The 57,671-nt window shown below is 36.5% G+C and carries 43 protein-coding genes (1 of these 43 running past the window's edge); 27 read left to right on the top strand and 16 right to left on the bottom strand.

Going from position 1 to position 57,671, the window contains the following annotated elements; translation table 11 throughout:
- Positions 1 to 294, bottom strand: partial view of a 6-phosphofructokinase gene (locus tag OM074_RS11440; RefSeq protein ID WP_301199612.1) — the 5' portion only. Its footprint begins 921 nt before the window's first position; the window shows 294 of its 1,215 coding nt (coding positions 1-294); its start codon is at positions 292 to 294; its stop codon lies off the left edge, out of view.
- Positions 295 to 696: 402 nt separating this feature from the next.
- Between OM074_RS11440 and OM074_RS11435 the strand changes: the two genes are divergently transcribed.
- Complete coding sequence (locus OM074_RS11435) at positions 697 to 2,343, top strand: diphosphate--fructose-6-phosphate 1-phosphotransferase (RefSeq protein ID WP_301199611.1); 1,647 nt, start codon at positions 697 to 699, stop codon at positions 2,341 to 2,343.
- Positions 2,344 to 2,516: 173 nt separating this feature from the next.
- Entirely contained in the window at positions 2,517 to 2,915 is a 399-nt protein-coding gene (locus tag OM074_RS11430) for an RrF2 family transcriptional regulator (protein WP_301199610.1), read from the top strand.
- Here OM074_RS11430 and OM074_RS11425 read toward each other — a convergent pair whose 3' ends face one another.
- A complete protein-coding gene (locus OM074_RS11425) occupies positions 2,916 to 3,626 on the bottom strand; it encodes a 16S rRNA (uracil(1498)-N(3))-methyltransferase (RefSeq protein WP_301199609.1) in 711 nt (236 codons plus the stop codon).
- Between the two features lie 37 nt (positions 3,627 to 3,663).
- Positions 3,664 to 5,892: a sensor histidine kinase gene (locus tag OM074_RS11420; protein ID WP_301199608.1), complete on the bottom strand. Its 2,229-nt coding sequence runs from the start codon at positions 5,890 to 5,892 to the stop codon at positions 3,664 to 3,666.
- A gap of 237 nt (positions 5,893 to 6,129) precedes the next feature.
- On the opposite strand from OM074_RS11420, the gene OM074_RS11415 reads away from it, so the two are divergent.
- The 12 genes from OM074_RS11415 (at position 6,130) to OM074_RS11360 (ending at position 24,647) form a co-directional block, all read left to right on the top strand.
- The gene (locus OM074_RS11415; RefSeq protein WP_301199607.1) at positions 6,130 to 6,711 is read left to right on the top strand and encodes an RNA polymerase sigma factor; all 582 of its coding nucleotides are present in this window, start codon (positions 6,130 to 6,132) and stop codon (positions 6,709 to 6,711) included.
- Between the two features lie 69 nt (positions 6,712 to 6,780).
- Complete coding sequence (locus tag OM074_RS11410) at positions 6,781 to 7,125, top strand: hypothetical protein (protein WP_301199606.1); 345 nt, start codon at positions 6,781 to 6,783, stop codon at positions 7,123 to 7,125.
- Between the two features lie 6 nt (positions 7,126 to 7,131).
- Positions 7,132 to 7,623, top strand: a complete 492-nt coding sequence (locus OM074_RS11405; RefSeq protein ID WP_301199605.1) for a hypothetical protein — start codon at positions 7,132 to 7,134, stop codon at positions 7,621 to 7,623.
- A gap of 25 nt (positions 7,624 to 7,648) precedes the next feature.
- On the top strand, positions 7,649 to 8,206 hold the full coding sequence (locus OM074_RS11400; protein ID WP_301199604.1) for a Spy/CpxP family protein refolding chaperone: 558 nt from the start codon (positions 7,649 to 7,651) through the stop codon (positions 8,204 to 8,206).
- A gap of 196 nt (positions 8,207 to 8,402) precedes the next feature.
- Positions 8,403 to 9,296 (top strand): ABC transporter ATP-binding protein, encoded by an 894-nt coding sequence (locus OM074_RS11395; RefSeq protein ID WP_301199603.1) that lies wholly within the window; start codon positions 8,403 to 8,405, stop codon positions 9,294 to 9,296.
- Entirely contained in the window at positions 9,293 to 12,634 is a 3,342-nt protein-coding gene (locus tag OM074_RS11390) for a golvesin C-terminal-like domain-containing protein (protein WP_301199602.1), read from the top strand. The genes OM074_RS11395 and OM074_RS11390 overlap by 4 nt, the downstream gene beginning before the upstream one ends.
- A gap of 84 nt (positions 12,635 to 12,718) precedes the next feature.
- A complete protein-coding gene (locus tag OM074_RS11385; protein WP_301199601.1) occupies positions 12,719 to 14,206 on the top strand; it encodes a TolC family protein in 1,488 nt (495 codons plus the stop codon).
- 5 nt (positions 14,207 to 14,211) lie between these two features.
- Positions 14,212 to 15,267, top strand: a complete 1,056-nt coding sequence (locus OM074_RS11380) for an efflux RND transporter periplasmic adaptor subunit (protein ID WP_301199600.1) — start codon at positions 14,212 to 14,214, stop codon at positions 15,265 to 15,267.
- A 4-nt stretch (positions 15,268 to 15,271) separates the two neighbouring features.
- Complete coding sequence (locus tag OM074_RS11375; RefSeq protein ID WP_301199599.1) at positions 15,272 to 18,355, top strand: efflux RND transporter permease subunit; 3,084 nt, start codon at positions 15,272 to 15,274, stop codon at positions 18,353 to 18,355.
- Between the two features lie 84 nt (positions 18,356 to 18,439).
- A complete protein-coding gene (locus OM074_RS11370) occupies positions 18,440 to 23,155 on the top strand; it encodes an efflux RND transporter permease subunit (RefSeq protein WP_301199598.1) in 4,716 nt (1,571 codons plus the stop codon).
- A 104-nt stretch (positions 23,156 to 23,259) separates the two neighbouring features.
- A complete protein-coding gene (locus OM074_RS11365; protein WP_301199597.1) occupies positions 23,260 to 23,952 on the top strand; it encodes a hypothetical protein in 693 nt (230 codons plus the stop codon).
- 140 nt (positions 23,953 to 24,092) lie between these two features.
- Entirely contained in the window at positions 24,093 to 24,647 is a 555-nt protein-coding gene (locus OM074_RS11360; protein ID WP_301199596.1) for a pentapeptide repeat-containing protein, read from the top strand.
- Between the two features lie 20 nt (positions 24,648 to 24,667).
- On the opposite strand, the gene OM074_RS11355 is transcribed toward OM074_RS11360, so the two are convergent.
- The gene (locus OM074_RS11355; RefSeq protein ID WP_301199595.1) at positions 24,668 to 25,060 is read right to left on the bottom strand and encodes a YchJ family protein; all 393 of its coding nucleotides are present in this window, start codon (positions 25,058 to 25,060) and stop codon (positions 24,668 to 24,670) included.
- Between the two features lie 180 nt (positions 25,061 to 25,240).
- On the opposite strand from OM074_RS11355, the gene OM074_RS11350 reads away from it, so the two are divergent.
- The 7 genes from OM074_RS11350 (at position 25,241) to uvrA (ending at position 34,322) form a co-directional block, all read left to right on the top strand.
- A complete protein-coding gene (locus OM074_RS11350; RefSeq protein ID WP_301199594.1) occupies positions 25,241 to 26,878 on the top strand; it encodes an ArnT family glycosyltransferase in 1,638 nt (545 codons plus the stop codon).
- Between the two features lie 71 nt (positions 26,879 to 26,949).
- A complete protein-coding gene (locus OM074_RS11345; RefSeq protein WP_301199593.1) occupies positions 26,950 to 27,885 on the top strand; it encodes a glycosyltransferase family 2 protein in 936 nt (311 codons plus the stop codon).
- A gap of 248 nt (positions 27,886 to 28,133) precedes the next feature.
- On the top strand, positions 28,134 to 29,432 hold the full coding sequence (locus OM074_RS11340) for a YCF48-related protein (RefSeq protein WP_301199592.1): 1,299 nt from the start codon (positions 28,134 to 28,136) through the stop codon (positions 29,430 to 29,432).
- Between the two features lie 139 nt (positions 29,433 to 29,571).
- A complete protein-coding gene (locus tag OM074_RS11335; protein ID WP_301199591.1) occupies positions 29,572 to 29,910 on the top strand; it encodes an ArsR/SmtB family transcription factor in 339 nt (112 codons plus the stop codon).
- 21 nt (positions 29,911 to 29,931) lie between these two features.
- On the top strand, positions 29,932 to 30,357 hold the full coding sequence (locus OM074_RS11330) for an arsenate reductase ArsC (RefSeq protein ID WP_301199590.1): 426 nt from the start codon (positions 29,932 to 29,934) through the stop codon (positions 30,355 to 30,357).
- 34 nt (positions 30,358 to 30,391) lie between these two features.
- Positions 30,392 to 31,414: an ACR3 family arsenite efflux transporter gene (gene arsB / locus OM074_RS11325; protein WP_301199589.1), complete on the top strand. Its 1,023-nt coding sequence runs from the start codon at positions 30,392 to 30,394 to the stop codon at positions 31,412 to 31,414.
- Between the two features lie 106 nt (positions 31,415 to 31,520).
- Positions 31,521 to 34,322, top strand: a complete 2,802-nt coding sequence (uvrA, locus tag OM074_RS11320) for an excinuclease ABC subunit UvrA (protein WP_301199588.1) — start codon at positions 31,521 to 31,523, stop codon at positions 34,320 to 34,322.
- 55 nt (positions 34,323 to 34,377) lie between these two features.
- Here uvrA and OM074_RS11315 read toward each other — a convergent pair whose 3' ends face one another.
- From OM074_RS11315 to OM074_RS11285, 7 genes are all read right to left on the bottom strand, one after another.
- A complete protein-coding gene (locus tag OM074_RS11315; protein WP_301199587.1) occupies positions 34,378 to 34,833 on the bottom strand; it encodes a hypothetical protein in 456 nt (151 codons plus the stop codon).
- Positions 34,834 to 34,869: 36 nt separating this feature from the next.
- Positions 34,870 to 35,802, bottom strand: a complete 933-nt coding sequence (locus OM074_RS11310) for a hypothetical protein (RefSeq protein WP_301199586.1) — start codon at positions 35,800 to 35,802, stop codon at positions 34,870 to 34,872.
- Between the two features lie 250 nt (positions 35,803 to 36,052).
- Positions 36,053 to 37,039 carry a dihydroorotate dehydrogenase-like protein gene (locus OM074_RS11305; RefSeq protein WP_301199585.1) on the bottom strand — a complete coding sequence of 329 codons (987 nt, stop codon included), beginning with the start codon at positions 37,037 to 37,039 and terminating at the stop codon, positions 36,053 to 36,055.
- Between the two features lie 59 nt (positions 37,040 to 37,098).
- Positions 37,099 to 37,770 (bottom strand): YggS family pyridoxal phosphate-dependent enzyme, encoded by a 672-nt coding sequence (locus OM074_RS11300; RefSeq protein WP_301199584.1) that lies wholly within the window; start codon positions 37,768 to 37,770, stop codon positions 37,099 to 37,101.
- Positions 37,771 to 38,016: 246 nt separating this feature from the next.
- Positions 38,017 to 39,267: a DUF1015 domain-containing protein gene (locus tag OM074_RS11295; RefSeq protein ID WP_301199583.1), complete on the bottom strand. Its 1,251-nt coding sequence runs from the start codon at positions 39,265 to 39,267 to the stop codon at positions 38,017 to 38,019.
- 386 nt (positions 39,268 to 39,653) lie between these two features.
- Positions 39,654 to 40,328 carry a head GIN domain-containing protein gene (locus OM074_RS11290; protein WP_301199582.1) on the bottom strand — a complete coding sequence of 225 codons (675 nt, stop codon included), beginning with the start codon at positions 40,326 to 40,328 and terminating at the stop codon, positions 39,654 to 39,656.
- Positions 40,329 to 40,378: 50 nt separating this feature from the next.
- Entirely contained in the window at positions 40,379 to 43,303 is a 2,925-nt protein-coding gene (locus OM074_RS11285; RefSeq protein ID WP_301199581.1) for a DEAD/DEAH box helicase, read from the bottom strand.
- 235 nt (positions 43,304 to 43,538) lie between these two features.
- On the opposite strand from OM074_RS11285, the gene ffh reads away from it, so the two are divergent.
- The 3 genes from ffh to OM074_RS11270 all read left to right on the top strand — a co-directional run bounded on the left by ffh (position 43,539) and on the right by OM074_RS11270 (position 47,094).
- Positions 43,539 to 44,879, top strand: coding sequence for a signal recognition particle protein (ffh, locus tag OM074_RS11280; RefSeq protein ID WP_301199580.1), 1,341 nt, complete (start codon positions 43,539 to 43,541; stop codon positions 44,877 to 44,879).
- 58 nt (positions 44,880 to 44,937) lie between these two features.
- Positions 44,938 to 45,816, top strand: a complete 879-nt coding sequence (folD, locus tag OM074_RS11275; protein ID WP_301199579.1) for a bifunctional methylenetetrahydrofolate dehydrogenase/methenyltetrahydrofolate cyclohydrolase FolD — start codon at positions 44,938 to 44,940, stop codon at positions 45,814 to 45,816.
- Between the two features lie 348 nt (positions 45,817 to 46,164).
- Complete coding sequence (locus OM074_RS11270; protein ID WP_301199578.1) at positions 46,165 to 47,094, top strand: magnesium transporter CorA family protein; 930 nt, start codon at positions 46,165 to 46,167, stop codon at positions 47,092 to 47,094.
- Between the two features lie 423 nt (positions 47,095 to 47,517).
- Here OM074_RS11270 and OM074_RS11265 read toward each other — a convergent pair whose 3' ends face one another.
- Positions 47,518 to 47,772 carry a hypothetical protein gene (locus OM074_RS11265; RefSeq protein WP_301199577.1) on the bottom strand — a complete coding sequence of 85 codons (255 nt, stop codon included), beginning with the start codon at positions 47,770 to 47,772 and terminating at the stop codon, positions 47,518 to 47,520.
- A gap of 859 nt (positions 47,773 to 48,631) precedes the next feature.
- Between OM074_RS11265 and OM074_RS11260 the strand changes: the two genes are divergently transcribed.
- Both OM074_RS11260 and OM074_RS11255 read left to right on the top strand, forming a co-directional pair.
- A complete protein-coding gene (locus OM074_RS11260; RefSeq protein WP_301199576.1) occupies positions 48,632 to 48,874 on the top strand; it encodes a YkgJ family cysteine cluster protein in 243 nt (80 codons plus the stop codon).
- 74 nt (positions 48,875 to 48,948) lie between these two features.
- The gene (locus OM074_RS11255) at positions 48,949 to 49,683 is read left to right on the top strand and encodes a lysophospholipid acyltransferase family protein (RefSeq protein ID WP_301199575.1); all 735 of its coding nucleotides are present in this window, start codon (positions 48,949 to 48,951) and stop codon (positions 49,681 to 49,683) included.
- On the opposite strand, the gene OM074_RS11250 is transcribed toward OM074_RS11255, so the two are convergent.
- The 4 genes from OM074_RS11250 to OM074_RS11235 all read right to left on the bottom strand — a co-directional run bounded on the left by OM074_RS11250 (position 49,677) and on the right by OM074_RS11235 (position 55,436).
- Entirely contained in the window at positions 49,677 to 51,137 is a 1,461-nt protein-coding gene (locus OM074_RS11250; protein ID WP_301199574.1) for a YfcC family protein, read from the bottom strand. The genes OM074_RS11255 and OM074_RS11250 overlap by 7 nt on opposite strands.
- A gap of 111 nt (positions 51,138 to 51,248) precedes the next feature.
- Positions 51,249 to 52,946, bottom strand: a complete 1,698-nt coding sequence (locus tag OM074_RS11245; protein WP_301199573.1) for an RluA family pseudouridine synthase — start codon at positions 52,944 to 52,946, stop codon at positions 51,249 to 51,251.
- A 285-nt stretch (positions 52,947 to 53,231) separates the two neighbouring features.
- Positions 53,232 to 55,049, bottom strand: a complete 1,818-nt coding sequence (locus tag OM074_RS11240; RefSeq protein WP_301199572.1) for a M56 family metallopeptidase — start codon at positions 55,047 to 55,049, stop codon at positions 53,232 to 53,234.
- Positions 55,050 to 55,052: 3 nt separating this feature from the next.
- Positions 55,053 to 55,436: a BlaI/MecI/CopY family transcriptional regulator gene (locus OM074_RS11235; RefSeq protein WP_301199571.1), complete on the bottom strand. Its 384-nt coding sequence runs from the start codon at positions 55,434 to 55,436 to the stop codon at positions 55,053 to 55,055.
- 254 nt (positions 55,437 to 55,690) lie between these two features.
- On the opposite strand from OM074_RS11235, the gene OM074_RS11230 reads away from it, so the two are divergent.
- Positions 55,691 to 57,355 carry a T9SS type A sorting domain-containing protein gene (locus tag OM074_RS11230; protein WP_301199570.1) on the top strand — a complete coding sequence of 555 codons (1,665 nt, stop codon included), beginning with the start codon at positions 55,691 to 55,693 and terminating at the stop codon, positions 57,353 to 57,355.
- Positions 57,356 to 57,671 lie beyond the last annotated feature (316 nt).

The raw sequence follows: 57,671 nt of genomic DNA, 5'->3' as shown, positions 1-57,671 counted from the left end.
TGGCAGGTGTCTTTGAGCAACTTTAGTGGCTTTTGTTCTGCTGGAATGCAAAAATGTTCCTCCTGTGCGACCTATCCTGTTGACCGTAATTTCTTTTAAGGGAATGCAATATTCCTGATCTTCAAGTGGTTTAGATCTGTCAATGCTTATTACACCTTTCCAGCCGTTTTTAATCCCGATAACTTCATAACCTTCTCTTATGGCTCTGAGTGTAATGGCCCTGATTGCCGGGTTTAATCCAGGAACATCTCCGCCTCCTGTTAAAATACCAATGGTTAATTTTTTATTGTTCATCAGTGTAAAAAAATTTAAGGGTTTTGTATTTTAATTTACTAATATGCGTATGGTGTATTTAAAAGCTTTGTAAATGAGTTTATTAAATATAAACATTTAGTTTAAATATTTCGATACATAGAATGGTAAAATTGATTATTGCAAATATTGAGGTGTGTGTCAAGTTATAAATAAGGATTAGGGTTAACAGATAATGAGTTTAAATAAGTGTTAAATTGTAAATAATTAGAGCATTTTTTTTCGAATTTGAAAAAATATAAACAATTTTGCAGCTTTTAAAGCAGACTAAATTTGGATCATTCAAAAGTGATGGAATTGATTAATATAGGTTTGATGGTTTATTGTTAGATGCTTTTATTCAATTGAATTTTTCTAAAAACTATTTATAAATATTTGGATAAGATGATTAAAAGTCCACTTCAAATCGCAAGGGAGAGTTATTCTCCAAAGTTACCAGCAGCATTAAAAGGCTCTGTAAAAATTGTTGAAGGAAAGAAAACAGAATCAGTGGCAGATCAGGCTGACATTGAAAAACTTTTCCCTAACACTTATGGAATGCCTGTACTAACTTTCGAAGAAGGAGAGTCTGGTGCTACAGATAAAGCTATTAGTGTAGGTTTAATTCTTTCTGGTGGTCAGGCCCCTGGTGGTCATAATGTTATTTCCGGAATCTACGATGGATTAAAAAAGTTAAATCCTGCTAACAAGGTATATGGATTCCTTGGTGGTCCTGGCGGATTGGTTGATAATAACTATCAGGAGTTAACTGATGATATCATTGATCATTACAGAAATACCGGTGGTTTTGATATTATTGGTTCTGGTAGAACAAAATTAGAAGAAGTAGAGCAATTTGATAAGGGATTGGAGAATTGTAAAGCTTTGGGAATAAATGCACTAGTTATAATTGGAGGAGATGACTCTAATACTAATGCTTGTGTATTAGCAGAATATTATAAGCAAAAAGATGCAGGAGTACAGGTTATTGGTTGTCCTAAAACTATTGATGGTGACCTTAAAAACGAAATGATTGAAACTTCATTTGGTTTTGATACAGCTTGTAAGGTTTACAGTGAATTGATTGGTAATATTCAGCGTGATGCCAACTCTGCTAAAAAATATTGGCACTTTATTAAGTTGATGGGACGTTCTGCTTCTCATATTGCATTGGAATGTGCTCTTCAAACTCAACCTAATATTACAATTATTTCAGAAGAGGTTGAAGCTAAAAGCATGACTTTGGATGAAGTGGTAAGTGATATAGCTAATAAAGTTGCTGCTCGTGCTGCAAATGGAGAAAATTTTGGTACAGTATTGATTCCAGAGGGATTGGTTGAATTTATTCCAGCAATGAAAAAATTAATTGCTGAATTAAATGACCTATTGGCTCATAATGAGGAAGAAGTAAATGCCTTTGAAACTAACAAAGAAAAAAGAGAGTATTTAGTTGAGAAGCTTTCTGCAGAAATGGCTGAAGTATTTAAGAGCCTTCCAAATGCAATTGCTAATCAGTTGATGCTTGATCGTGACCCACATGGTAATGTTCAGGTATCAATGATCGAAACTGAAAAGTTGTTGATTGATATGGTGAAAGCCAAGCTTAAGAAAATGAAAAAAGCTGGTGAGTATGTAGGTAAATTTGCAGCTCAAGGTCATTTCTTTGGGTATGAAGGTCGATGTGCAGCTCCTTCTAACTTTGATGCTGATTACTGTTATTCTTTGGGTTATACCGCATCAGTTCTTATTGCTGAAGGGAAAACAGGTTATATGTCGTCTGTTAGAAACTTAACTGCCCCTGCAGAAAAGTGGATTGCTGGTGGAGTGCCAGTGACTATGATGATGAACATGGAACGTCGCCATGGAGAAATGAAGCCTGTGATTCAAAAAGCACTTGTAAAATTGGATGGGGCTCCATTTAAAGCTTTATGTGCAAAACGTGATGATTGGGCTTTAAATACAAAGTATGTTTATCCAGGTCCAATTCAGTATTTTGGTCCTACCGAAGTATGTGATTTACCAACCAAAACATTAGTTGAGGAAAGTAAATAGTAAACTTCTGTTTAAGATATAAAAGCCACGGTTAAGATTAGCTGTGGCTTTTTTTTATGGAATTGTTACAAGGTGCTTAAAAAAATGAGGCTCTATTGTTTTGTTGTCAGAATTTTATAATTACTTTCGTACCAATTCAGGTTATAGAGTATTTAAATTATCAATATACCATAATGTCAAAGATTATTACACTTTCAGAGGCTGCATCGATTGCGTTACATGGAATGATCTTAATTGCGAAGTCAGATGTGAAGCTAAATGTGAACCAGATATCAGAGGAAATTTCAAGTTCGAGACATCATGTAGCGAAGATATTTCAACGTTTGGCAAAGGAAAATTTTGTATCATCAAATAGGGGACCAAGTGGAGGTTTTTTATTAAAAATGGATCCTAAAGATATTTCACTACTTGACTTATATGAGGTTATCGAAGGTCCTGTTCAGGTACAGGGCTGTCCGGGGGATAAAGAAAGATGTCCTTTTGATAGATGTATAATGGGTGATATAGCAGAGGAGTTGGCATGTCAGTTTCGTGATTATCTGCGTGGCAGAAGTTTAGCCGATTATTTGTAATTAATCGGTTAGATTTATAAAATTGATTGTTGCACAAGCCATTAATGCAGCTGTTTCTGTGCGCAACCGGGCCTTTCCTAAAGATATTTCGTTAAAGTTGTTTTCTGTGGCTTCTTTTATTTCTTCAATAGAGAAATCTCCTTCAGGGCCTATTAAGATAAGAACATCCTCATTGTTTTTGTAGCTGTTTTTGAGGAGTGTTTTAGGGTGATTCTGGCAATGTGCAATATACTTGTTTGAATTTGTATTTTTGTTGTTGGAAATAAAATCTTTAAATGAGGTAACAGCATTTAACTGTGGTAGATAATGTTTTAGTGATTGTTTTGTTGCTGACACTAGGATTTTATTGAGCCGCTCAGGTTTAATTACTTTTCGTTCAGAATGATCGCAAATTATAGGAGTTATCTCTTCAATGCCAATTTCTGTCGCTTTTTCTAAAAACCATTCAAACCTATCTATGTTTTTAGTAGGGGCTACAGCCATGTGAATTCTGAACGGTCTCTTTTCTTCTGTTTTTTCTTCAGTAATTTCCAATCTACATGCTTTGGGGTTAGCATCGGTTATAGTGGCTGTGTATATGGTACCATTTCCATTTAATACAGATATTTCATCACCGTTTCTATGTCTTAAAACTTTTATACAATGTTTTGATTCTTCAAGGTTTAAAGTGGGCTGTTTAGCAGAAAAGTCTGTATCAAAAAATAATTGCATAAGTATATGTTATAATTTTAAACTGGTAGCAAATATACTAATTGTTGTTGCTATTTAAAACGGGAAGTGATATGGTAAATTCAGAACCCTTGTTAAGTTTGGATTTTACAGTAATAAATCCACCCATTAATTCCACTAAACTTTTTGTTATTGCTAATCCTAGTCCTGTTCCGGTATTGAGTTTTGTTGTCTTTTCTGCTTGTCTGAACCTCTCAAAGATGATATTAATATCCTCCGGAGAAATTCCTTCTCCGGTATCTTTTACTGTTATTAATAAAATGTTGTTTTTTAGGGGTACTACAGTTAGTTTCACTTCCCCGGTTTGAGTAAACTTGATGGCGTTGGATATCAGGTTTAACAATACTTGCTCCAGTCTATAGGGATCAGAATATATCAAAAGTTCAGGCAGGTTGTAGTCAAGGCAAAATTTTATGTTTTTGTTTTTTGATTTGATAATTGTTTCTGCTGTATATTTTACGTGGTTTAGGGTAGAGTTTAAATTGAACTTTTCATTTCGTATTTGTAATTGGTCTGATTCTATTTTTGATATATCAACTATGTCGTTAATGATGTTTAACAGGTTTTCTCCTGATGTTTTAATCTGATCCAGGTATTCATCTTTTTCCTGGATATTGAGTTCCGGCGATTGAAGGATATCGGAAAAACCAAGAATGGCGTTCATCGGAGTTCGTATTTCATGACTCATATTTGCTAAAAAACGTGATTTCAACCGATCGCTTTCTTCTGCTTTTTCTTTGGCTTTCTTTAATTGGTTCTCAAATTCTTTTTGTTCAGAAATATCCATTAATACGCCGGTGATGCGAACAGGCTTCTTGTTTGTGTCGGTTTCTGTGATTTTTCCATGAACAGAATACCACTTTAGGGTATTGTCTTTCTGATAAATCCTTATGTCCGTTTTAAATAATGGAGTGCTTCCTTTTGTGTAGTTTTTCCAGTTTGCATATATTTTAACCACATCTTTATCGTATACGTATTTTTCCCAATCCTTAATGTTAACGCTGATGTTTTTTTTGTGTTTGTATCCTAATAGTTTGGCAAAGCGACGGTTAAAAACAACTGTGTTTGTGTTTAATGAAACATCCCAAAGTCCCTCATTGGCACTTTCAAGTGCCATCTCCAGCCTTCTTTCGCTGTCTGTTAATCTTTTTTGTATTTTTTTTCTTTTGATAATATTTGATATAAGATGGAAATTTAATAGTATCAAAAGGGCAAGAGCAGAGAAGTAATAGATTAGTTTTTTCTTGTGTTTTACATAAAATGGGATAGTCCTGTTTGTAAAGACTGTATTAGGGGGCAAGAGTTTGTAGTTGAGGTTATATTTTTTTAATAGGTTAAAATCGTATGTGGGTTTGTACTGTGTGGGTGTAAGGGGATTTGATTTCTTTTCCGGATTGTTTATTCTGTTAAGCAATGATTTGGCAGCTTCATAGCCTTGATCGTATGATGATATAAGATGTCCGCCAACAATAAAATCGCCCAATAAAAATTCCCAAAAACTATATATCGGAATATCAATATCTTTTAACAGTTGCGTTCCCAGATGTTTCATCTCAATGGGTACTTGATGATTGTTGGAATATAGGCTTAGTAGTATGATCATCTTGTTTTCGTGATGTGGCAATTCATCTAATTTAGTCTTTATTGTTTCATAATCAGTGCCATCGATAATTTGGAAGGGAATGTTGGGATTGAATTCGTTCAGGCCATCGAAAAATTGAGAAAGGAAAATTTTTCCGGATAAGGTTTGGTCAGATATGACAATTATGGTATCGGTATTGGGATTCAAAATGAATGCTTGCTGAAGAGTGGTTTTAATATCAATATCTTCTTTTATGACATTGATTCGGGTGGTGTCAAAAGGAATTAAGTCAATATTGTTCACTCCACATGCAGTAATGGGTATGCTTTTATTCCATATACTATCTCCTTTTTCCAACACATATTGAAATGCATAATTATCAGAACAGATTATTCCATCAAGGTCGATGTTTTCATATTTATATTTGTAGAGATTGGTTAATTCGTAAAAATATCCCTGGTTTTGAAAACGCTTGAAATCCATGTATTCAACAAATAGCCTGTAGTCTTCCTTTTCATCAATGGCATCAAGTACTCCTTGGGTTATGTCATCGGTCCATTTAAAACCTGTGTGATATGAATTTAAAAGAAGAATTTCCTTAACTTCTTTACCAAAAGAAAAATGAAAGCAGCAAAACAGCAAGAGTGTGGTATAAAATAATTTCATGCGTTTAGTACATTGTTTTTGTGGTTGCGAAATATGCAAAAGAAAACCACTCATTTGAGTGATAAACCTTTTATTATACTTGGCTGAATTAAAGGGTTTAGATATTTTCTTAAAATATAAATATATCAAAATATATGATGTTTAAGATATGAAAAAAAATTATTTTAAAAGTTTTTATTCAGAAGCGAAGGTTTATTTTTTTTATGACGTCTTATGCGTAGTACAAGAATATAGGAAGTGATTCAAACGGTTGAAAAGATAGATATAGAAAGTTTTCTGCAAGGTGATTATAAATCCTTTGAGATTGTGGTCAATTTATTCAAGGATAGGGTAGTGAATATTTGTTATTCATATACAAATAATTACCATGATGCAGAAGATGTTGCTCAGGAAGTTTTTGTTGAGCTCTATAGATCTTTGCATAAGTTTAAAAATCAATCAACCTTATCTACCTGGATATACAGAATTGCTTCTAATAAGGCCATTGATTTTATCAGAAGCAAAAAACGACAGAAAAGAGGGAGTGGACAGATTGGTTACCTCGAAGATCAGAAGTATTATGATTGGATTGTGGGAGATAATAAATCGGCAGATGATGAATTGATACAGCAACAACGAAAAAGTTTGTTGTATGACGCTTTGAATAAATTGCCATCGCGTCAGAAGGAGGCTTATGTATTGACACAAATTGAAGGCTTTGATCAAAGTACAGTGGCAGAGATAATGGAAACATCAGTTAAGAGTGTTGAGTCGCTAGTTGTACGGTCGAAAAAGAAGCTGAAACAGATTTTAGAGAAAAGGATTAAAGAATATTTGTAATTGATCCGAAGGAATTTAATGACGTTATCGTCTAAGGTTATGTAGATAAAGAAACCGGGAGGTTGAGTTATGAAAAATGAAAGATTGGATCGGGAATTAGATCAGGTATTTAAGGTAGGTAATAAAAAACATGGGGAGATTAAGGCTTCTCCGTTTTTTACAACCAGGGTTATGGGTAAAGTGGAGCAGTTGGATGATGTTCGGGCTGGCATTTCCATTTTGTCATATATAATCAGACCAGCATTTGCACTGTTTATTTTAATAAATGTTGCAAATTTTTACTTCTTTAATAATTCAGATTCAGATATGTCGTTGGATGAAAGTATTGAAGATGCTGGTTCGGAGTATATATATGCTTCGAATGATTTTATGTATTCCGAGGATTTGTTGACAGGTAATTATGAAGTTAAATAGCGGTAAATGAAAAATAGATATTATCATATAATTATTGGGTTGTTGATTGTTTTAAATGTTTTTTCGTGGCGTTTTTGGTGGGAAAAGCCAAAGGTGCCATCGGTAATTGAACAGATAAAGCATAGAAAAGACAACAGGCATGAAGGTAAAAATGCTTTTTTTGAAGAACTTCAATTGACACCAGATCAGCAGGCTGAATTTGAAAAACAAAGGAAGAGCTATTTTAAGGAGATAGGGGAATTAAATGCTGAAATTGAAAATAGCAGACGTTTGTTGATAGAAAGCTATGAGAATAATGGTTCTGCCGGAGATTCACTTTTTGAAGTGTTGGGAAGAAATAAAATGTTAATAGAAAAAGCAACATTTAATCATTTTAAATCTTTACGTGAGGTATGCAACGACGATCAAAAGGAAGGTTTTGATTCAATAACTTCAATGATGGTAAAACGTTTCCACCGTTGGGATAAAAGAAGGGGGGATAAACGGGGAGTTAAGTAAAGGTTTAGACTAAAAATATTGAATTATGAGAACATTAGAATTTTTGAAAAGTTATGTGGTAATTACGCTGCTGTTTGTAATTATAGGAAGTACAGCAATTGGCCAATGTACGGGACATGAAAGATTTCAAGATGATAGAGGTTTGCACAGGGGGGGATTAAACCTGTCAGATGAGCAACAAGAGCAGATAAAAACCTTCAGACTTGAATTAATGAAGGAAATGACTCCAATTAAAAACGAAATAAAGGTAAAGACGGCAGAACTAAATATGATATCAACCGGGGATAATGTTGATACAAAAAAGGTGAATAGTTTATTGGATGAGATTGGTAGTTTAAAAACAAAAATGGCTAAAAAGAAATTTGCTCACAAGCAAAAACTACGAGGCATTTTAACTGATGAGCAAAAGGTGTTGTTTGATGCCCATGCAGGTAAAATGTTTGGAAACAAAGCAAAACGAGGAGATGGGCAAATGATGAAGCACCGGATGCACAAAGGTAAACGCACGGTAGTGAAAAGTGCTCCTGATCAGTATAATAAAAAGGAATGCCCCTTAAAAGAAAAAACGGAAATATTTGGATAGAATATGTATTGAAGTATACTAACCGTTACTCTTTAACGTTTTTGTATTGTAGATGAATGAAAAAGCCTGTCTGTTACAATAAACAGACAGGTTTTTAGTTGAAGTATAAAATAAAAATGAATGTTTAAACTAATTAGTTTATATTTATTCAGAATTTTCAAAACCAGATTGTTTCTATTCCATAAAACCTAAAACATTGGATATATCTATTCAAAATCTTAATAAGATTTATAAAAACAAACATCAGGCGCTTAAAAATGTATCATTGGATATAAATTCAGGGATGTTTGGTTTGCTTGGCCCTAATGGTGCAGGTAAATCTACCTTAATGAAAATATTGGTTACTTTACTTGAACCCTCAAGCGGAACTATTAAAGTTAATGGTGCTGACCTGGAAAAAAACCGTAAACAAGTAAGGGCCATGATGGGGTATTTGCCCCAGGATTTTCGTTTTTTTGCAAAGCTTAAAACATATGAATTTCTTGATTATGCTGCCTCATTAGCAGGTATAAATAGTCGTAAAGAAAGAAGGGATGAGGTGGAGCGGCTACTTGAAGATGTAGGGCTATTTGAAGTGAGAAACCGTTTTGCGGGTAAGTTGTCAGGGGGGATGAAAAGAAGGCTTGGCATTGCACAGGCAATTGTAGGTGACCCAAAAATTGTTATTGTGGATGAGCCAACAACAGGATTAGATCCCGAAGAACGAATACGTTTTAGGAATATTCTGGCTGATTTAAGTCAAAAAGATGTGATAATTATTCTCTCAACCCATATTGTTGGCGATATTTCCAGTACTTGTAACCAAATGGCCTTATTAAACGAAGGGCAAATTCAGTTTACTGGAAGTCCGGATGAGTTTATCAGGCTTTCAGAAGGTAAAGTATGGAAAACACAGGTGGCTTTTGATGATATGGAAGACATTAAGCAGAAGTATCCGGTAATTACTACCATACCGGGGGCTAATGGTTATGAGGTGGAATTGATTTCTCCTAGTGCAAATGGTTTTCAAGGGGAAAATATTATGCCAAATCTGGAACATGCTTATGTATATTTTATGGAGTACGAATCAAATAAATTTAACCGGCCATGAGTAGTAATAAACCCATTTTTATAGTTGCAAAATTTGAGGTAAAGACCTTATTGCGCAGCTGGTTTTTTAGAATATTTTCAGCAATCGTTATAGCCTTTCTTCTTTTTTTCAATATAGTTGCTTCAACAGAAATAGGCAGGTTCAATTTTGCTGACAGGATGATGCCCGGGGGATTGGTATACATGAATTTATGGATATTAAATATTGTGCAATCCATAATAGCAGTATTCTTATCATCCGATTTTCTGAGTAGAGACAAGAAACTGGATACTACAGAAGTAATATATGTTCGTAGTATGTCGAATTTTGAATATGTATTTGGCAAAACTCTGGGTATATTTTATGTTTTTGGGGGATTGAATTTATTGGTACTGCTTTTTACTTTCATTATTAATATTATAAGTACGGATGCAGGATTCAGTGCTATAACTTATCTGATATACCCATTAATAGTATCCTTACCAACATTGATGTTTGTGCTTGGATTGTCATTTTTTGTAATGCAGTTGGTAAAGAATCAAGCCATTACTTTTATCCTTGTTCTTGGATATATAGCAACTAACTTGTTCTATCTTAAAGGTAATCATTATGGGTCGTGGGATTTTATAGGTTTTTTTAGTCCTATGGCATATTCTGATTATGTAGGTTTGGGAAATTTATTCCAAATAGCATCTGTGCGTATAGGATATTTTATATTAGGTATTTCCCTGATGTTTTTTACTGTATTTAAATTGTCAAGGCTTTCTCAAACAAAAAGAGGGAAAAGCGTAGCGCTGATACCTTCGTTCTTATTTCTGTTTTTGGGCTTGAGTTTAATAGGAAATTACCTGCAGCATCAATTTAGGTTGGAAAAACAGATTGAGAGTTTTGCTCAGCTTGAGAAGCAATTACCTATTGATGCAGGTTATAAAATAGTTCATTATAATATTGAATTACAACACAGGCAAAAGACAATTGCCGGAGCCACCGAGATTTGTGTTGTAAAAGATGAGAGTTTAGAAAGTATTAAGGAACTGAAGTTTTATTTTAATAACGGACTAATTGTTAGCTCTGTAAAAACAAATGGCGAGAGTCTTGAATATAATCAAAACTTGAATTTTCTTACTGTATTTTATAATTATAACAATAAGGATACGCTTAAACTAAATATTGAGTATACTGGTAAGCCCAATGACGACCTTGCATATTTTGATCTTGATAAAGAAAAGAGGGAGGGATTACACCGTTATGATCCATTGTTGGCTGGTAAAAGTTCGCTGTTTGTCAGCAACCAATATCTTTTGCTAACAAGTGAAAATTTTTGGTATCCGGTAGTTGCAGATCGAAATGCACATAGGATTACCCGTTTTTTTACATCTGATATAAAGATTAAGGGGATTACGGGTATAAAGTATCTTTCTCAGGGAGAAGAATCATATGATGGTGATTGGACAGTTTTTAAAGGAGATGCCAAATATTCAAAGTTGTCTTTAATTGGTTCTGAGTTTACAGGTAAATCTATAGAAGTGGATTCTGTTAAATATTCATATCTGGTTAAGCAGGATAATGACTTTTTTACTAAGTATTTTGAAAACCTGGGTGACACACTACCTAATCTTATTTCAGAAATAAAAGGTGATTTTGAAAGGAAGTTAGGAGTGCCGTATCCGTATAAAAGGCTCACTTTTGTGGAGGTTCCCCTTCATTTTTATTCCTATTATAGAAGCTGGGCTCTGATAAATGAAAACACCAGTCCGGAAATGGTACTGATACCGGAAAAGGGCTTGGGTATAAATGAGTTTAATCTGGCTCATTCAAAAAATCGGCAAGAAAGAGATAATAAAAGGGAAGGAACAGAGATGCTACCTAAGGAAATGGAAGCCAATCTGTTTATGAATTTAATAGGGAATACATTTGCTATTCCAAAGGAGCGACGGTTTTTCTTCCGAAATGAAGCAGATGCAGGGCGATCTGTAAGTAATTGGAGTGCTTATTCTATATTTCCGTTATTTTATAACTATTCATATTCCATAAAAGAAAAGGAGTTGCCGTTTATAAATATGTGTATGGAATCATATATGCAATCCCGTATTCATTCTTCATTTAACCGTTTTGGGAGTTTGTCGGGGAATGATAAATCTATTCTTTTCTTAAAAAGCAATACGGAAAGTTTGGCTCACCTGGTTGATGAAGAGGACTTGAAGATAAGTATAGCAGATATTATCCTTACTGTTGGTAATGGAAAATTTGCTTCAGCACAACAAAAAGTTGGGATAGAAAATTTTGAAAACTTTGTAGATAGTTTGTTGGGCAAATTTAAAGGGGAGGCAATAAACGCTTCCGAGTTGACTGACTATATTGGTGATGACTCAGGTGAGAATGAATTAAATAAAAGTTCAGTGATAAAATTACCAGCTTTTATTTTTGGGGAAAGCAAAATATATAAGTTTAAAGATAACAAAAAGGAGAGTTATTTTATTAGTCTGGAAGTTGCTAATGTGGGTGAAGTTGATGGAATGATCAAGGCATCTTTGTTTGGCGGGGGACGTCGTTCTGGTCCTCCACGTCCAGGTGGGGGACCTCCGGGAGGAGGAGGAATGAATGCTTCATACGAAGATATTTACCTGGTTAAAAAAGGACAACATGCTCAAATAGGTATTATTCTTAGCCAAGCCCCAAGGATGATGTCTGTGCATACCTACTTATCGGAGAATGTTCCTTCAGATAATCGTTTCTTTTTAGCAGATTTTGAGGAAGCTCCAAAAGGATTAAAAACATTTACCGGTATAAAAGATCTGAAAGGAGATGTAAAGTATATCAGGGATAATGAAATTGTTGTTGATAATGAGGATCCTGGTTTTTCAGTGGTGAATAACAAAGGTCGAAAGACCTTAAAAGAGATTTTGTTATCCAGAATGGATGTAGAAAAAGCCGAAGAGGGATTTGAATATAAAACGCTGTTTCCATGGCATCCGGCAAGCAGGTGGACAAAGGTTCTGGAATCTCAGTCGTTTGGAAAGTATATAAAATCATATACTTATAAAAAGTCAGGAGACGGGAATGCGAGGGCTCAATTTAAGGCCCATCTGCAAGAAAGTGGACGTTATAATGTTTATGCCCGGGTTCCTTCCCAGAGGACAGGCTCTTTTAGAAGAGAAAGGCAAGAGGGCTCATATGAATATACGGTATTTCATGATGATGGTGAAGAAATAGTATCCGTTGCTGTAGAAAAAGATAATTCAACATGGGAATTATTGGGGGAATTCTATTTTTCTGATGGAGAGGCTGTTGTTGAGCTTTCGGATAAATCTGCACGAAGGGTTGTGGTTGCTGATGCTGTAAAATGGGAGAAGCTTTAATAAAGAGGTTGAATTCCCAAAGCTATTATGCAATAGCTATTGGGGTTCTGAATATTGAAAAATCAAACATAATTTAAAAATAAAATGATGCGATTTAAAAACGCGAAATACTTATTCTTAATTGCATTTGTTGTAATGGGAATTAGTACTGATGCCCAAAGGATTTTATCACTGCAGCAGGCTCTGGAACAAGCATATCAGTTTAGTCCCAGGATGCAGAACGTTAAGCTTTCATTGGTTCAGAGTGAGCATAACTTAAAGGCCCAAAGAGCTTCTCTAAAATCTAATTTTAGTTTGAATATTACTCCTCTGGAATACTCTAAGAACCGGGAGTTTAATAGTCAGCTTTCGCAATGGTATACTGTTGAAGACTATACCAGTTTAGGGAACTTCAGAGTGACACAACCTATATTGTTTACCGACGGGGTAATATCATTAAATAATACCTTCAGTTATCGTGAAAATACAAGTACAAGTAATATGGGTAGCTCTGGTTTTGATGGTTTTACCAATAATCTGAGCTTACGATTGGATCAGCCTCTTTTTACCTATAATCAAACCAAACTTCAGTTAAAGGAGTTGGAGCTGGCCTATGAAAATGCCAGCCTTAATTACGCTTTGCAAGAATTAAGCGTTGAGAATATGGTGACCCAGGCTTTTTATAAAGTGTACCAATCGCAAATGGAACTGAATGTCTCCACCGAAGATTATCAGAGCCGTAACCAAAGTCACGAAATCATTAAAAATAAAGTTGAGGGTGGTTTGGTTGCTAAAGAAGAGCTTTATCAGTCAGAACTGGATTTGCTTTCGAGTAAATCCAGTATGCAAAATGATCAGGTTACCTTTGAAAATGATAAAGATAATTTCAAACAAATGTTAGGTATTCCTCTTGAAGAGGAAATTATGGTGCTGGCGGACGTTTCTGTTCTCCCGGTAGATATTGATGTGAGTAAGGCCATAAAGTCAGGTGTTGACAACCGGATGGAAATTCGTCAGAGGGAGATTGCCATTGAGCAGGGACAATTTGACTTGATCCGGACTAATGCTTCTAACGAATTTAAAGGCGATTTGAGTCTGGAACTCGGTTTGTTTGGACAAGATGAAGCCTTATCAGATGTTTTTCAGGATCAAACCAATAGTCAGAATATTTCTTTAGGATTAACGATTCCGCTATGGGATTGGGGAGAGAAGAAAGCCAGGATGAAGGCATCAAGGGCTGCATTAGAAATGAACCAAAACGACTTGCGCGATGAAGAAATTGATATAAAGCTAAATATCCGTCAGGTATACCGAAGTCTTCAAAACTTATTGATTCAGATTGAGATTTCGAGGAAAAATGTAGAGAATGCCCAATTGACTTATGAAATCAACCTTGAAAAATATAAAAATGGTGATTTAACCAGTATGGATTTAAACTTGGTTCAAAATCAGTTAACTCAAAACAAAAATGCGTTAACAAATGCCATTATCAATTACAAACTTGAGCTACTAAATATGAAGATTCAATCGATGTACGATTTTGAAAACAATAAAGAAGTAGCTCCTAATTTCTCTCCAAAAAACAAAAAATAACCATCATGATACAAAAAAATCTATTAATAGTATTACTTGCCCTTTCCCTGTTTTCGTGTGATAACAGGCAAGATAAATTTAAGGCAGATATAGCCATCCCTGTAACTGTTGAAGAGTTAACAACGGGTAGTATCCAGGACGTTTTTACAGCTACCGGGACAATAATGTCGGAATATGAAACATTGCTTACCAATAATGCTGCAGGAGATTATTATCTGCAAATAAACCCCCGTACAGGGAAAAAATATAAAATGGGCGATGTTGTGAAAAAGGGAGAGGTGATTATTAAGATTGTTGATAAAGAGAATGAAAACAATATAAATATTGAAGGTGCAAAACTTGATTTGGATATTTCTGAAATGGAATACCAAAAACAAGTGGCGTTGTATGAAAAAGGTGGGGTTACTTTGCGCGAAAAAGTTGAAGGCGAAAAGCAGTTGATTACCGCACGCAAAACTTATGAAAATGCATTGATTCAATTGGAAAAAATAGAGGTTACAGCTCCTTTTGACGGATTAATTACTGATTTGCCCTATTTTTCTCAAGGGGTAAAAATTGCGCAAAGTCAGGAAGTATTGCAAATAATGAGTTATCGAAAAATGATAATGGATTTGATGTTGCCGGAAAGTCAAATTGCTAAGGTATCGTTAAATCAGGAAACTCAAATTACAAATTATGCCTTACCGGAGGATACTCTCACGGGTTTATTAAAAGAGATATCCCCAGCCATTGATATCGACTCCAGAACTTTTAAAGGCAGGGTGTATATCAATAATCCTGAGGTAAAACTGCGTCCCGGTATGTTTGTAAAAGCGGATATTGTTATTGATAAAAAGGACAGTGTTATCGTAATTTCAAAGGATGCTATCCTTGTGCGCGATTATGGTAAAGTGGTTTTTGTAGCAAGAGGAGATGAAGCTCGTGAAAGAAGAATAACTACCGGAATGGAGCATGAGGACCGGATAGAAGTTGTAGACGGCCTCAGAGTGGAAGAACGTTTGATAATTAAGGGTTTTGAGACTCTTAAAAATCGCTCAAAAATAAAAGTCCTTAATAAATAACCAAATGAAAAAACTTGCACAGTTTTCAGTGAGCTATCGGGTAACGGTGGCCATGATTATACTTGGAATAGTTCTCTTGGGATTTATTTCTTTTTCCCGCCTGGGAACCGATTTGTTTCCTGATTTGAACAATCCGCGCATTGTAGTTGAAATTGAATCGGGAGAAAGGCCTCCTGAGGAGATGGAAAAACAATTTGTTGAGAATATTGAAGGTACCGTAATCCGACAGAGTGGTGTGTTGAATGTAAGTTCTACGAGTAAAGTGGGAACGGCTCAAATAAATGTGGAATATGCTTGGGATCAGGATATGGACGAAGCCTTCCTCGACCTCCAAAAGGCGCTTACGCAATATAGCCAGAATGAGGATATTGAAGACCTGACAATATACAGGAACGATCCCAATGCTTCGCCAATAATGTTGGCAGCTGTTTCAAACCCAAATATTTCAGATATGGATGAGCTACGTAAAGTAGCCCAAAATTATATTCGTAATGCCTTAATTCGTATCGATGGTATTGCTGATGTTCGTTTGAGTGGGGATGAAACAAAGGAAATTACCATTGAAACAGATCCTTATATGCTTGAATCGCATAGTATCACCTCTTCAAGTATTGTAAGTAAGATTCAGAATTACAACCGAAATGTTTCGGGAGGTTCTATTGAAGAGCTAGGTCAAAAGTATATTATTAAAGGTGTAAGTATTTATAAATCGCCTGAAGACCTTGGTAAGCTGGTAGTTGGTACAACCCTGCAAAGAGATGAAGAAGGACATGAATTTGAGGTTCCATTGCTTTTAAAAGATGTTGCCAAAGTAAGTTATAAAAACCAGGAGCCGGATAATATTGTTCGATTAAACGGAAAACGCTGTATTGGTTTATCTATTTATAAAGAAACAAAGTTTAATACGGTATCAGCCATTGAGGCCCTGAATGAAGGTTTTGACAAAGTGAGAAAGGGTTTGCCGGGGTATAATATTACTGTAATTAAAAACCAGGGTAAGTTTATTGAAGATGCTATTTCAGAAGTAGAAGATAGTGCATTGATAGGGATCTTTTTTGCCGTTGTTGTACTGTTTTTGTTTTTACGAAGGTTGGGAACCACCTTGGTTGTGAGTGCGGCCATTCCAATTTCAATTGTGGCCACATTTAACCTGATGTATTTTAATGGGCTCACTTTAAATATAATGACTCTGGGAGGTTTGGCACTCGGAGCTGGTATGCTTGTGGATAACGCCATTATTGTAGTTGAGAATATATTTAGTCTGCTCGAAAGGGGAAAGAGCCTGAAAGAAGCTGCTGTAGAAGGAACTGCCAAGGTAAGTGGTGCTTTGGTAGCTTCAACATTAACTACCATAGTAGTGTTTTTGCCTATTGTGTACCTGCATGGGGCATCTGGAGAGTTGTTTAAAGACCAGGCCTGGACAGTTGCATTCTCATTGTTGTCTTCACTTTTTGTGGCACTTTTGATCATTCCTATTTTGAGTACCATATTCCTCAAAACACAAAAAGTTTCAAAATCAGAAGTGGTAAAGGTTCAGGGATATGCATACCCAAAATATTCAAGGTTTTTAGATGAGGTGTTGAATAAAAGGTATCTGGTAATATTTATAGCCATACTGTTGGTGGCAGCAAGCTATTTTTCTTTGCCATTTGTTGGTAGCGAGTTTATGCCTTCTGCTGAAACCAAAGAGTTTTCTATTGAAGTTACTTTGCCTTCGGGAGTTGGCATTGAGCGTACGGCCTCTACAATGGAAATGATGGAGGAGATGATTTCTGAAACATTAAAAGGCCATCTTGCCCATATCTATACCCATGCCGGACCTCAAACCAATACGCAGGGTTCTGATCAGAGCGTTTTTGAAGGTGAAAATACCGGTTTTATCAAGGTTACTTTAAATGATTCTACTCTATATTCAACCAGTGATTTTATTCCGGTATTGAGCGAATTGTTTTCAGGTATTGATGATATGGAGCTTGAGTTTTTACAAGATGAAACAGCATTGCAGGAAATTTTGGGTAGTGATGCGGCTCCAATTATGGTTGAAATTATTGGTGATGACCTGGAGGAATTGGATAAGTTATCCGATCAGGTATATGCCAGGCTAATGGCCGATGAGGAATTATATAATGTGAAAAGTTCTTTTGAAGATGGCGTACCAGAGGTAAATATAATGATTGACAGGTACAGGGCCGGTATTTTTAATATTGATGCTTCATCTATTATCAGTCAGTTACAGGAGTTTTTAATGGGAAAGGATGCCGGAAGTATTGAAAGTGATGGTGAACTAACGGATATTACCCTAAAAATGCCTGACTATCCATTAAAAGAACTGGAAAATTTTAAGATTGAAAATGGAACCAGTGAATATCGTCTGAGTGAGTTAGCCAGTATTTCAATAGGAAATTCACCTAAAGAGGTTATCCGTAACAATCAAAACCGTATCGGAAGGATCACTGCTCATAACAAAGGGAATATACCTGTTGATAAATTAGCTCAGCAAATTAATGCCAGTTTGTCCGAAATAGATTTCCCAGCCGGATATCGATATGAGATAAAGGGGGATGAGTTTATGCGAAAAGAATCTTTTGCCAGTTTGTCCTTTGCCTTGATTCTATCTATAGTATTGGTATATATGGTTATGGCATCGCAGTTTGAGTCACTTATACATCCATTTACCATACTGCTTACCATTCCTTTGGCCGGAGTTGGAGCCATTGCTGCCTTTTTAATTTTAGGGAAATCTTTAAATATTATGGCATATATAGGTTTAGTAATGTTGGCCGGTATTGCAGTAAATGATTCAATTATCCTTGTAGATGCAATCAACCAAAACAAACAAGACGGTATGAGTTTGAAAGATGCTATTATTGCTGCGGCAAACAGCAGGTTACGTCCCATATTTATGACGAGTCTGACCACGATCCTTGGATTGCTTCCATTAACATTCGGGTTTGGCGAAAGTGCCGCTATCCGCTCGTCAATGGCTATCGCAGTAATAGGAGGTTTAATAACATCCACTTTGCTTACTCTTGTTGTTATCCCTTGTGTTTATTATGTTTTTGATTTTAAAAAAAAGACGATTAGATAGGAGATAAAAGATAACAGAAATGTAAACTATATGGTTTAGATTATTCTTTTATTTCTAATCTCGTATCTCTAATCTCATACAAATATGAATTTTATAATACACAGAAAAGTACTCATCAGCATGTTGTTTGTGGCACTATCCATGCTTGGAATCGTGTCCTATACTAACCTGTCTGTTGAACTTTATCCAGATACGGAGCTTCCAATGCTTTTTGTGCAGATACAAAACACGGATGGTACAGAATCGGATCCGAAATATGTAGAGCAGGAAGCCGCCATCCCAATGGAAGGAGTGGTTGGTACCCTGGAGGGCATTGAGAAAATGGAAACCCGGGTTAATCCCGGAAGGGCTAATATTACAGTTTATCTATCAAAAGACGTTGATTTTAAATATGCCTATTTAAAATTGGCTGAAAAGGTGGAAGCATCTCAAGGTGTGATGGCTGACGGATTCAGGGCTGTTGTTGTAAAGATGGATCTAAGCCAGATGATGAACCAATTTATGCAGCTTCAGGTATTGGGTACAGGGGGTGTTGATAGGGTAAGGGCTCTAACCGACCAAAAGATTGTGGATAAGCTGGAAAATATAGATGGTGTAGCCGGGGCAGAGGTTTTTGGAGGGCAGCAAAAAACAGTTGAAATTGTATTTAATGAAGATAAACTTGAGGCAATGGGCCTTACAGTTAGTTCAATCAGGAGAAAGATTACAGGAAACGAAGGTGATAAGACGTTTGCCGGCAGGGTTGTTGGTCAAGGTCAATATATGTTTGTAAACGTTGGTGCCGAATATAATACCATTAATGATTTGGAGAATGTGGTGGTTTCTCCCAACGGACCTGTTTTACTAAAAGATGTGGCCCAGATAATTTTCGGAGTAAAGGAAAATGACTCATATAGCCGTGTAAACGCCATGGAGTCGGTAACAATTCGTATTACCCGAGAGTCAACAGTAAATCAGATTGATCTGTCGCACAGAATAAAGAGTGTAATTGAAAAATTAAACAATGATCTGACTGGCGATGGTGCCGAAATTGTAATTACATCAAATTCAGCAGATACTATTGAAGAAAACATTGATCAAATAATCAACCTGGCATTGATAGGTAGTCTGCTGGCAGTGTTTATCCTGTGGATATTCTTAAAAAATGTTCCGTTGGTTTCGCTTGTGATGTTATCTATCCCAATATCGGTTTTCTCGGCATTTAATATTTTTTATGCATTTGATATATCACTAAATACACTTACCCTGATTGGGATAGCGTTGGCGGTGGGTATGCTCATCGACAATAGTATTGTAGTAATGGAAAATATTTATCGTGTAGCTTCTACCGAAAAAGACAGGGACAAAGCTGTTATAACCGGTACCAGGGAGGTATGGCGGGCTATATTTGCAGCAACTTTAACTACCATTACTGTATTTCTCCCTTTTGTATTTTCGTCAAATGTGATGTTTAAGCTGGTTGCTAAAAATATCAGCGTGAGTATTGTAGGAACGCTGATTATTTCATTGGTTGTGGCTTTGCTGTTGGTTCCTATGATGACCCATGCAGTATTGTGGTATGGAAAAGGCAATGTACACAAAAGGCTAAGGCGCTTGCCATTGCATAACAGGTTGGTACAGTCCTATCTTGTGTTATTGAAAAATGCCATGCGTTTGCCGGCACGCACCATTAATTCAGCAGTGGCTGCTTTTTTTGCTACTGTGTTGATTGCCTTATTGGTGAGTTTCAATGTTAACAAAGAGGTCGAGACCCCTGAATTTAGTATTGATATTGAGCGCCCCTCCGGTTCTACACTTGAAAATACCGATGAAATGGTGCGGGAGCTTGAAAAAAGATTGGAAAAGGTTCCTGAATACGATAAGATCATCAGTCAGGTATATGAAGAGGAAGCCAGTATCCGTGTTACCCTGAAGGAAGGATATAAAAAGGAGTCCGACCGCTCTTTGGGGGAGATTAAAGCTGATATCCAGGGACGTTTGTATGGGTATGAAGGCTCAGAAATATCAATGGAGCAAGGTTCTGTTTCGTCAGGAGGAATGGGAGGAGGATTTGGCCAAAATCCTGGTATGAACCTAATGGGGATGTTTGGCATTGGAGCACAAACAGAAAAAGTAGTGATTAAGGGAGAGGATTTTGATAAGATGCTACTGCTGGCACAGGATATTAAATATATTTTGGAGGATAACTTAGAAGACCTTCGTTCAGTGCGTGTAAGTGCCAGCTCAGCGAGGCCTGAAGTGCATCTGGAATTTGATCCCGGTTTAATGAGTCTGTATGGTGTTACCCCTCAAAATGTATTGGCCGAACTGACCAATTTTCGTCCTGAAATTTCCTCAGGGGGGAAACTAAAGGTTGAAAATGAAGAATATGATATCATCATGAAAAGTGATAAAACGTATTCTCAGGAAGAGGAAACGGCTAAAACTTATGATGATCTTAAAAGCCTGAATGTTGAATCAACCAGTGGTGCTTTGGTGTCATTAAATGATTTTTCAGACATTGTTTATGCAAGTGGAAGAAAAGAAATATTGCGTGTAAACCAGCAAAAGGAGATTACTATTAATTATCGTTTTAATGATGAAATAAACGATTCAAAAGATTTATTGGAACAGGCTCGTATGGATGTGGATGATTTAATTGCTGAAGTCAATCTTCCATCGGGCACAGCAGTTGAGGTTATTCATGAAGAAGATCAGTTTGAAGAGTTTTACTTTTTGATAGGAACAGCGTTTATTCTGATATTAATGATCCTGGCTTCTGTTTTTGAATCTTTTGTAAGTCCTTTTGTAATGCTGTTTTCCATTCCATTGGCAGCCATAGGTTCATTGATTGGCTTAATTACAACAGGAAACTCCTTATTAAGCCTTAATACTTTAATTGGATTTTTAATACTGCTGGGAATTGTAGTAAACAATGGAATTATTCTTATCGATTATTCAAATATCTTACGAAAACAGGGGATGAGGCATTCCAGGGCATTGTTGCAGGCTGGTATTTCAAGGGTTCGCCCTATTTTAATTACTGCATCCACAACCATAATTGCTATGTTGCCATTGGCTTTGGGTAAATCTGAATATGTAGGGAGTTTAGGTGCCCCATTTGCAATTACAGTAGTTGGAGGGTTGTTGTTGAGTACATTGCTGACCCTGGTTTTTATTCCAACATTTAGTTTTGGTTTGGAAACGGCATTGGCCTGGATTCGTGAACAGAAATTAGTTTTTAAACTCATTATTTTTGCTGGCTGGATTACGGGAGTTGTACTAATCCATTTTGTTTTTAACCATACTTTTGTGTGGAAATTGGTAGAGTATTTTTGTTTTGTTGTTGGAGTACCTGCAGTTTTATATTTTATTTTAACTAGCCTCAAACAAGCGCAAACAACACTGATAAAACCCCATGAAAGTATTACCATTACCCTGCAAAATGTGGTTAAGATATACGATAGGGATAACCGTTTTGTTCGAGAATGGAAAACTGCAGGTTTATACGGAAAGAGAGAACAGTTGCAAAAGGGCAGACAGCATTACGTTGAAAGTCTGATATGGCAAATTCCTTTGTTTGGTTTTTTTGTGTGGATGAATTGGTTTTATCTGGAATCTGGTTTTTGGTGCTTTACATATCTGTTTGTAGGATATTTTATATTGTTGTCATTTTTAAATTATTTAAGTCTGTGGCCCGACAAAAAAGGTCGTATGTCAACGTTGTTTTCTCCAAAGTCACGGATTTTTAAGATAAAAATGTGGGGGTATCCTGCTGTTACTCTAACCTTTTTTGTACTGAAGCATGATAGTATGGCCACAGCCATAATTCTTGGAGGATTATGGTATTTGGGTATATTTATTTATAAAACAGGTCAGAAGTTGCTTCAGGAAAATATTAATGTAGAACGGCTTAAGGGGCGTTTTGCCGGTATCAGAAGAAGCTGGTATATCATGGTTCGTTCCATACCGGTTATAGGTAAAGAGAAACAGCCCTTTAAAGCACTTCAGGGGGTTTCTTTAACCATGGAAAGCGGTATGATAGGCTTGCTTGGCCCCAATGGTGCTGGTAAAACAACTATTATGCGTATTATTTGTGGGATACTTGATCAAAGTTATGGCAAGATATTTATTAACGGACTGGATACGACAAAGTACCGCGAAGAGTTGCAGGGCTTAATAGGGTATTTGCCTCAGGAATTTGGGTCATATGAAAACATGACTTCGTATGAGTTTCTGGATTATATGGCCTTGCTTAAAGGACTCAATAATAAAGAGGAGCGGCATAACAGAATCGAGTATGTTTTAAAGGCTGTTCATATGTGGGAAAAGAAAGATAATGCTATCGGTTCTTTTTCAGGAGGTATGAAACAACGCATTGGTATTGCTCAAATTATGCTTCACTTACCCCGCATATTGGTAGTTGATGAACCTACTGCCGGGTTGGATCCCAGAGAACGTATCCGTTTCAGAAACCTTTTGGTTGAGCTGAGCCGTGATAGGGTGGTTATCTTCTCAACGCATATTATTGAAGATATTTCCAGCTCATGTAACATGGTGGCAGTTATGCGAAAAGGGGAACTAAAGTATTGGGGAGAGCCCAAAGAACTTTCGCAAATAACTCAGGGCAAAGTATGGACCTTTGATGTTCCTGTAAATGAGTTTGAACGGATAAACAAGGAATTTCAGGTAGTGCACCATATTGGAATGGGCGCCAATATTAAAGTACGTGTTTTATCAGCACAACAACCCGTTGAAGGAGCAGAACTGGTTTCGTCAAGTCTGGAAGATTCGTATTTGTGGTTGTTGAGAAATAATTAGGTAGGATGTATGGGTGTTTTAAGCGATAAAAAGTGGGTAGGAAAAAGTGTTTTCAACCTTAAAACGGAAATAAGAACCAATAACAAAAAGCAAATTAATAAATCATGTCCGACATAGTTAAGATAATCAAATACAACCTGAAAATCATTTTCGGAAATAGGTTTGTGTATTTTTTAGGAGCCTCATTAATATTTTACTTAATAATTACTGGTATAGCATTGTTTTCGGGTGATGATGTAGCACTTGAAGATGCTTATTACCAATTGATTTTTCCGGGGATTTTACTTGTGTTTTTTCCTACAACCTTTGGAATACAAAATGATGAGGATGCCCGTATTTTGGAGATTTTGTTTGGTATACCTAATTACAGGTACAAGGTTTGGCTTGTGCGTTTGGCCATCATATTTATTATGGTGTACGTTATGATAGTGTTCTTTGCTTTTTTAAACAATTTTTTGCTGGTTGAATTACCTGTGTTTAAAATGAGCCGGCACCTGGTGGTTGTTTTAATCCTATTTGGATCCTTAGGCTTTTTGTTCAGTACCATGGTAAAAAATGGTAATGGGTCGGCCGTGTTTATGGTGGTTGTGGGTTTGGCATTATGGTTTCTGCATGGTTTCTTAGGCGAATCCAAATGGAATGCGTTTCTAAATCCTTTTGGAATTCCAAGAAATGTTAGTGCCAGCCTGTATCAAATGATTATCTTTCAAAACAGGTTGATTCTTTTATCTGTATCTGTTGTAGCTGTTTTGTGGGGATTGATAAACCTTCAAAAAAGGGAGAAGTTTATTAAGTAAAAGGAATGCCTTGCCAGAAAGGAAAGATTCTAAACATGATGGGTTGATATCCCAATATCCTGTACAGAGTTTTTTGTTTGTTGGCCTGCTGGAAGTGTGCTGCCAGCTTGTAAATAGTATAAAATATTACAATAATATATATGTCTTACATTGCATCAGATCAAATCGAGAATATAAACCAATTAACAACAGGTGAATACAACGATTGTGTATTTAAAAATTGTGACTTATCAGGATCTGTTCTTATAGGTTCTGTATTTGAAGAATGTGAATTTATAAATTGTAACCTTTCAAATGTAAGGATTACGGATGTTGCATTCAGAGATGTGAGTTTTGTAAATTGTAAATTGTTGGGAATTCAGTTTTCGGAATGTAATACCTTTAATATTTCACTGAGTTTTAAAGAATGTATACTTGATTTTGCTTCATTTTACAGATTAAAAATAAAAGCAACCAGTTTTATAAACTGCCGATTATCACAGGTAGATTTTGTTGAAGCAAACCTGACCAAATCATCGTTTGTAAATTGTGATTTGGCAGGAGCTGTTTTCGAAAGAACCAATCTTCAGGAAGTTGATTTTAGAACTGCAGTCAATGTTGTTTTGGATCCTGAGTTAAATCAACTTAAAAAAGCGAAGTTTTCACAAAATAATATCTCCGGCTTGTTGGTAAAATATGGGATAAAAATAGATTAGGGTGAATGTAGTTTAGCTAATTACGAATGCTTCCCGCTTACATAATACCATTTGCAGTTTTCTTTTACAAAAACAGATTCTTCAACAAGTTCGCGGGGTATTCCGTTTTCTAAAAACAGGGCTTTGAACTTAACAATACCTTCCATGTCAGATTCTTTTCCTTTATCGGTGTATAATATTTGTAACCCCAACCACGTAACTGATTTAGCCCATTTTAAAATGTCTTTTTTCTCCTTAATGGGGCGTGTTTTAGGGTGGTGACTGTTCATTAAATAATTTATGTTGGCAAATGTAAAAGCTGTATACCTCGAGCGCATAAGCTGTTCTGCAGTTTGTGCATTTGCTTTGTTAGCTATTATAGGCTCACAACAAAGAGCATAAGGTTTATTAGAACCGCAAGGACATGTTTGCATGATAGTGTGTTTTCTTTTGTTTTGCAAAAATAATGAAAGACCTGGATAATATTGCGATTATTAAAATATTCCCATAGCTGCCTAAACCTTACTTTAACGTTAATTTTAATTTACTATTTAGGGAATATGGTTTTTTAATTTGGGTATAGATTTATCTTTGTTTCAAATTTTACACACAGGATGGAAAATAAGAAACTTTTAACAGGCCTATGGTTGGCTGCTTTAGTAGTATATATTATAGGATTGTTTCCTGAAGTTGGTATTGATTCAGGGAAGTATGCTGCAGTAAGTCGGATAATGTTTGAAAGTGGCGATTGGCTTAACCCTCAGATTCATGGTCATGCCTACCTGCAAAAACCACATTTAATGTTTTGGTTGTGTACCATATCTTTTCACTTGTTTGGCGTATCCTTGTTTGCTTTTAAACTACCTACATTGTTGTTTACCATTGGAAGTGTTTATGCACTTTATAAATTGGCATCATTATATTATGGTAGTGATACCGGAAAACTGGCAGCGCTGATTTATGCCACCTCCGAAATGTTATTCCTGTACCATAATGATTTACATACCGATGCTCTTTTAACAGCCAATACGGTAATGGGGGTTTCATTTTTGGCTCATTTTCTTGAAAATAAAAAAGTAGTTAATTTCGTTTTGGGCTTTGTTTTTATCGGACTGGCCATCATTACAAAAGGTCCTATAGGATTAGCGGTTGCATTGTTTGCATTGGGCGGTCATTTGTTGTTGAAGAAGGATTGGAAGATGTTATTTAATCCGGTATGGCTATTGGGACTTCCAATATTAGGACTTATTTTATCACCCGTGTTGTATGCCAATTATAAAAACTTTGGATGGGATGGAATAGAATTCTTTTTTTGGACCAACAATGCAGGAAGGGTAACAGGATCATATAATAAAACAGTTGATGGAGACCCTTCCTTTTATTTGCATACCATGCTCTATATTTACCTCCCATGGTCATTTTATGCCTTGATTACCATTGGTACTCATATTAAAAAAGTGATAAATAATGGCTCCAATAAGTTTACACGAAAGGAATATTTTACCTATTCTGTAATAATTGTATATACAGCCATATTATCAGTTGCGCGTCAAAAAGCTCCCCATTACTTTTATCCGGTTGTACCTTATCTGTCAATTGTTGTAGCACAGTTTTTATATGAAAGCATTACAAAACCCCAAAAATCCATTTCAATTAAATGGTTTTTTGGTGCACGAAATATCATGCTTTCAGCTTTATGGATAGTTGTGTTTTTAGCTATAGCTTTTATATTTAAAACCATTAGTCTTTTTATTTGGGTTCCGGTTTTGGGATTGCTTGCAGTAGCAGTCTATTTTATGCGAAAATCAGAAAACGTTTATAACAAACTGATTTTTCCTTTGGTAATATCATCTATAGCGTTAAACTTTGTTATTAATGCACATTTCATTCCTGCGGCCTTTCAATATCACGGAGGAATCAGGGCAAGTGCTGCATATGATAAATTAGCTTTGGATGATGAGGAATTGTTTACCTATAAATTTGGGCAATTTGAAACCTATTTCTATCCGAAGAAAATTTCGCATTGGGTAAACGCAAAGGAAGAACTTGAACAAGTATTGCGGGATAGCCGGAACCTTTGGGTAGTGGCCGATAGGGAAGGTATTGCAGAGGTAAGGGCTATGGCCGGGGAGCGCATTGCTCAGGAAGAAGTGTTTAAACATAGGTTGATTTCCCGGATGTCGGGCACTTTCCTTAATCCCTTAACCAGAGAGCAGGAGTTAGAAAGTATTTATCTTTTGAAAATAGAATAAAAATGTAATGGGTATTACGATATAGGTTGAATGCATTCCTATTTCCCGGATCCAAATCAAAGATATAACCAATGAAAATTTCAGTAGTAATTCCTGTTTATAACGAAGAAGGGAATGTAGCCCCTTTGGTTCAGCAGGTGTATGAGGCATTAAAGCCATCGGGATATGATTTTGAAACCATTTTAATAGATGATGGGTCAAAAGACAATACCGTAAAAGAAATTAAAAAGCTCAAGGATAAAAATGTGGTATTAATTGAACTAAGGCGGAATTATGGTCAGTGTCCTGCATTAAAGGCAGGGATTGATTACGCTACGGGTGATTATATTGCTACCCTTGATGGTGACTTGCAAAATGATCCGGCTGATATTATCAGGATGATGGATATTATAAAAGATCAGGATTGTGATGTGGTAACGGGCATAAGGGCAAAGCGTCAGGATGATGTTTTTTTGCGTAAGATTCCTTCTAAAATTGCCAATTCCATTGTTCGTAAGGTTTCCGGAACAAATATTATTGATAATGGATGTGCTATAAAGGTTTTTAAGAGTGATATTGCCAAAGAGATTCCTTTGTATGGTGAGATGCACCGTTTTATTGCCATTTATGCCATTAAGGAAGGAGCCAAGGTGGAACAAATTGATGTGAATCACAGAGCCAGGTTTAGCGGTGAGTCGAAATATGGTTTGGGAAGAACTTTTAAAGTACTTTCTGATTTGATTTTAATGCGTTTTAGGGATAAATACGGACAAAAACCAATGTATTTACTGGGGCCTTTGGGATTGGGTAGTTTCGCTATTGGTTCTATGCTGCTTTTGTATCTTTTAGTGCTTAAATGTATGGGTGAGGATATCTGGGGACGTCCCTTGATATTTGCGGGATTGATTTTTCTGTCTGCCGGATTCCAGTTTTTACTTATAGGTATTGTGCTGGATTTGTTAATGAGAACTAACCATGAATCTCAAAAAAAGCGCATTTATAATGTTAGAAAAACGGATAGGATATAATTAAATAAACTGATAAAGCAAAGCCATCTCAATAAGTGTTGAGATGGCTTTTTTTGCCTAAAGGCAAATGTTTTGTTTTGGGTAGTAATTTCACTTTGTATCACACATTGACAGCCGCTTTAATAAGTTGTAACTTTATTTATATTGAGTTTTGTGCAGTGTTTTTTTAGGAGCTTTTATATTTATTGTTGTGTTGAAAAAAGGTCGGTAGCAGATATTGTTTGGTGGTAATTTTAAAATCAATCGACATGGAACACTTTTATAAGATTAAAATTTCGTTTTCCCTTGGAATAGTTTTATTTATGATGGTATCGTTAAATGTTTGGTCGCAGAGCGGATGGACCAAACAAACGTCATCAACTTTTCCTGCATTACTTAGTGTTTGGGCGGTTGATTCAGATCATATTTGGGCAGTAGGAAATGAAGGTACAGTTTTATATTCAACGAATGGGGGAATTGATTGGGGCAATATAAATACTGGTTATAGTGATGCTTTTTATGTGGTTACTTTTTTGAATCAGGATGTAGGTTTTATCTCAGGAGATGCTGATGATGGTAAACCATATATTTTAAAAACAGTTGATGAAGGTGAAAAATGGGAAAAAATAAACCTGGCTTCCACAACAAGTACTTATGTAACCGATATTGATTTTTATTATGTAGAAGCGAGTGAAAACTATACTTTATATGCATCTGGCGGATTAGAGCATGTGTGGAAATCGACTGATACAGGTGATAGTTGGATCGGGCTTGGTGGTGGGTGTGAAAATGGAAATTTTAACGCATGTTGCATCATTGATGAAAATACAGGTTGGTTTGTAGGTACCCCGGATGCCCAATATAAGCATACTATAATGCAAACAACTAACGGTGGTGTCGATTTTACAGAGCAGATTAATCCCGAACAAATAAAACTAAATGGAGTTTCCTTTATTGATGGAAATAAAGGAGTTGCCGTAGGTTTGGCGGCTACAATATTATATACAGCAAATGGCGGTACAACATGGGAATCCAGGACAAATTCTGGGTGGCGCTGGCAATCGTGCGATATGAAGCCGTCAGGGAAGGTGTGGGCCGTAGGAAGTTCTGGTAATGTGGGATATTCTTCTGATTTTGGATATTCCTGGGAATTGCAAGCGAGTGGGCAATCCGCCGAATTATGGGATGTGCATTTTATAAACGATTATGAAGGTTGGATTGTTGGTGGATTAGCAGAGGGGTTTGTGTTGCATACTTCAACAGGTGGTGTGCCAACAGGAACTGAAGATCTTCATGCTACAGAAGGAAGCAATATCAAACAGAATTATCCAAACCCTGTTAACGATATATGTCAGATTGACTATGAATTGGTCAGGGCCGGAAAAGTTAGTATTTGTTTATATGATGTTACCGGGGATAAATTAAAATATCTGGTAAATGAGTTTAAGCCTGTTGGTAAATTTACTATCAGTGTTGACCTTAGTATGTATCCATCTGGAATTTATTTTTATGATTTATGTATAGATCAGGATTTGGTACAGGTTCGAAAAATGATTGTCTCAAAATAGTTTTGAAAGGTTGGTGCATATGAGAGTCAGGTTTTATTAAAATCTGGCTTTTTTTATATAAATAGATTTAACACATACTTAACGTATGTATACGTCTAATTAAATTTATTTGACGTATTTTTGCGTCAAATAAATTGTAATGGTAAAAGCAAAATCAAATTTATTTAGTGAAGAGCTAACCAATAGTGCAGCTTTGTTTAAGGCTTTGGCACACCCGGCACGTATTCAAATATTACAATATCTGGCATCTCAAAAAACTTGTATTACCGGAGATATTTCAGAGGTATTGCCTTTGGGAAGAACCACAGTTAACCAGCATATAAAAGAGTTAAAAGAGATAGGGCTGATTAAGGGGACTATTGATGGGGTGAAAACAAAGTATTGTCTAAACCCATGTAAAATTGAAGAATTTAAAGAAGTATTTGATGCACTTTATGGTTCTTTGGAAAATAGTTGTTCAACCATTTCATGCGATTAATAACAAACAAAATAATAGAAAATGAAAATTTTAGTTTTATGTACAGGAAATAGCTGTCGCAGTCAGATGGCTCATGGTTTTTTACAATCATTTGATAAGAATATTACAGTGTGCTCAGCAGGAACAGAAGCATCTGGCCGTCTAAATCCCGGAGCAGTTAAGGCAATGGCCGAAATAGGAATCGACATCAGCGGTCATACGTCAGATTCAGTTGAAAAATACCTAAATGAAGAATGGGATTTTGTTATTACAGTATGTGGTGGCGCCAACGAATCGTGTCCGGCATTTTCAGGAAAAGTAAATAAGCGTTTACACATTGGTTTTGATGATCCTTCACATGCCCAAGGGACTGAAGAGTTTATCTGGAGCGAGTTTGTAAGGGTAAGAGACGAAATTAAAGAAGGATTCTTTCAGTTTTATACCCAAGAAGTAAAACCTCTTTTATAAAAGGCAAATTTTCTGATCTAGAGTATAACTATTTATGAAAAAAAAGATAGGTTTCTTTGAAAAGTACCTGACTCTTTGGGTTGCAATCTGCATTGCTTCAGGTATTTTGATTGGAAATTTTATGGGGGATACCGTAAAAGTACTGAGTAGTCTGGAAATATTTAATGTAAATATTCCGGTTGCGGTATTGGTTTGGTTAATGATTTATCCAATGATGCTTCAGATTGATTTTTCAAGCATCAAAAATGTTGGTAAACGTCCTAAAGGGTTAGTGCTTACTTTGGTAATAAACTGGTTGATAAAACCATTTACCATGGCATTTTTTGCCTGGATATTCTTTAGCAAATTGTATGCAGCATTTATTTCTCCTGAAATGGCAGGAGAGTATATTGCCGGAGCTATTTTATTGGGAGCGGCACCATGTACAGCCATGGTTTTTGTTTGGAGTTACCTAACCGATGGAGATCCTAATTATACCTTGGTTCAAGTATCCGTTAACGACCTGATTATTCTGGTTGCCTTTGTGCCTATTGTTGGATTTTTATTAGGTGTAACAAATGTTGAGGTTCCTTACGATACATTGGTAACCAGTGTTGTAATATTTGTTGTTATACCGCTGGTAGCCGGATATATAACCAATAAGTCTTTGGTTAAAGCAAAGGGAGAGGAATGGTTCAGGCAAGCCTTCTTGCCAAAGTTTAAGCCGGTGTCAATAGTAGCTTTGTTGTTAACTTTGGTATTGCTGTTTGCTTTTCAGGGCAGCATCATTACTGATAATCCTTTGGTTATTTTGTTGGCAGCAGTTCCTTTGGTAATTCAAACATATTTCATCTTTTTTATTGCGTGGTTTGGGGGACGTAGGCTAAAGTTGTCTCATGCTATTTGCTCTCCGGCAGCAATGATTGGAGCAAGCAACTTTTTTGAATTGGCAGTAGCAGTTGCCATTGCTTTGTTTGGTTTGGAATCACCTGCTGCTTTAGTTACTGTTGTAGGTGTATTGGTTGAAGTCCCGGTTATGCTTTCGCTGGTAGCCATCGCCAATAAATGGAAATACTAATAGAGTTGGAAGTTGGAAGTGTTAAGATAAAAAACAACTTTCTGCTTCAAGCTTCTGACTTGCCACTTTTTTTTATCTTTGTCACCTTACAAAAAGTATCATATTCATGAACAATTTGGCATTAAAAAGTATCCAAATAAAAGGGGCAAGGGTTCATAATTTAAAAGGTGTTGACCTTGAACTACCTCGTAATAAGTTTATTGTAATTACAGGAGTTTCCGGATCTGGAAAATCCTCATTAGCATTTGATACTTTATATGCAGAAGGCCAGAGAAGATATGTTGAGAGCTTAAGCTCCTATGCCCGACAATTTCTTGGAAGAATTGATAAACCCGAAGTAGACTTTATTAAGGGTATTCCTCCTGCTATTGCTATAGAACAGAAAGTAAATACACGTAATCCCCGCTCAACGGTGGGTACATCAACAGAAGTATATGATTATTTAAAACTCCTGTTTGCCAGAATAGGCAAAACAATATCTCCTGTTTCAGGAGAGGAGGTTAAAAGGCATTATGTATCTGATGTAGTAGACCATATAACGCAATTTGAAGAAAAGACCCGTCTTGTAATCCTTTCTGAGATACATGTTCCGTTAGATAGAAGTTGTAAAGAGCATCTTGAAATCTTATTAAAACAAGGTTTTGCCAGAATTGAGAAGGATAATGAATTCTTTAAGATTGAAGATGTTCTTAAGGATAATGAAGCAAATATAGAGTGTGATTATAACTTAGTGATAGACAGAGCTACGGCTTCAAAAGAAGAAGATAACCTTTCGCGATTGGCAGATTCTGTTGAAACGGCATTTTTTGAAGGTAAAGGCGAATGCCTGGTTAAAGTTTTCGAAAAGCAGGAGGTATCTACACATTACTTTTCTAATAAGTTTGAGCAGGACGGAATTCAGTTTGAGGAACCCAGCGAACATATGTTTACCTTTAATAATCCTGTTGGGGCCTGTCCTAAATGTGAAGGATTTGGAAGTGTAATAGGGATTGATGAAGATTTGGTTATTCCAAACAAAACACTGTCGGTATTTGAAGATGCAATAGCTTGTTGGAAAGGGGATAAGATGGGAGAATACAAGCGTCAGTTGATTTCTAATGCGCACCGTTTTAATTTTCCTGTGCACAGGCCATATTATGAACTTTCTGAAGAGGACAGGGAATTACTTTGGAAAGGAAATGAGCATTTTTACGGCATTGATACTTTTTTTAAACATGTAGAGGAACAGCAGTATAAAATACAATTCAGGGTAATGCTTTCGCGTTATCGGGGAAAAACAACTTGTCCTGATTGTCGGGGTACCCGATTAAAGAAGGAGGCATCATGGGTTAAAGTTGGGGATAAGAGCATTTCTGATCTTGTTTTGATGCCCATAACTGAGTTGATGAGTTTCTTTGAACAATTGACATTGGATGAGCATGACCAGCAAGTGGCCAAACGGATTTTAAGAGAAATTACTACCCGATTGAGATTCTTATTTGAAGTAGGGCTTGGTTATTTAACATTAAACCGGTTGTCTTCAACACTATCAGGTGGGGAGAGTCAAAGAATTAACCTGGCCACTTCGTTAGGTAGTACCTTGGTTGGGTCGTTGTATATTCTGGATGAACCTAGTATAGGTTTACATTCAAAAGATACTGATTTGCTGATAAAAGTATTGCGCCAGCTTCAAAGGTTGGGTAATACAGTTGTGGTAGTGGAGCACGATGAGGATATTATGCGGGCGGCTGATGAGATTGTGGATATTGGTCCGGGAGCAGGACGCTTAGGTGGAGAGGTTGTTTTTCATGGGAAATTGGAAAAAAATGCCAAAGCCACGGGTAGTCTGACTTACCAATATTTATATGGTGATAAAAAAATAGAATTGCCAACATCAAGGAGATGCTGGAATAATTTTATAGAGATTGTAGGTGCCAGGCAAAATAATCTGAAATCTATAGATGTTAAAGTGCCCTTAAATGTGATGACCGTGATTACAGGAGTCAGTGGGTCGGGTAAGTCTACTTTAGTTAAGTCAATTTTATATCCATCCATAAAAAAACGATTGGGAGGGTATGCCGAAAAAACCGGTTCGTTTGATTTGTTAAAAGGTGATGTTGAGCAAATTACAGATGTTGAATTTGTGGATCAAAATCCCATTGGAAAATCATCACGATCTAATCCTGCTACTTACCTTAAAGCATATGACGAAATCAGAAAACTTATGTCAGACCAGCAGGCTTCTAAAATAAATGGTTACAAGGCCTCTCATTTTTCTTTTAATATTGATGGAGGCCGATGTGAGGAATGCCAGGGTGAAGGTACGATAAAAGTTGAAATGCAGTTTATGGCAGATATCATACTTACCTGTGAAAGCTGTCATGGAAAAAGGTTTAAGAGTGATATTCTGGAGGTAAAATACAAAGGAAAGAATATTCATGACATCCTGGAGATGACTATTGAGCAGGCAATTGAGTTTTTTAGTGAAGAAAGTAAAGGAACGGAGAAAAGGATTGTTAATAAACTAAAGCCTTTGGCTGATGTTGGCTTGGGTTATGTTAAAATGGGGCAGGCCTCAAGTACTTTGTCCGGTGGCGAAAGCCAAAGGGTTAAGTTGGCTTCGTTTTTAGCCAAAGAGAAGAGTGATCCCACCCTGTTTATTTTTGATGAGCCTACAACCGGACTTCATTTTAATGATATAAAAAAGCTTTTAAAAGCATTTGATGCACTTATTGATAAAGGACATTCTATTGTTATTATTGAACACAATATGGAGGTTATAAAATCAGCTGACTGGGTAATTGATTTAGGTCCGGAAGGTGGAGATAAAGGTGGCTTTGTTGTGTTTGAAGGTAAACCTGAAGAATTGATAAATAAACAAGAGTCCTATACTGGTAAGTATCTTAAGCCGTATATTGTGAACGGATAGGAATAAAAAAAGCCACCTGAAATGCAAGTGGCTTTTATTTTTTATAATAATAAAGTTACTCTTTCTTCATTCCAAACAGAACCGATACACATCCCTTTGAAGTGTTGGGCGTCAGACTGCTATAGTCATCTAAAACTTTTATTTTTATAATAATCATTTGTGTTGATTCCACTTCAAAATCCCATACATCAGTATAGTTGTGGTCTTTGTTATCAAATATTATATCATTATTGTCATTAATCAGTCTGAAATGTATATCGGGCAAGCTTTCTATTTTGCTGATTGCAATACGGTACCGTTGTCCTTTAAAAAATGTTTTATATAGCTCAGCAGTTTCCCCGGCTCCTAATTCTGTTGCATTATAATTACCATCGTGAATAAATTCGCCCAGCTTTGGTTTGCCAACATTTTTTGCAAAGCTTTTGCACTGTCCAAAAGTGTTTGCTGAAAACGTTAAACAAAAAAACAGGATAAATATGCATTTGGAAGTAGAAGGAAATAGTACTTTCATCTCGCTATGTTTTCTTGCTGATACTATTTACTGTTATTATGAAATAAATTCTCCTCTTATTTCAGCTACTTTATTTAATAAGCGGTTAAACACTTCTTTTGTAATCTGAGTTTCAGATTCTGCTTTAATAGTTGTTATTCTGTTTTCGGCATCAGTTTCCGCATTAACCTTTGAAGTATTTACAATTTTAATATCTTCAAATATCGATTTTAATTCGCCTATTTTATTTTGAAGGTAAATAATATCTTCATTTTCCGAATGCGTTTCCAATAGGTTTAGTACTGTAATCAAAGATAACTTTTGATATATAATCCTGTCAATCAAGCGTCGGTTGTTCTCCAGGGAGCCGTTTGTAAGTGTTGTGGCAAGATAAAGACCTTCAACCCATCCCCCGACTAATACCATCACCGATAGGGCAGCCCTGTCGTTTTCTTTTAAATATGCATTAGAGTTCATGAATGATTCAGAGATAATATCCATAACGGCATCTCTATTATTCATATTGTCCTCAAGTTTTTTGATGGTGTTTTCATCAATAGCTTCAAGAATACTCAATCCTTCAGCCATTTTTTTAGCACATCCCATATATTTAATGGCACTCTGTGTTTGGTCAAAAAGGCTGGTGTAACTTAAATCGGCACTATAAATACCTAGATTTAAGGCCATCTTTAAATTGGTATTATAATTGGTTACGTTATCAACCGGATTTAAAATTTCTTCGTCATACCTTGCTCCGGACCTTTTTATTAGCATTGCGGTTTCAAGAGGGGAGGGCAACGAATAAAAAATTAATTTCGACTTGTTAAAGTCTTCTACCATTTTAGAATCCACCTGTTGAACTGATTCAACTATTTTTTCCTCCTCAGTCTTTTGTGATTTTTTTCCATCAGAAACACAAGAAACAACCAATAACAATGCAATGGTAATTGAGATTAATAAATTAGAAACCTGATTAAGAGTTTTTCTCATTTTTATAAATTTTATTCCTGGTTTAAAAGAATCTAAATCCAGAATTATTTGTTAGGACTTAATTTAATTTTATTGTTATTTGCTCTACTATACAAACAGTTGAACAAAAAAATATTTGATTTTGCTCATAAAAATATTAAATATAATTCAAAAGCAACGAGTTTATACCATGTTTTGTATATTATTTTAATAAAAAAAGCTTTTGAAATACATCCAAAAGCTTTTAAAATATCTTACACTGAGAAAATGTTTATTCCAGAGATGAAAAATACTTCATAAACTGCGCTCTTTCATACATGGCTGGATCAGGAATGTTTTTATAACTCATCTTTCCACGAAAATCATCAATAGAGTCAAAGCCTTTTTCTTCCATCCAGTAAGAAAGCTCATTTAACATTTCTGTGATTACTTTTGCTCCGTTTTTGTATACTGTTGAACATACTTGTACGGTTGAAGCTCCGGCTAAAAGTTGCTTAATAACCGATTCTCCGTCATGGTTGCCTGTAGAGGCTGAAACATCAATCTGTTCTACCTTGTCAGATACTATCGCTACCCATCGTAATGATTTACGGATATCAGAAGGTGTACTAAATACAGAAGCTGAATTTAGTGTAAGGTTGTTTATGTCAATATCCGGTTGGTAAAAGCGGTTAAACAAAACAACTCCTTTTGAACCAAGTGCATATAATTTGTTTACAACAGCAACAAGATTTGCAAAGTTATCGCCAAGTTTAATGGCAAAAGGTATTTTTATTGCTTTTGATATGTTTTCAGCTATATTGTAATACAAGCCTTCAATTGCAGAGGCTTCAATGTTTTTATCTGTATTAACAACATGTACGTTTAATTCTATTGCATCGGCACCGGCTTCTTCAATTTTCTTTGCAAAATCAATCCACTCATCCGATGAAAAACAGTTGATGCTTGCTATTACAGGTACATCAAATTTTGCTTTTGCATCAGCGATTAATTTAAGATATTCACCAACTGAGTTATCTTTTGTGTAACCGGTGATATAATCCATTGCTTCCGGATAGTCATATCCTTCACCTTGTTGGATCTGTTTATTGATTTCATGGTTTATTTGCTCTTCAAACAACGATTTTAAAATAACCGCACCCGCACCAGCTTCAACAACTTTTGCAATTTTTTCAACACTATTTGTTAACCCTGAGCTACTTACTATAATCGGATTTTTAAGCGTAAGCCCCAGGTAAGAAGTATTTAATTTAGTCATATCTTTTTTGGTTTTATCAACAAAACAAATATAATTTATTTTAGATATTATGGATCATATTAACCATAATTTCTTACCCCGAAAATTGAACTGCCTACCCTGATCATGGTGCTACCTTGTTCAATAGCAATAGGATAATCGCCACTCATACCCATGGATATTTCACTAAAACTGTCGGCATTATTAAAATGCTTTTCTTTAAGTTTGATAAAGATATCCTTCAGGGTTTTGAATTCATTGGCAATTTGTATCTCATCATCAGTATAAGTAGCCATGCCCATAACTCCACATATTTCAACGTTTTTAAGGGCCGCAAAATCATCAGAACATAGAAATTCTTCTGCTTCCTTTAACGATAATCCAAATTTTGAGGATTCTTCCGCTATGTGGAATTGTAATAAGCATTTGATTATCCTGTTGTTCTTTTTTGCCTCTTTGTTAATGGCTTTGAGTAATTTATATGAATCAACACCGTGCAATAATGAAACAAAAGGTGCGAGGTACTTAATTTTGTTTGTTTGCAGATGTCCAATAAAATGCCATTGAATGTCCTTAGGTAGTTCTTCCCATTTTTTTGTTAAATCCTGTACCTTATTTTCACCAAAAACCCTTTGCCCGGCATGGTATGCTTCTAAAATATCCTCATTGGGTTTTGTTTTGGAAACAGCAACCAGGGTAACATTTAAGGGAAGTGAAGAGGTGATTTTTTTTATGTTATCAGAAATTGACATTTTTAATAAACTTTGATTTCCTGCAAAATTAAGATTTTCATAATAATACATTGTTAGATTTTTGGTAAAGATGTAAGCCTGTTTGGCAAGTTATATTGAATCAACAAGTTGCCTGTTTGTTTTTTCTCTATGCGCAGTCATTGTCAATTCAATTATAAAAGCTTAATTCAGTAATTCTAAAAAAAACGGCTCCCTATTATCGACAATAAAGGGAGCCGTTAATTAATTTATCATATGTATTAATCGTTAATCCAATTTGTGGATAACCATTCCTGATCTTAATTTGGGTTCAAACCAGGTGGTTTTGGGAGGCATTATATTACCGGTGTCAGCTATGTCTATAAGTTGTTGCATAGAAACCGGGTACATGGCAAAGGCAACTTCCATGTCTCCACTATCAACTCGTTTTGCAAGTTCTGCTAATCCTCTGATACCACCAACAAAGTCAATTCTCTTGTCGGTACGTAGGTCTTTAATTCCCAAAATCTCATCTAAAACCAGATTGGATAAGATGGTTACATCTAAAACCCCAATTGGATCCTGATTGTCATATGTACCTGGTTTAGCATTAAGTTTGTACCATTTGCCATTTATGTACATGGAGAATTCGTGAAGCTTGTCAGGCTTTATAATATCGTTTGATGGTTCGCTCAATGTAAAATTATCAGCAATTTTACTAAGGAATTCATCTTCGGATAAGCCATTTAAATCTTTAACAACCCTGTTGTAGTCAATTATTTTTAGTTGTGAATCGGGGAAATGAACCGCAAGGAAAAAATTGTATTCTTCATTGCCCTTGTGATTGGGATTATTGTCTTGTTTTTCTTTTCCTACCAAGGCTGCTGCTGCGGTTCTGTGATGGCCGTCAGCTACATAAGTATAAGGGACTTTATCTGTGAACAACTGTTCAATACGCCTATTGGTTTCTGCATCTTTTACTACCCAGAAATGATGGCCGAATCCATCTTCGGCTGTAAAGTCATATTCGGCAGGTTCATTATTTACAATGTCAGATACTATATCATCAATTTCTTTAACTGCAGGGTAAGTGAAAAATACTGGTTCCACATTTGCATTGTTGATTCTAACATGAATCATGCGGTCCTCTTCTTTTTCTTTTCTGGTTAGTTCGTGTTTTTTTATTACCCCATTTAAATAATCATCAACAGAGGCAGCGCCAACAATACCATATTGTGTCCTGCCATCCATAGTCTGTGCATATATGTAAAATTTTGCTTCTTCATCCTGGACTAACCAACCTTTTTCCTGAAACATTTTAAAGTTGGCTACAGACTTATCATAAACTTTTTGAGAATGAATATCGGTATCATCCGAACAATCAATTTCACTTCTTGTAACATGGAGTAACGAAACCTCTTTGCCATTGGCCATTTGTGCGGCCTCTTCGCGGTTCATTACATCGTAAGGCAGACAGCTTAGATCCTCAACAATTGAAGCTGGTGGGCGTAGTCCTTTAAATGGTTTTACAATTGCCATATCTTTTGTGTTTTAGATTTTGTTTATTAAGATATGCAATATATTAATAGGGATTGATCATAAACGTGATATTTATCAAATAGGCAGGATGATTTTTAGCACTAAAAATGCATGATAATATGCATAATAAATCGTCATAATACAGGTGAAAGCATAAGTGCAATTTACATGGCGGGGGCGACTGAATAAATTTACGACAAAAGGATGGAGCCAATAGCGCGTTTATTGGCAATGTAATAAACTGAATCCGATTAAAACCTGAACCAATAATCTTATATCAAACAGGGGTAGTACACAAGTGCTGGTAAAGTACTGGGGACTTGAGTAAAATAAAAATAGGCTACCCCGATAAAGATAGCCTATTAATTAGAATTTTTATTGTAAAATTACTCTTCGTCCCGTTCAATGTTACCTTTTGAAATAAGTTGTTTGGGGTTGCCTTTATAATTTATTTTACCACCGGTATTTGTTTTGGCATCTAGTTTATCCGTGGCATTAACCCATGCAACGCCTCCGGTGTAGGTTCTGACTAAGGCCTCTTTGCTCATAAGCTGGTCGGCGATATACCTACCTCCTGCATAGCTCGATACCTCCTGGAAATCGGCTTTTCCTACCAATTCAATTTTTGAAGAGGACAATGAAGAGGCCAGATTTTTAACATCCACATCCAATACGATGTTTGAGCCGGTTCCCGATTTTAAATCAAGGTTTTCAGCGTAAATTGTATTGTCGGAGGTTATAAATGCTCCGGTACCTGTGCTGATGGCTTTTAAGGATCTGTAGGTTACATAAACCATTACAGACATGTCTTTGTATATTTTTGTTTTCATTTTAATATCCAGGCGTCTTCCTTTGATATTAGTAATTACATCAGTTACATCTGCATTTTCAATTTCAATCCTTATTTTTTCCTTGTCGCCTTCAATCAAGGTAACATTTATTCCTTTTCCTGCATAAATCTCATTAAAAGAACCTACGTTTCTGTTTTGGGTTTTTCTTTCCTGAGCTCCCAGGTTCATTATACAAGCAAGGACTATGATTAATAATGTGAATTTTTTCATGTTTTCAATCTTTTATTTTGAATGTGTGTTGTTTTACAATTTTTATACCATTATGAAAACAGTTCTTTTATCTGCGCTTCATCCATGTTTTTAAACGGATTGTTAGAATTGATAAAGGTGTCTGCCAACTTCGACTTGTGTTCCTGTAACCTCATTATTTTTTCTTCGATGGTTTCTGTTGAAATAAATCGATATACAAAAACATTTTGGGTTTGTCCAATTCTGTGTGCCCGGTTGATGGCCTGGGCTTCAGCAGCAGGGTTCCACCAGGGGTTCAACAAAAATACATAATCAGCACTAATCAGGTTGAGTCCAACACCACCTGCTTTTAAGGAAATTAGGAAAACACTGCAATCATCCTGTTTTTCAAAAGCATCTACCACATCCTGCCTGTTTGAAGTGCTTCCGGTAAGCTTGCTGTACTTTATTTTTCTTTTGACGAGACTTTTCTCAATCAAATCCAAATCCTTAACAAAAGACGAAAATATTAAAACTTTATGTTTTTCGTTTACAATACTCTCAAGATTATTGATAATCATGTTAAATTTCCCTGATTTTCCTTCGTATTCAGGATCAACAAATATGGGATGGTTGGCAATTTGCCTTAATTTGGTTAATCCCTGCAATGCAAGGAATGTTGATTTTTCAATTCCTGCATTTTCAAATGTTTTTAGAAGTTCATTTCTTATTCCTGACTTTTCGGCATCGTAAAACTTTTTTTGCTCCGGTGTCATGTCGCAATACAAAACTTGTTCGGTAAGCGGAGGGAGTTCTTTGGCTACCTTTTCCTTGGTTCTGCGCAGTACAAATGGTTCAATAAGTTTTTGCAGTTTTTCTTCGTGTTCTTCGCTGTTGCTTTTTTCTATGGGGGCCAGATAATGGCGTTTGAAAAAATTCAGGTTGCCAAGCAATCCTTGGTTTACAAAGTTCATTTGTGCCCACAAATCCGAAAGTGAATTTTCGATAGGTGTACCGGTCAGCACAATTTTTTTGCTGCAGTTAATCTGCATGATGGCCTCATAAATTTTCGAGTTTGGGTTTTTAATATATTGGCTTTCATCAAGGATGGTGTAATGAAAGTGATAATGTCTTAAAAACTCAATATCATTCCGAACTATACCATAAGATGAAAGTACAACATGGTAATGTCGTAGTATTTTGCCTATTTCTTTCGATTTTAAGCGTTTTGCTCCTGAATAGATGTATATTTTAAGTTTTGGTGCAAATTTTTGAAATTCGTTGAGCCAGTTATGGATTAATGAAGTGGGCATAACGATCAGGGAAGTTGGGATGCCACTGTCGTTGAATCCTTCTAGGTTCGAAGCTTCAAAAAGGTTTAGTTGTTGTATCTCCCGGGCCTCCTCTGTTTTAAGTTTGTTCTCCTGGTAAATTTTTAATAGCAAGGTGATGGTTTGTAGTGTTTTACCTAATCCCATATCATCGGCCAGGATGCCTCCGAAATTATTATTGTGCAGGTAATTCATCCATTTAAAACCTTGTAATTGGTATGGCCGGAGTTCTGCATTTAATCCTTCAGGTACATTGTTATCCTTACCCTCAGCAATTGAGGTGAATTCTTTATGGTTGAAATTTTGGTTGTTATCCAATAGGTTGTAATACATGCTGTTCAGGCGGACTTTATCTCCCTTTTCTTCAGCAAACATCAGCAAATCGGCGTATTGTGTGAACCATTCTTCCGGAATTAAAAATATTTCATCATTAGGAAGTTTGAATTCATTTTTTCCTGAGATAATATATTTCCTGAATTTAATAAATGGGATTTCAAATTCACCAATCTTAATTACCATTTGTAAATCAAACCAATCATTCTTCTTTGTTGTTTTTAATTTACATGAAAACTCTCCAACAAAATAATTGTTTTCAAGGGTGCCTTGCTTAATCTCTATTTTGTTTTCTGATAATATGATATTGTTTTGATTGGTCCATTCTATAACCTGTTGGGTATTGGCTCTTTGGCCATTGTTTGTTTTGGGATGAAAGTTTGCGCCACTTTCTTCAGCTAAACCCAGTTCTTTTATTAGCTTGATTATACTATTTTCCCACTCAATATCTCTTTTATATTTGGTAAAGGAAAATTCATTTTCATTTTGGTTTAACTGAACGGCAATGTTGGATTTGCTGTTAGCCAGATATTCTTTTGATGCATACCTGAATTTTAAAGCCAATACGGGTTGCTGACTGATATTTTGCTCAATGGACAGCACCGCCACGGGTTTTGTTTTGTCCTCAACAATATCAAATCCCTTATTTACAACTTTGTGGCTTTTAATAGCATTAGTCACGAAGGTTTCCATATAAGAAGGGACACTGCGCGCTTGTATCTTAATTTCGGATTTGCTAAAAAACGGAATAAACTTTTTACTGTCGGTATGGTCAAACTGATATAATTTATTTTTTATCAGTAAAACACACGGGTTGTGGCAAATAACCATGGGATTCTTGTGGGTCAGCGAAATATCATCATCTCCCAGTTTTACTTTTAATGAGTAACTGATACCCTCATCATTTAAATTAAAGTAAAATACCGGTTCGGCCAAAATATCAGAGACTTCAATAATATCTGATTTGTATAAGTTGCTGTATTTGGCATCTTTAAAATATACTGGGATTTGTTGGTGAGATGAGAGAAAACGAAAGCACTGCGACATATATTTTTCGATATGTGGCCTGATAATATCAGTAAGTTTTTTTTTATCCAGATTGTCGTAAAAGAGTTTAATGGTTTTATCCTTTGAATAGATGCTGAATAAATGTTTGTCGCTTAGCTTATGCAGGATTTTAAGTAACTCTAACTCAAAATCTGAAAACTGATAATCATATTTTTCAGGCTTTTGGGTATCCACTTTCTCATTGAGGCTCAACGATGGGGAATTTTCATTGTTTTCAACAAGGTATGGTAAGGCCAATAATCCTAAATGTCTGTTTTCTGTAATAACGATTATAAAATTTTCCATTCAAAAATAAACTCTTATTCCGTGCTTCAAAAATTTTTAAGAGGGTAAAAATAGTGTAGAGCATATAATAAATGCAAGGAATTTGGCAATAAATCTGAAATATAACCGCGTGGTAAAGTGTTAATGTGGGCAGAACAAATATTTACCTCTGTTATAGTGGATTTTTTCATTAGCTTGTATGCAAATATTTTATATTTTTGCAATCTCAAAAAAAATTAATAAAACGTAATATAAGATGTTCGAGAATCTGTCGGAAAAGCTGGAACGCTCCTTTAAACTTTTAAAAGGTCAGGGTAAAATTACCGAGATTAATATTGCTGAAACTTTAAAAGAAGTTAGAAGAGCGCTTTTAAATGCGGATGTTAACTATAAAACTGCCAAAATATTTACTGAAACTGTAAAGCAAAAGGCGTTAGGTTCTAACGTGTTGAATGCTGTTCAGCCAGGTCAGATGATGGTTAAGATTGTGCACGATGAGCTGGCGCAATTAATGGGTGGAGAATCTGTTGATGTTAATATAAAAGGAAATCCTGCTGTTATATTGATGGCCGGACTTCAGGGTTCTGGTAAAACAACCCATACGGGTAAATTAGCCAGCCTGTTGAAAAACAAAAGAGGTAAAAAGCCTTTGTTGGTGGCCGGTGACGTTTACCGTCCTGCTGCAATTAACCAGTTGCAGGTGTTGGGTGAGCAAATCGGTGTACCTGTATATACTGAAGAAGGAAACAACGATCCGGTTAAACTAGCCAAGGATGGTATCAAGCATGCCAAAGCAAATGGTCACGACCTGGTTATTGTGGATACCGCTGGTCGTTTGGCTATTGATGAGCAGATGATGAACGAGATTGCTGCCATTAAAAAAGCCATCACCCCCGATGAAATCCTTTTTGTGGTGGACTCCATGACTGGTCAGGATGCGGTTAATACAGCTAAAGAATTTAACGACAGATTAAACTTTGATGGGGTTATTCTTACCAAACTTGATGGTGATACCCGTGGTGGTGCTGCGTTATCAATCAGAAGTGTGGTTGATAAGCCAATTAAGTTTGTAGGTATGGGTGAGAAGATGGATGCTTTAGATGTATTCCATCCAAGCCGTATGGCCGACCGTATTTTGGGTATGGGTGATATCGTTTCGCTTGTGGAACGTGCCCAGGAACAATTTGATGCGGAAGAAGCCCGTAAACTTCAAAAGAAAATTGCAAAGAACCAGTTTAGCTTTAACGATTTCTTAAGTCAGATTCAGCAAATCAAAAAGATGGGTAATCTTAAAGATTTGGCTGGTATGATCCCGGGAATGGGTAAAGCCATAAAAAATATGGATTTTGATGATGATGCTTTCAAAGGAATTGAAGCTATTATTTATTCCATGACTCCCGATGAAAGAGAAAATCCTGCAATCTTGAATGGAAGCCGTAGAAAAAGGATTGCTACAGGTAGTGGGACTAATATTCAGGAGGTGAACCGCTTGATCAAGCAATTTGAAGATACTCGTAAGGTGATGCGCATGATGACCAAAGGTGGTGGAAAAAACATGGGACGCATGATGCAAAATATGCCTTTCGGAAGAAGATAAATATCAGTTAACGATTAATAGTGATCAATTAGCAGTAATCAAAATAAACTCTTTATAAATGCAAATTATTGATGGAAAAACCACTTCACAAAAAGTGAAGGACGAGATAGCAGTTGAAGTAGCTCAAATTAAAGAAAAAGGAGGGAAGGTACCTCATTTGGCAGCCATATTGGTAGGGCACGATGGAGGTAGTGAAACTTATGTAGCAGCTAAGATTAAAGCATGTGAATACGTTGGTTTTAAATCTTCTCTGATTCGTTTTGAGGATGATGTAACAGAAGAGGAGTTGCTGGCTAAGGTTGAAGAGTTGAATAATGATGCAGATGTTGATGGTTTCATTGTACAGTTGCCATTACCAAAGCATATTTCGGAAGAGAAAGTTACTGATGCCGTAGATTATAGAAAAGATGTGGATGGATTCCACCCTCAAAATGTTGGGCGGATGAGTATTGGATCTCCTGCTTTTGTTTCTGCTACTCCACAAGGTATTATGGAGCTTATAGAGCGTTATGAGATAGAAACTTCAGGAAAGTATGTGGTGGTTATCGGAAGGAGTAATATTGTTGGTCGCCCAATGAGTATTCTTTTATCGCAAAAAGGATACCCGGGAGACGCAACTGTAACAGTTTGTCATAGCCGTACCGCTAATTTAAAAGAGATGTGTTTATCGGCAGATATTATTATTGCTGCTATTGGTGCTCCCGAGTTTGTAAAAGCAGATATGGTTAAAGAGGGTGCTGTGGTAATTGATGTAGGTACTACACGGGTTAAAAGCGATGTAACCAAATCGGGCTGGAAGTTAAAAGGAGATGTGGCTTATGATGAAGTTGCTCCGAAGTGTTCATATATTACTCCGGTTCCCGGAGGTGTAGGGCCAATGACTATTGCTTCGTTATTATTGAATACCTTAAAAGCCGCAAAGAAAGAGATTTATTAGAAGCGTGTAGCTTATAGTTGATAGCTTATAGCTTATAGCCGATTGCTTATAGCAAATGGCTATTTACATGCTGATTAAAATATTATACCTGTCAGGTTATAGCAGATAATGCTAATAAGCCTGACAGGTTTTTTTTTGTAAATATTCCAGAGTTCCTTTTTGTAAACCTAAATCTGGAAAAACTGAAGATAAAGAGCTCTTGTGATAAAAATAATATTACTTTTGCAGCCGAAAATTTAAAATTTGATGAAATGGACGAAGGCCCTTGTCATAGGAAAATAGAGTATTAACAGTTCTGTAAGGGCTTTGTGTTTCCTTGCAGATAAAAATTTGTAAGGAGGCATCATCATGATTAAGATCTTTAAAACATTTGGTGGATACGTTGAAATCAATGAACCACAAAAAGACTGCTGGATAAATATTACCAACCCTACCGAAAAAGAAATCAATAAACTTAATAGCGAATTTGGTTTGCCTAATGATTTGGTAAACGATATTTTAGACCAGGATGAAAGACCCCGGATAGAATTTGATGATTATTGGACATTGATCATCCTTCGTATTCCGGTTGAAACAGAAAATAACGGTGTGCCGTTTTCGACTATACCCTTGGGTATTTTTATGGCTGAAAACTTTACTCTGACACTTTGTTTGCAGGATAACCAGGTTTTGCCTATTGGTCAACCATCTCCTTTTAGAGACCAATACAGGGAAATTACAGATAGTATTAATTTTATTCTTAGGTTGTTTCTTCGATCCGGCAACCTGTATTTGCGGTATTTAAAGCAAATAAACCAGATGACAGCCTTAATAGAACAAGACCTTGAGAAGTCAATTAAAAACAAGGAATTAAACAAGTTGTTGAAGATGGAAAAGTGCCTGGTTTACTTTATTACATCCATAAAAGCAAATGAAATTGTTTTGGCAAAACTTCGCAATTCAAAAAAGATAACTACAGAAATAAATGAAGAGTTGCTCGAAGATGCTTTTATTGAAAACAAACAGGCGCTGGATATGGCACAAATTTATTCCGACATACAAAGTGGAATGATGGATGCCTTTGCTTCAGTTATTTCAAATAACCTGAATGTGGTGATGAAGCAATTGACACTTATTTCTATTATACTGATGATACCTACATTGATTGCGAGTATGTTTGGAATGAATGTGCCCAATTTTATGGAAAACTCCATGTGGGCCATGCCATCCATAATATCCGGATCTCTGGCTTTGTCATTTTTGGGAGTGATGATATTCCGAAAAAGACAGTGGTTTTAGTGGGAGTGGATAAATATTTGTTGAGTTAGATCCCCGGTTTCTGTCTACTCTAAACCTAAGTTTCCCTTATGGAGTTTCTCATTTTAAGGAAAGCTTTGGAGAAGGGTTCACTCAATTGTCAGTAGCAGGAAATTAAGCTAAAGCGCAGCGTTCTAAAGGCGCAGCCGTCCTATCAGCTATCAGCTATCAGCTATCAGCTATTCTATACGGATTCGATCTTATTTACAGGGCGCTTATAAAGATCGGATCCGGGATCCGGGAGAAATTATTCCTGAGCAAAAGTTGTATTAGTAGCAGGAAATCAAGCTAAAGCGTAGCGTCCTAAAGGCGCAGCCGTGCTATCAGCTAATAGCTATCAAAATATCAAGGTGGCAAGTGCGGAGTGCAAAGAGCAGAGGGTTGAGAGCGTAGAGCAGCCTTCTCCTACCAAAACCAATCTTTGCCCTTTTCTTTGGGCGCAGTAACTTCTGTGTTTTTGGTAGATGTTTTTTTAACCTTATTGCGTTGCATCCATTTTGAAATTACTGTTGTGAGAACTCCTGCTAGCAGGGTGATCGCAGACCGGATAATCATTGTTTGAGGATCTGCATCCTGGGTCGAGAAGATTTGAGCATCTGTTGTTTCCATAACTCCTAAAGTACCCAGTGAACCGATGGCGAAATTTTTAAGTTCATGCATCTTTCTGTTTTTGTAACCTCCCTTAAAATTGATCAGGTTTTAAAAGAGGTTGGGTTAAACATATATCGGCCGAATTTTTAGTTAACTAGTTATTTGTCAATGGTTATTTGTCAAAAGTCATTCAACTATAAAGCTGAATCCTACCGCACGATAACCATTAATAATACTTCTTTACAAGCTGTAAATCACTTTTAACTTTCAACTTTTAACTTTCAACTAATTTGTATAATGCTAAAGTATATCCAAAAGGGGGGCGAAAAAATAACAGTAATTTTACTGTTACTTTTTGTTGTTGTAATGTGTTGATATTTAGTAGTGTATAAAATTGCGTTGTTTGGGTTGTGCTTGGTTTTTTCCCTTAAAATGGCCCGGGATTCCGATTTTTGCCCAAAATGCCTGTTTTCGATTCCACTTTGGGGTAAAAATGGCTGTTTTCGATTCCGATTTGGGTGTTTTTTGCACTTTTTGCGAATTTTCTTCGCACCGTCTTCGCAAAACCTATGCATATGGTATGCACTTTCAATGCATCAGCTATGGGTTTGCAATGAACCATTTATGAACCACATTCCCCTTTGTACACGGGTATAACACAGACTCATCGCAGGTTCTTTGCCATAAGGGTGCGAAGAACCTGCATTGAACCTGCCATAAAAATGTGTGGAATTGCGAATGTGTATCATAGTTGAATAGGAGAAGGGTAGGGGAAGGTTGCTAGAATATGCATTGAAAATTATTTAATTACCAGATCTAACTTTGTTAAGTTACTAGTGGAATAAAAAAATATCAGAATTAGTGGTAGCATTTATTTGTTACCGCTTTTTTAGTTATTTAGCTAATTAGTTATTTTTGCAGAAAAAAAATGGAATGTAGAGTAGGATGTGCTGCTTGTTGTATAGCTCCCTCCATATCGTCGCCGATGCCAAAAATGCCTGAAGGTAAACCAGCGGGAGTGCCATGTGCCCACTTAACCGATGATTTTAGGTGCGAACTATTTGGAAAGAAGGAGAGACCTCGGGTTTGTGGCGGATTTACACCGGAGCCTGAGTTTTGCGGCAATAGCAGGGAAGAGGCCATAAAAATATTATCTGATCTGGAAGGATAATAATTAAGCATTGTTTAATCAGAAAACAAAGCACCTTGGTGTTATAGTGTTTTTTGTTTTTATTGACTGAAAGTATGAAAACGGTTGGGAATTTCTTTTACCAGGTATATAAGTGGATTGTTTTTATTCCGGTTTTTGCCATTGCAAGTGTTGTGTTTTCGTTAGGGGCAGCCTTGTTGGCCATGTTGATTTCACCTAGGGTGGGGAGTTTAAGTGGCGTTATGTGGGCCAAAACGGTTGCTTTTTTTACTCCAATGCGTGTTGCTGTAACAGGTAGGGAGCATATTACAAAAGGGCAGTCGTATGTAATTGTGGCAAACCATCAAAGTGCTTACGATATTTTTGCCCTGTATGGGTTTTTAGGTATCGATTTCAGGTGGATCATGAAAAAGGAGTTGCGTCATGCCTTTGGAATTGGACCGGCAAGTGCCAGGGTAGGTCATATTTTTATTGATCGCTCCTCGCCAAAGGCTGCGTATGATTCAATTAAAGAAGCCAAAAATAAGTTGGTAAAGGGAACCTCAGTGGTTGTTTTTCCGGAAGGTACAAGGAGTGATAGCAACACGGTAAGGCGTTTTAAAAGTGGAGCATTTAAGATTGCAGAAGATCTGGAATTGCCAATATTACCGGTAACAATAAAGGATACGCACAAAATTTACAGGGGGAAGGGTGTTGATGTAAAGCCGGGGAGGGTGAGTATTACGATAAATCCCTGCATCAATACAGTTGGTTACAAGGGGGATATAAAAACACTGATGGAAGTAACCCGGGAGGCATTGATCCAGCCTATTAAAGAGTATAATCAATAACCCACCAATACAGCGATAGCCATAAATAAAAAACAATAAAGCATTAACAGCAAAAACAGGGGATATACAAACCTGATCCATTTTACGTAGGGTATGTTTGCCAGGCTTAGCATAGCCATTAACAAACCTGAGGTAGGAATGATTTCATTGGTAAACCCATCTCCCAGGGTAAAAGCCAAAACCGCAGTTTGTCGGGTGATTCCTAAAATATCTGCCAAAGGAGCCATTAAAGGCATGGTAACGGCTGCCTGACCGGATCCGGATGGAATAAAGAAATTGAGAAGGCTCTGGAAAACTAGCATCCCTTCGGCTGCAACAATTTTAGGAAATTGTTGTAAGTATGTTGCTGCATAATATATTATGGTATCCATGATCTGCCCGTCTTCTAAAACTACCTGGATACCCTTGGCAAATCCAACTACCATGGCTGGAACAAGCATCTCTTCCATGCCTTTTATAAAGTGCCTGTTTGCTTCTGATAAGGACAAGCCGGAAATAATGGCGACACCAATGCCCATTAATAAAAATGCTGCCGACATTTCATTTATCCACCACCCTTTTTCCTGGATAAAATAAAGCATCAAAAGAAAGATTACAGTGCAAAAAATCGAAATCCATATATGTTTCCAGGAGAGCTTTATCTTTTGAAGTTCAGAATCGTCAGGAGCAATATAAATGTCTGCCACAACCGACCTTTGGGGATTGTTTTTTATTTTTTTTCCATATCTAAGTACATACCATAGCGTAGTGGCCATACATAAAACAAAAAATATGATCCGGGGTAGCATTCCACTTCCTATAGGAACTTCGGCTATGCCCTGGGCAATTTGTACTGTGAATGGATTGGTGGTTGAGGCTGCAAAGCCAATTCCTGCAGCGAGGGTAACAATGGAGAATCCATATATGCGGTCGTATCCCAGTTTGGTGGCTGTAATGATAAAAATGGGTATTAGCGGTATTAATTCTTCACCCATGCCAATGGTTGAACCGCCTATCCCAATACAAATCATTAATATGGTAGTGAGCAATGGTCCTGAATCAGAAAAGCGATGCACCAGGGCCTGGATTGTAGCTACAATAGTTCCTGATTTTTGGAGAATTCCAAATGTGCCACCTATGATAAACAAAAAGAAGATAATGGATGATGCGTTGGTCATCCCTCTGGGAATGGCAGATAATAACTGCAGTATGCTTACAGGTGTGGCAAGCGTGTCAGATTCTTTTCCCAGAAGTATGCCTGAAATGGAGTAGTGTTTGGGTATTTGCTTGTACGAGTCGGGAATAACTATTGTTTTTTCTGAGGATCCATATTGCTCTTGTATTCGCTGGTATGATCCGGAGGGGATGAGGTAGGTTAAAATGCTGCAAAATAGAATGACCCCTGCCAAAAGGATAAACACGTGTGGAAATTTTAATGCAGACCATTTAATTGATTTTGGAAACAGGTGCTTCATTATATTGCATTTTTTTTGATTACCGATGTTTTACCCAACAACGGCCATCTAAACAAGATACAAACTTTGATAAGCTAAATCAATAAGGTTTTTTGGTAAAGTGTTTAGAGTTTAAAACTCTGGCTGCTTTTTTATTTTGATATTTTTGCCACTTGTAGGGTGAATAAATTCAAGGTATTCGGCATGTAAATAAAGCCTGTTGCTTTTTGTTCCATACAAGTCATCGCCAACAATAGGGGTATTCAGGCCTTGCGGATGGGCGGCATGAACCCTCAATTGGTGGGTGCGTCCGGTAATAGGGAAGAAGTGTACTCTTGTTTTTCCATTCGTTCTTTCAAGAACCTTATATTTTGTGCGGGCCGGTTTGCCATATTCATAACAAACCAGCTGGCGTGGCCTGTCATCAAGGTCAACACGAAGCGGAAGGTCAACCAGCCCTTGGTCTTCTTTGATAATGCCATCTAAAAGGGCTACATACCTTTTTTGTACGGTTCTGTTTAAGAATTGCTTTTGCAATATTTTGTGGGCTTCTTTGTTTTTTGCAATTAAAATCAAACCGGAAGTCGACATGTCCAGCCTGTGAACCAATAAAGGCCCGGTGGCATCAGGGTATTTTTGTTGCATCCGGAACCATACCGAATCTTCAGTTTCTTTTCCGGGAACGGATAAAAATTCGGCCGGTTTGTTTACAACTACAATATCATCATCCTCATAAACAGTTTCCAGTTCATGGGTGCTGATGGTGGGGTTTTGAATGGGGTTTTCATCAACCTGTAAACCTTTAAGCATGTGCCCCAGGATGGGTTTGCATTTGCTGTTACATGACGGGTAAAAATTGCCATGCTTCCTGATTTCGGACTTGGGACTTTGTCCCCACCAAAACTCAGCCATGGCAATAGGTTTAAAGTTGTTTAGATAGGCGTATTGCAAAAGCTTTGGAGCAGCGCAATCGCCTGCGCCTGCCGGAGGAATCTTTTGCGAAGTATGTTTGAAAATGTCGCACAAGTCAACCTTCTCACCCATAAAATTAAGGAACCGGTACTGTTCAAACAGCTTCTGTTGTAGCAGGGCAGACCTGTTTTTGCGTTCATCTTTTAGGGTGTCAATCTTTGCTAAGAATAGATCAAGTTCTGTTTTGTTTTTTAATACTTCTGCCTCCCAGTGTTTCCTGAGTTGTTTATAATCGTATTGGTGTTTAAGGCTTTCTTGCTTTAGCTCTTCTTTTAGCTCTTCAAACAGAACCGGGGATAATACGGCTTCCTGTTCTTTTCGTTTGTTGTCTCTTTTTTTCTTTTCAAGCTTCATAAACGATTTAAAATCGCTCAATTCACGGGTGGAAGAACTTAATGATCTCTGGTAAGAATCTTTAAGATTTTTGTATTGTGAAGATTCTTCAAGGTGTTGTATTTGAAGATTGATTTGGCTGATGAGATCCTCTTCAGGCTTAAAAAATCCATTCTTGTCGAGTAAATCATAAACAGGAGGTACAAAACCAGGTAATGTATTGGTGCCAGCCAGTTTACCACTGAAAGCTTTAAGGTATCCAATCTGCCCATCAGGGGTTTCAACAATCATAACCCCAAACATTTTTCCAATATTTGTTCCTTCAACAAAATGATCAATGCCAAAGTCATGTTTCCATACTTGTTGCGTAAGCAAATGTTGCTGAAGTTCTTTGGCGGCAATAATGCACAATGGGTGAGGTTCGTAATAAAAGGGGTAAGTAAATTTTTCAGGAAGATTTATTTTACTAATATCTTCCTGAAAATATGTGAAATAATTATTTGCGTTATCAGATGTGTGATCCATATCCCTTTTGTGTAAATAGGCCACAAAAATATAAACCTTTTGTAAACCTTACTAACCAGATATGCTTAAATTGTAAACATGTATGAAGTTCATTAAGTATGAAGTTCATAAAGTTTCATTACTGACTGACTAATGTTAGAGGGAGAGTTGTATTGATTGGGAAAATAGGTATTTATGAATTTGGGCGATATGTGAGGCACGAACCGGGAGGTGGTTTTTAAAACTTAAATTTCCAATTTTTTAAATTAAAATAACAGAGGCATAAAATTACCTCCCCGCTCCTTATTAGTCCTCTTTTTTCTTTTCGCGTAATTCTTTTTTAAGTTGTTTTAGTTCTTCTTTTAAAGCTTTCATCTCAGCTTCAAGTTCTTCTTTGTCAATATCTGCCTCTTTTTTTATGGCTTCAAAATCTATATCAGCCATTTCGGCTTGGATAATGGAGTCCACGTTCAGTTTTTCAATTTCGGAACCGGCCATTTCAATGGCAATATTTGCGGCCTCCAGTGATGTTTTCACTATCTCTTCAATGTTCATGTTTTCCAGTACGCCGGCAGCAATCTCTAATCCGGATTCGGCAGCCTTTAATCCTAACTTTTGCGCCTCCATGCATCCATCCATGCTGTCTAGTTCAATATGGATTTCTTTCATGGCTTCCCTGATTTCTTCTCTGGCATCTTTTAATTCCATTTTGATTTCCAGATTGATGGAATCCAGATTGATTTCTTCCATGGCAGCTTCAATCTCAATTTGTGCTTCCTGCATAATCTCATCAAAATTAATGTCTTTTAAGGCAAGATGTATTTCTGCAATCATTTCCTGAGAGATTGCTTTATCTTTTTCAGATAGGGCAATTTCTATGGCCTGTTCAACTTCTTCGCTTATGTTATGCTTTTCTTTGGCATCTTTCACTTTTTCTTCTACCGCAGAAATTATACTGTCTCTTTCGTGTTTGGTTTGTATAATAATGGTCCGTTTGCGGTTGTTTGTTTTATCGTTGTCTTTTTTAGTTTCGATAGTATCAGTTAATGTAGCATCTTGGTAGATGTTTTGGTTGCCAACTGAAAATGAAACCAGGAATATACTGCTGATAATAATAAAAGAGGCAATTATCTTTTCCGTTACATTTGTTTTCATGGTTCTGTTTTTTTGAATTCGTTTAATTCTTTCTAATAAGCTGCTCTTTTTGGTTCCGAATGCCATGGTCAGGTTTTCTTGTTCATAAGTAAAAATCTGGGCATTGGTAAGGGCTTTGGCATAGGTAACTTTATCCCCGGTAAGCTCTATGGCAATATCGTCGCAGCTGTGTTCTCGTTCATCTCTGATGCATCTGGATATGGTCCATATGGCAGGATGGTAAAAAAATACAATTTCAATTACTGACTGGATAATGTTGAATAAATAGTCATTTCTTACAATATGTGCCAGTTCGTGTGCAATTATAGCCTCTATTTCTTTTTCTGATAAACCAGTAAATGCCTTTACCGGGAAAAGAATAATGGGTTTCATAAATCCCAGGGTTAAAGGCGAAAATGTATGTGGTGATTTGTATGCTTTTATCACTTTGCTGATGTTTAATGAATTGGAAAACTCAATTAGTTTTTCCATCCACTTTTCTTCAAAGGGTAATAATTGTAAAGTCCTCAGGCGCCGGTTGTATGCAAGTCCACCCAGTAACCTTACGGTAAATAGTCCAATACCAATAAGCCAGACTGTTAAAAATAAGGGGAAATTCCTTTGGAACCATGCACGTAATTTTACTGTTTGCAGGTTAAAAGATTCCTCTGCTGGTTGTGTTTTATTATTTTCAGATGAAGCAACCAGGTTTTTAAAATAATCAGGATTGCTAATCAGTTCCTGGCGCATGTCTTGTTTTTCGGAAGCATACTCATAGGCTTTTATAAAAGTAGAACACGACCATCCCAGCATGATAATTAATGCTGTAAAAGATATAAAGTATCTGACTTGTGCCGAGTACTTCTTTAAAAGGCTAAGTAAAAAAAGTAAGCCAATAAGTAAGATTATTCCCTGCCACAAAGAATGAATGATGGTCCACCCAAGGGCTTCTGTAATTTCCGGTGAAAAAATACTCTTAATTGGTTGCATAATTTATGAATTAGATTCGTTTTCCATTTGCTCAATAATTTTCTTTATTTCGGAGATCTCTTCTTTTGAGGTGGTTTTGTTGCCAAGTAATTGCATGACTAAAGAAGAAGCTGATCCTCCAAAGGTAGAATCTACAAACCGATCCAGGAGCCTTCCCCTGGTTTCTTCTTTTTTGTAGCTCGAATAATAGAGATGGCTTTTGCCATTGGCTTTTCGGTGGAGTAGCCCTTTGGTGGTCATCTTCTGCATTATTTTCAGGGTTGTTGTGTAACCTACACTTTTATTTACACTGATCAAATCATGAATATCCTTTACTGTTAAAGGTTCTTTTTTCCAGAGAATATTCAAAATTTCCAGTTCTGCGGCTGTTGGAGCTACTTTTTCCATGATAATAGTATTTAATACGACTCTTGTCGTACAAAGTTATACGACTCTTGTCGTAATTGCAATAGGTGAACCTGCTTTTTTTCAAAAAAATTAATAGTATGATTCGACCAATTGGACGGTTAGTGTGATTTAAATAGCACTTAAATAATGAATTATAGATGTTTTTATTAATCATGAGGTAATGTATTATGTTTTAAAGTTTGTACATTTGCTGGTGAAATATTGTTGTTGAAATATCATTTTAATGAAGTAATATGAGGTTAAATAAAGTCCTTATTTTCGTTTGTATATGTTTGTTTTATCAGGTATCCTCAGCTCAGGATGCTAACACCTTATCTAAAGGTGAAACCTTGGATGTGGTTACCTGGAATTTGGAATGGTTTGGTTGTCCGGCTAAGTCAAATAATGCAACGTCATTTTCTCAACAGCTTTCAGAAGTCAGTTCAAAAATTATAGAATTGGATGCTGATGTATACGCCTTACAGGAAGTGGTAAATGATAGGATTAATGGTTATTTTTTAGAGAAATTAGTAGAGGAATTGAATAAAAACGCTGCACCCAATAAATATGCCGGCTTTTATTCTGATAAATATAGTTTTTACTTTAATACACCTACAACAGATTTTCCTTCTCAAACCTTGTGTTATATAATAAATACAGGTACGGTAGGACTTGTGGAAGAAGATGCCATGTTTTCCGGGATATATAATGGCTATAACACAATGGCTATTGAAGGTTATGAAGGTACTTCAACTTCGTTTTGGGTAAGTGGAAGGTTGCCATATATGTTGCAAGCTATTGTATCTGTAGATGGAAAGAGCCAGTTGATTGATTTTGTGAATATCCATGCCAAATGTTGTGATAACGGAGAAACACGAAGGGGGTATGATGCTGATTATTTGTATGGTGCTATGGTTAATGATTATGCTGATGACAATGTGATTTTGTTGGGGGATTATAATGACGATATGGAATATATAAATCCTTATGGTTTGTGGTATGCAAATGATAATGAGTTTTTTAAAGATGTAGCCGGGGAGGGGATTGACCATATTAGTCTGTCGAATGAGTTATACGATGAATATGATCCGTTAACCAATAATGAGGTTGTGAAAACTGTTGAAATTTCAGATCATGATCCTGTAATGATCCGGTTGTTGTTAAACGATGCACGTCAGCCGCAAACCATATCTATAGAGCAGGTAGAAGATCAGGATCCGGGTGCCAGTATAAGTTTTTCGGCCTTAGCTACTTCAGGTTTGGCGGTTGAATACAGCGTGTTAAAAGGTGAAATAGAGTTAAATGGCAATCAGGCTCTGTTGAATACAGCAGGAGAGGTAGTGGTTCAGGCTGTTCAGCGGGGAGATGGAGCATATGCTCCTGCATTTTCAAGAGTAATATCGTTTCAAGTGGGGAAAAAATCGCAGACAATAGATTTTGAACCAATAGAGAACAAGACCGTTGTAGATGATCCATTTGTCCTTGTAGCCACAGCAAGTTCGGGTTTGCCGGTTGTATATGAGTTAGTAGAGGGAAATGTAACAATTGAAGGTGATTTGGTAACTATTGAAGATAAGGGACAGGTAATAATTAAAGCGGTACAGGTAGGTGATCATAATTATGAAGCTGCGGAAGCTACCCAGGCATTTATGGTAGAAGATAAGGATGGTATTGAAGATGAATATGCAGCAAAAGTAAAGCTGTTCCCAAATCCTGCAACGAGCAATGTTTATCTGAAATTGCCGGATAGTACACCCAAATTGATCGAGCTTTATAACATTTCTGGGGCTAAAATAAAGAGTTTGCAGGCTTATGATGAGGCTAATGTTGATGTTAGTCAATTGTGTAATGGTATCTATTTTATTCAGATAGTTAAAGACAATTTTAGGGTAACGAAAAAGATTCAGGTAAACAGATAGGCCTTAGTTTTTGCTGATACTAAGTATTGAGACACAAGTATCAAGACACAAGTATCAAGATAATTCCCATCTTGTAATATTCTTAATTCTATAAGGGCAAAAGAAGTTATAGTAGCAAGCGATCAAGCTAAAGCGCAGCGTGCTAAAGGCGCAGCCGTCCTATTGGCTAATGGCTATTTAAGTATTGAGATGGCAAGTGCGGAGAGTAAAGAGCAGAGGGTTGAGAGCGGAGAGCAGCCTTCTCCTACGAAAACCAATCTTCCTCTTTGCCCTGAGGCAAGGGGGAAGTACCATGCAACAGGCATGGGGATGGGGG

The sequence above is a fragment of the Plebeiibacterium marinum genome (assembly GCF_026013615.1).
In the GTDB taxonomy this organism is placed as follows: Bacteria; Bacteroidota; Bacteroidia; order Bacteroidales; family Marinilabiliaceae; genus Saccharicrinis; species Saccharicrinis marinus_A.
Note: the sequence above shows the minus strand (reverse complement) of the source record. Positions and strands in the feature narration are given on the sequence as shown.

Coding starts and splice junctions, on each gene's coding strand:
- uvrA (WP_301199588.1), top strand. CDS start 31,521: ATGAACAATTTGGCATTAAAAAGTATCCAAATAAAAGGGGCAAGGGTT.
- OM074_RS11405 (WP_301199605.1), top strand. CDS start 7,132: ATGAAAAATAGATATTATCATATAATTATTGGGTTGTTGATTGTTTTA.
- OM074_RS11330 (WP_301199590.1), top strand. CDS start 29,932: ATGAAAATTTTAGTTTTATGTACAGGAAATAGCTGTCGCAGTCAGATG.
- OM074_RS11360 (WP_301199596.1), top strand. CDS start 24,093: ATGTCTTACATTGCATCAGATCAAATCGAGAATATAAACCAATTAACA.
- OM074_RS11285 (WP_301199581.1), bottom strand. CDS start 43,303: ATGGAAAATTTTATAATCGTTATTACAGAAAACAGACATTTAGGATTA.
- OM074_RS11375 (WP_301199599.1), top strand. CDS start 15,272: ATGAAAAAACTTGCACAGTTTTCAGTGAGCTATCGGGTAACGGTGGCC.
- OM074_RS11400 (WP_301199604.1), top strand. CDS start 7,649: ATGAGAACATTAGAATTTTTGAAAAGTTATGTGGTAATTACGCTGCTG.
- OM074_RS11425 (WP_301199609.1), bottom strand. CDS start 3,626: ATGCAATTATTTTTTGATACAGACTTTTCTGCTAAACAGCCCACTTTA.
- OM074_RS11380 (WP_301199600.1), top strand. CDS start 14,212: ATGATACAAAAAAATCTATTAATAGTATTACTTGCCCTTTCCCTGTTT.
- OM074_RS11290 (WP_301199582.1), bottom strand. CDS start 40,328: ATGAAAAAATTCACATTATTAATCATAGTCCTTGCTTGTATAATGAAC.
- OM074_RS11250 (WP_301199574.1), bottom strand. CDS start 51,137: ATGAAGCACCTGTTTCCAAAATCAATTAAATGGTCTGCATTAAAATTT.
- OM074_RS11295 (WP_301199583.1), bottom strand. CDS start 39,267: ATGGCAATTGTAAAACCATTTAAAGGACTACGCCCACCAGCTTCAATT.
- OM074_RS11235 (WP_301199571.1), bottom strand. CDS start 55,436: ATGGAAAAAGTAGCTCCAACAGCCGCAGAACTGGAAATTTTGAATATT.
- OM074_RS11300 (WP_301199584.1), bottom strand. CDS start 37,770: ATGTCAATTTCTGATAACATAAAAAAAATCACCTCTTCACTTCCCTTA.
- OM074_RS11255 (WP_301199575.1), top strand. CDS start 48,949: ATGAAAACGGTTGGGAATTTCTTTTACCAGGTATATAAGTGGATTGTT.
- arsB (WP_301199589.1), top strand. CDS start 30,392: ATGAAAAAAAAGATAGGTTTCTTTGAAAAGTACCTGACTCTTTGGGTT.
- OM074_RS11230 (WP_301199570.1), top strand. CDS start 55,691: ATGAGGTTAAATAAAGTCCTTATTTTCGTTTGTATATGTTTGTTTTAT.
- OM074_RS11270 (WP_301199578.1), top strand. CDS start 46,165: ATGATTAAGATCTTTAAAACATTTGGTGGATACGTTGAAATCAATGAA.
- OM074_RS11315 (WP_301199587.1), bottom strand. CDS start 34,833: ATGAAAGTACTATTTCCTTCTACTTCCAAATGCATATTTATCCTGTTT.
- OM074_RS11370 (WP_301199598.1), top strand. CDS start 18,440: ATGAATTTTATAATACACAGAAAAGTACTCATCAGCATGTTGTTTGTG.
- OM074_RS11350 (WP_301199594.1), top strand. CDS start 25,241: ATGGAAAATAAGAAACTTTTAACAGGCCTATGGTTGGCTGCTTTAGTA.
- OM074_RS11420 (WP_301199608.1), bottom strand. CDS start 5,892: ATGAAATTATTTTATACCACACTCTTGCTGTTTTGCTGCTTTCATTTT.
- OM074_RS11435 (WP_301199611.1), top strand. CDS start 697: ATGATTAAAAGTCCACTTCAAATCGCAAGGGAGAGTTATTCTCCAAAG.
- OM074_RS11340 (WP_301199592.1), top strand. CDS start 28,134: ATGGAACACTTTTATAAGATTAAAATTTCGTTTTCCCTTGGAATAGTT.
- OM074_RS11240 (WP_301199572.1), bottom strand. CDS start 55,049: ATGCAACCAATTAAGAGTATTTTTTCACCGGAAATTACAGAAGCCCTT.
- OM074_RS11260 (WP_301199576.1), top strand. CDS start 48,632: ATGGAATGTAGAGTAGGATGTGCTGCTTGTTGTATAGCTCCCTCCATA.
- OM074_RS11310 (WP_301199586.1), bottom strand. CDS start 35,802: ATGAGAAAAACTCTTAATCAGGTTTCTAATTTATTAATCTCAATTACC.
- ffh (WP_301199580.1), top strand. CDS start 43,539: ATGTTCGAGAATCTGTCGGAAAAGCTGGAACGCTCCTTTAAACTTTTA.
- OM074_RS11345 (WP_301199593.1), top strand. CDS start 26,950: ATGAAAATTTCAGTAGTAATTCCTGTTTATAACGAAGAAGGGAATGTA.
- OM074_RS11365 (WP_301199597.1), top strand. CDS start 23,260: ATGTCCGACATAGTTAAGATAATCAAATACAACCTGAAAATCATTTTC.
- OM074_RS11245 (WP_301199573.1), bottom strand. CDS start 52,946: ATGGATCACACATCTGATAACGCAAATAATTATTTCACATATTTTCAG.
- OM074_RS11430 (WP_301199610.1), top strand. CDS start 2,517: ATGTCAAAGATTATTACACTTTCAGAGGCTGCATCGATTGCGTTACAT.
- folD (WP_301199579.1), top strand. CDS start 44,938: ATGCAAATTATTGATGGAAAAACCACTTCACAAAAAGTGAAGGACGAG.
- OM074_RS11355 (WP_301199595.1), bottom strand. CDS start 25,060: ATGCAAACATGTCCTTGCGGTTCTAATAAACCTTATGCTCTTTGTTGT.
- OM074_RS11390 (WP_301199602.1), top strand. CDS start 9,293: ATGAGTAGTAATAAACCCATTTTTATAGTTGCAAAATTTGAGGTAAAG.
- OM074_RS11410 (WP_301199606.1), top strand. CDS start 6,781: ATGAAAAATGAAAGATTGGATCGGGAATTAGATCAGGTATTTAAGGTA.
- OM074_RS11335 (WP_301199591.1), top strand. CDS start 29,572: ATGGTAAAAGCAAAATCAAATTTATTTAGTGAAGAGCTAACCAATAGT.
- OM074_RS11385 (WP_301199601.1), top strand. CDS start 12,719: ATGATGCGATTTAAAAACGCGAAATACTTATTCTTAATTGCATTTGTT.
- OM074_RS11265 (WP_301199577.1), bottom strand. CDS start 47,772: ATGCATGAACTTAAAAATTTCGCCATCGGTTCACTGGGTACTTTAGGA.
- OM074_RS11305 (WP_301199585.1), bottom strand. CDS start 37,039: ATGACTAAATTAAATACTTCTTACCTGGGGCTTACGCTTAAAAATCCG.